We start from the raw sequence: 57,671 nt of genomic DNA on the forward strand, positions 1-57,671 counted from the left end.
TTGGCGAGCGCGAGCGTACGGCCGGCGCGCAGCGCCGCGAGGGTCGGCGCCAGCCCGAGCGAGCCGACCACCCCGTTGAGAACCACGTCACACGGCCACTGGGCCAGCTCGGCCATCGCATCCGGCCCGGCGATGATCTTGGGTAGTTTGAAGTCGCCGCTGGCCCAGCCACGCCGACTCGCCTCGGAGTAGAAGGCGAGCTGGAGATCCTGGGCAGCGGACGCCTTCGCCACGCCGACCGCCTCGACACCGAGTTCGAGGGCCTGGGCGGCGAGCAGCTCGACGTTGCCGCCGCCCGCCCCGAGCGCCACCACCCGGAACCGCTCCGGGTTGCGCCGGACGATGTCGATGGCCTGCGTGCCGATCGAGCCGGTCGACCCGAGCAGGACGAGTTCTCGCGCGGAAGTCACCCGGCCATTCTTCCCCAGCCGCGCTGTACGTCCGCTGAGAGCCTCAATCTTCCCCGCTGACCTGCTCCGAAGCCGCCGACGCGGCCCGGCGCGGCCCGGCGCGGCCCGATGCGGCCCGCCCTCGGCGCGGCCCGACCCCGGCGCGACCCAGCGCGGCGCGACCGGGGCGACCCGGCCCGGTTTTGCGGCGCGGCGCGGCGCCTCCTCGGATTCGGCGTCGCCGGGGAGCGCGGCGCGGCGCGGCGGCGATGAACGACACGAGGTCATGGAAGTCGGGCCATCGGGGGGCCTGGGACACCGCGACTTCATTGAGGTCGAGTGGCCGCCACCGGCGTGGCCGCTGCGAGCGCCGGAGGATCACGACGGGCCGGGCGCGGCCTGTCAGGCGGTGATCCGGGTTCCGGCGGGAAGCAGGCGCCGACCACCCAGAAAACTTGCGAGCATGTCACGGTCGGACGGCGCCAGCCCGGCGATCGGAACTGGAATGACCTGCTGCCGATTGACCTTGAGCAGCAGCTGACCGGGGATCGGCTCGACCGACTCCAGCGCTTCCCAGCGGATCAGGCTCTCCATCAGCACCGAAACCATTCGCACACCCTCGTCGGAGAACTGCCAGGCGATCGGGATGCCGTACAGCTTCCAGCTCGCCCGGACCCCGCCGCGTACCAGCAACGACGGCAGGGCCCAGAAGATGACCGCACCCAACAGCCAACCCACCGCCACCACCGGCTCGTCACTGAGGAGCAGGGTAACCGCGGCCGGCAGAAGCAGGATGAACCCGCAGGCCGTGAAGAGGCGAAGGGCCTGGCGCATCGTGCGGCGCAGCGCCACCGCCAACAGACGCCGGTCCGGCTGGGTCTCGAAGCTGATCATCACGGCCGCAGACGATACGCCGGAATGGGCGGGCTACGCCTAGACCTGCAGGTGTCCAAGATGCGTCGAGTCCCGAGATGATCTCGGCCTTCTCGGGGTTGACCACCAAGCGCCAATGCACCTGTTGAGAGCACCAGTGAATGCGTCTGCAGGTCCTTTGCGCGTTCCGTCACTCATAATCTGAGGCATCTGAACAGGGGTGACCGGACTTGACGGGACGTCGGTGCCGACCAAGGAAGGCGCCGACATCCCGTCAAGTCAGCAACATCGAGTCGTGGATCGCCAAACTAGGAAGCATGTGAATTCGCATCGTGCCTGAAAGTGAATCCGTGCCGAATTCTACGACTGCCTCACATTCGACAGATGTGTTCACAAACCTGAGCCGGAACGCACCTTCTCGAAAGACATCGACGAACTCCTCCCCCTCAGCGTCGAGGAACAGAACGCGGACGCTTCGCCCCAGCCCGTCATATGTAATCTCTCCTGAGCCTGAATCGACCGACCAGACGAGAGTTCTGACACCCTCCTCGCCTTCGTCAACGGTGCCGCCAACGAAGTACCTGATCTCCTCAAGCTCCTGATCGGTCGGAGCTTCGAACACAGCGCCAGTCACTTCAACGCTCCTTGCGGAAGCCGATATCTTGACACGCTTCCGATCGGGATGACTGTAGTGAGTCTGCGGGTGCCATCCGCCATGACCTGCCAGGTGGAGTCGAGGCGCAAGAAACCTCCCGGCCCCGCAAAAAGCGACTCTCGAACCTCGTACGATCCGTGTTCGTTGTTGAAGGTTCTGGAGACGTTGGAGTTGAAACCACCAGCTTCCTCCAGATGCTCTCGTAGCAACGCGCGACCATCCGCGTCGTCCAGGACCCCGATTCGACGCATCGCGATGCCGTTCTGCGTGGATCGGTCAATATTATGTTGCCGCCCCTGAGTCACATTTCCCATGACGTAGTCGAACTTCGCCTCGTCTACCTGTACACCGCAGTTGTGGACGAGGACAGAGCTCTCTCCAGAGACCACATAGTACGTGTGGATGTTGGCCACGGTGAGGTTGTGGACGGTAGCCCGCGCGACGGTCCAACGCTCGATCGCAGTGACCTGGACGTAGGTGCCGGCGTTGGTCTGCAGCCACTGCCCGGACTGCAAGTCGGTGGCGTCGACCCACTCGTGCAGCTCGGGCACCCAGAACGGGTGACCGTCGGTCGCGGTGACCTCGGCCGTCTCCGCGCCGCGCTCGCCGTCGGTGTCGATGGTGACCTTCACCAGGTGCTTGACACCGTCACCCTTGATCGCGGCGGCGACAGTCTGCACTTCGGTCCGGCCCGTCTCCGGGTCGGTGGCCATGACCTTGTCGCCGGGCTTCACGTCCTCGATCGGCTTCGTGGAGCCGTCGCCCATCAGGACCTTAGTGCCAGGCACGAAGCTATTGGCGGGATTCTCGCAGCTGCCGCCACCCGAACTGCTGGCGCCGCCGCCCTCGTCGGCCTTGCCGGCGCCGCCGCCACCGCTGCTGCCACCCTTGCTGCGGCTGGTGCCACCCGAAGAACCGCCCGGCTTCGAGTCGCCCTTGCCGCCACCGCCGGCGCCCTTGCCGCCACCACCGCCGGAGCCCGCGGAGGAACCCTTCGGGTTGGACTTGGCCTGGGCGTCCTTCTGGACCGGGTTACCGGTCTTCTTCGTATTGTTGACGGCCTTGTTGCTGGTCGTGTTGACCTTGTCGGCGGCCTTCTTCTTCGCCGCCTGGGCGGCCTTCTTCGCTCGTTCGATGGCCAGCTTCTTGGCGTTCAGCGCCGCCTGCTCGGCGGCGCGCGCCGCCGCCAGCACCGCCTCGGCCGCGCGTTTCGCCGTTCTCCACGCCTGGATCGCGGCGATCGTCCGGTCGACCGCCCGGATCACGGCCGGGATCTTGCCGATCTTGCCCCAGGGGATCGCCCCGATGATGAGGCTGCCGCACGCCCACATGTCACCGCCGAAGCAGTTGATGGCGTCGTTGATCCCGATGAAGTCCTTCAACACGGACCAGGCCGCGCCGAGGATCACCGACATGATCGAGCGTCCCGAGTCCGCCTGGGCCTGGGAGACCTGCGCCGCCGACAGGCCCGCGCCCGCCAGCGCCGCCGCCATCTCGGAGGCGGTCAGCGCCACCGACAGACCGCTCGCGTCCGAGAGCGTCACCGGGTTGTTGTGGGCGTACGCGTAACCGTTGTTCTGCGCCGGGTCCGTCAGGTCCAGCACCGGGTCGGCCGAAAGGAACCGACCCACGGTCGGGTCGTACAGCCGCGCCCCGAGCGGGGCGTAACCGGACGCGTCGTCCCGCGTCGAGCCGAGGAAGCCCGCGTTGGCCTGCATGTTGTGCACCGGGCCGCGCAGGTTGCCGAACGGGTCCTGCTTGCGCAGCCGCACCGGCATTCCACCGCTGAGGCCCACCTCCGCGTACGGGCTGCCCTGGTGGTCGCCCGCGAGGGCAACGAGGGTGGGCGCCGCCGTGGTGTGTGAGTAACGCACGACCGTGCCGCCCGGAGTGGCGTACGAGCGCTGGGAGTTGACCAGCACACCGCCCTTCTGCACGGTGAGCTGGGACTCGCCCAGGTGCAGAGTGGCCTGCCGCGCCTGGATCGTCAGCAGTCGGGTGCCACCGGGCCCGTAAATGTGGCGGGTCTCGTCCTGCGGCTCCCACTGCTGGGCGGCGGCGGCACTGTCGCAGGTCGCCAGCACGAGTGGCGTGCCGTTGGCGATGGCCGCGTCCTTGACGGCCACACACAGGCCGCTCGCGGAGTGCTTCAGCTGCCCGGTGGAGGTGCGCTCCAGGCGCTGCGCCGCCGATCCGTTGCACTTCTGAATGCCGAAGGCCGAGCCGGCCGTGTTCGCCGCCGGCTGGACGCACCACGTGCCGTCGAGCGGAGTCAGAGTGCCCAGGTTGGCGTTCTTCTGGCCGGGCTCCGCGACGAAGGTCCACTTCTGGGCGGGGGTGTCGTTGCAGGAGTACAGCTGAATCGGCCGGCTCGGCTCCAGCGATCCGTTGCTCAGGTCGATGCACTTGGCGCCGAGACCGACGTACGCGGTCCGGCCCTTCGTGCCCTGGCCGGCGATCCGCTCGACCTGGCCGTCGTAGGTCCAGGACAGGGTCTGCTCGTCGCCGTTCTCGAGGGACTTGACGGACTTCGTCTCGCCGGTCAGCTCGTAGAGCCGCTCCGCCTCGGCAATGACCTGGGCACCCGCCGGGGTGACGTACTCCTTCGTCACCTTGGTCAGGGTGCGCGGCTGGCTGCCGTCGGCCTTGCCGTAGGCGTAGGTGCTGGTGGCGTCCTTAAGCTGGACCTGCTCCCCCGCCGCTTTCCTGATGTGCCCGTCGACGTCCTTCTCGACAAGCTTGGTGCGGTTGCCGAGGAGGTCGTACTCGTACTCCTGCCAGTAGCCGGAGCCGTCGGTGCCGACCGCCACGTTGAGGCTGCCGTCGGCGTTGATCGGGCCCGGGTTGCACAGCGCCTGGTCCTTGGCCGTCCAGGCGGTCTTCAGCCGGCCGAGCGAGTACTGGAAGCACTGCCGTTCCTCGATGCCGGTCGCCTGCTCATGGATGGCGAGGACGTTGCCCGCGTCGTCGTACCAGTAGGAGCGGTTCGATACCAGGTTGCCGCCGACCACGCCGTTGTCGGTCGTCTGCTCGCGGTAGACCTGCTGGTTGGTGAGGGCGCCGCTGGCGTCGTCGTACGTCGCCATCGACCACACCCGGTACGGCTGCGCGCCCAGCGTCGACCGGAGCACCTGCCCGTACGGCGAGTAGACGGTTTCCGAGCCGTACCAGTCCTTGCCGGACACCGAGAGCGGCAGGCCGTCCTTGGTGTAGCGGACCAGGACCTTCTCCGACGGAAGGTTCCCGACCTCCGGCAGCGTCGTCGACTCTGTCAGGCCGGTGTCGGTGTACGTGTAGTCGTAGGTGTACGAGGTCTTCAGGCCCCACGTGTCAGCGATCGGCTGCGGCAGCGTGAGCGTCGTGGACGTCGGCTGGTAGTCGGGGGTGTAGCCGCCGACCGACTGCTTGTACGGCAGGCCGTCGGTGTAGCGGGTGGCCGTCGCCGGCAGGCCCTTGCCGCCGGGCACGGTGTCGTAGGTGTACTCGGCCAGCAGTGTGCCGGTGCTGTCGCCGAGGCGCTGCTGCGTCGGGCGGGACAGCTCGTCGTAGCCGTTCCAGACAGTGATGTTGCGGGCGTTGGTGGCGGTGAGCTGCCGGTCCCGGTGGTCGTAGGTGAACCGGCTGGTGCCGGCGTCCGGGTCGGTGCTCTGCGTCAACCGGCCGCGCTGGTCGTAGCTCCAGGTCCACGGGTGGGTCGGGTCGGCCGAGTGGTTGGCCTTCACCAGCTGACCACGGGCGTCGTACTCGTACCTCATCGAGGTGAACGCGGTGTGCGCGGCGTTGGTGAACGTGTCGACGCGGGCGGTGCGGCCAAGGGCGTCGGTGAAGAGGCGGTAGGAGGTCGCGCCCGCCGGGTTGACGACCGTGGAGTGGTCGGCGCCATACGTGTAGCTGGTGGCGCGCGACGGCGATTCGACGCCACGCAGGACCGGCGTCTCCTTGGTCACTCGACCCAGGCCGTCGTACGTGTAGCGCGTCGCGTTCGGCACGGCCGTCTCCGCGAGCGGGGTGAACAGCTGGCCGATCGGCGAGCCCTCGGCGAAGTAGGCGTTGTTGGTCTGCCACACCTCGCCGGAGGTGTTGTACAGGGTGTCGGTGATGAGTCGGCCGCCGCCGGTGGCCTCCTCCTGGGTCTGCCGCTCCCGGCCCAGACCGTCGTAGAGGGTGACCGAGGTCTGGATCTTGTTGTCGTGACCGCGGCTGAACGTGGTGATGTACGGCGGCTTGCCGGCCTGCACGGCGTACTCGGCCTTGAAGTCCGGAACGGCCGCGGCCGACGGGGTGCGGCCCGGCGCCCACGCCTCGACGAGGCGGCCCAGCGCGTCGTACTTCGCCTCGCTGACCCGGCCGTTCAGGTCGGTGGTCTTGACCGTGACGGCACGGCCGGGGTCGAGCTCCTGGACCTGCTTGTGCCCGAGCGAGTTCTCCTCGGTCACCGAGTAGGACTGGCCGTTGGCCATGCCGTAGCTGATCTTCGAGATCTTGCCGTCGGGGTCGGTGTTCTGGATGACCCGGCCGATGAAGTCGAAGGCGGTGGTGCCGTCGGACTGGAAGCCGGAGCCGTCGCCCTTCAGCGACCAGGTCTCGGTGGCCAGGCCACGGGTGGTGGTGTCGAGTCCGACCCCGTACGCGTTGCCGTCGTAGGCGACACGACCGGCGCCGCTGAGCGTCTTCAGGTCGCCGAAGGTCGCGGCGGCGCAGGTGGTCGGGCTGGTGAGGGTCTGCTTGGTCAGGCCGATGATGTTCTTGTCGACCCGGTGCAGGTACTCGAAGGAGGTGCAGGACTCGTCGCCGGTCCTGCCGGTGTCACCGAGCACCTCGATCTGGGTGGGCAAGCCGTAGGTCGTCTCGAAGGTGGTCTTCGTTTCGACGGCCCGCAGTGTGCGGTCGTCGTCGCCGGTGCCCGACGAGCGGGTGTACGACACCTGCCGCGGCTCGGTGACCCGCCAGGCGCGCAGCGGGCTGAGCCCGTCGTCACGTGACCGGATGGCGAGTTCCTGGGCGTGCGGGTAGGTGACGCTGCGGGTGAGCCAATCCGCGTCGGCGTCGTCGGCGTTCGCGTACGTCAGTTCCTCGGCCACCCGGCCGGCGAACGGCTCCTCGTCCTTGGCGATCTCGACGCCGGCGATGTCCTTCACCGGCACCGTGTCGCCCATGCCGCGGAAGTAGCGGGTGACGGCCTTGGTCCGCTTGCTGCCGATGTCCGGGTCGTCCGCCCCGGTGATGACGGTGACCTGCTGGAAGCCCGCGAACTGGGAGTAGGTGCGGGTGGCCTTCTTGGTGAACTCCTGCTCTGCGAGCCGCCAGCCGGGGTTGTCGTAGGCGTACCGGGTGAAGGTGCCGAAGGCCCCGTCGATGGCGGGGAGTTCCTCGACGCTCTCCACGACGTACTTGTGGAACCAGTCGATGTCCTCGACCGCCGGGTCCGGGTGCCAGAACGACGGGTAGCAGAGCCGGTCGTTGGCCTTCAACTCGGCGGTGTCGGTCTTGCCGGGCAGGCCGGTGCCCGTGGCGCAGTCACCCGTGGGCTGCTTGTAGGTGACGACGGTTTCGCCGCCGTACTCGTTGATGACCCGGGCGATGCGCAGCCGGGAGAAACCGGGGCGGTTGTCCCGCTTCACGCGGTTCGGCATGTCCTCGGTGTTGGACTCGAAGCGCACCGCGTTCAGGCTGATCTTGTCGTCGGCCGCGCCGCTGCGTCCCCAGCCGGTCCGCTTGACGGACTCCAGCCAGAGGGCGGTGTTGGGGCCGGTCTTCAGGACCGGGAAGGACTGCGTGAGCTGGTACTCGTCCACCTTCTGCAGGGCGCTCGTCTCGGGACGCCGCTGCGCCCAGGTGGTGATCCTGTCCAGCCGCTTGCGGGAGAAGAACGACGGCGAGGCGTTCCAGCACTTCTGGCCGGAGGCGCACCGCAGGTCGGCCGGGGTGTCGTACCAGATGCGGAACTTGCTCGGATCCTTGCTGGTGAAGTTCTCCTCGGTGCAGGTCACGGAACCCTCGGTGTAGCACCGCTCGGCGACGTCGAAGGTGACCCGCGCGGGCGGCGCGGCCGAGAAGATGTTGTCCCGGCGCTGCCCGTAGTCGATGCGGGCCAGGTAGCCGCCACGGTCGTACGGAACCGGGTCCTTGAAGTTGAAGTTGCGGGCGTAGTTGTTCGTCTCCTTGGCCCACCACAGGCTCATGGCGTTGCCGTGGATGTCCTCGACGTAGTCGAGGGACCACCGCCAGGCCTGGGTGCAGAAGGAGCCCGCCCAGTCGCCCTCCTTGTAACAGGTCTCGGCCGGGTCGCCGTCGTTGGCGTGGTTGCCGTACACCGGCACGGTGAGGACCGAGTTGGTGACCGGGTCGTCGGCGGCGGTCCCGTTGTCCGACCAGCCCGGCAGGCGGTTCAGCCCGAAGTGGTAGCGGGTGCCGTCCCGGGTGGTCACCACCCAGTACTCGCCGGACTTGTCGCCGTTCGCCCGGCCGGTGTCCTTGAGCAGCTCGACCTTGGAGCCGTCGCCGTTCGCGGTGAACCAGGCGTTCTTGGCCGAGTCCCAGACCAGCTCGGTGGTCATGCCGCCGAGGGTGAGGGTGGCGTTGTTCGAGCCCCAGCACAGATCGGCCGTACGGTGCTTCTCATTGTTCGAGCCGGGCTTCTTCGAGTCCTCACGGCATGTCGCGTAGCTGCGGGTGATCGCTCCCGCGTTGTAGTCCCAGCCGTCACCGATCCAGGAGGCCTGGTTGTTGGTGGCCGAGGTACGGCCGTCCACCGACTGCGATGAGTACCCCAGGGCCACCTTGGGCGCCAGGCCGCCGGCGGATTCCGGCACCTGGACCTGGTAGGAGTAGGTGAACGCGCCGTTGGAGGAGCCCGCGGCCCAGGAGCCGGAGGAGAGCAGCGGCGTGGCGGTGAAGTCGCCGGCCGCGGAGGCCCCGGTGTCCAGGACGCCGACGACGCCCGAGGCGGTGGACGGCTCAGCTGCGTCGAGCGTGGCCCGGCTGGTCAGGGCGTCCGAATCCGCACCGAGCAGGCGGCCGACCGGCACGCTGCCCGTCACGACGCGGCGCACCGGCGCCTCCTCTTCGGCGGCGATCTTCATGCGGGTGGGTGCCTTGGCGGCGGGCACCAGCTTCACCTCGCTGCGCACGGCCTGGGCGGCGTCGGTGCCGGCGGCGGAGAAACGCGTCGTCGCCGAGCCGTCGCCGGTGGCGCAGTCGCCGCTGTCGGGCGCGTCGTAGACGCACTCGGGGAGCAGCACGACGCCGAAACGGTCGGCGGCCTGCGGACCGTACAGGTCGGCGAAGGGCGTGTAGTCCACGGCCAGTGCGACTTCTGCCGCCGGGTCGACAGTGGCCGGCGGGGTGATCTTCATGATCAGGCCGGACAGGCCCGCGTCCTGGGACGCCTCGGGGGCGGCGAGGTCCACGGTCCAGTTGCCGGCGAGGGTGGCCGGATCACCGCCGGCCGGCACGCCGAGCGCGACGGGCAAATCGTCGACCGGCTTGGTGTCCCCGGCCTCGATCCCCGTGAGGTCGACGACGCCGCTGTCCTGCTGCCAAGGGGTGACGGCCTGCGGCTCGTACGGGTCCACCGGCACCGGGTCGGCGGTGGTCAGGTTCGTCTCGGCGTTCTCGTCGTGACCGACCCGCTCGCTCTCCGGAATGTCCGGCAGGTCGACCTGCATCTCCTCGCGGTGCATGCCCGGGCCGGGCACCGCCCACGCCTCGGCCGGCAGCATCGTGCCGACCAGAGTCGTGGACAGGAACAGCACCATCGCCGTACGGCCACGACGCCACCGGGGATGGTTGGGCCTCGCCGGGATCCGACGGCCATGCCACCGCAGCAAACCGGTACCACGCATACGTGTCGACTCCCACCCAGCGCGAAGACGAAAGAGGAGGCACGGCAGGGCCGCGCGAGACCACGCGCCGGCCACGGCACGTGCGTGAGGACTCTGCGGCACGCCGGATCAGCACTCAAGGTCACGGAGGGTGATCACTCGACAGCTGATGTGGCATTCACCACTGTCGAATCCTCCCCCCGCAGCACGAATAGGGAATGTCCGGCGGGGAACACGGATACGGATATGACCGTCATTCCGCGACAGTCAAAACACGCATACATGATCGAATTCCGGCGCAACCGTCCACTTGCGCCGCGTAATGATCACGAATTGGTATCGGTCGCTGGATGGGCGAGATGACCCGTCGGCGTGCGATCGTGTGCCCGCGTTCTGCCCGGCGGCCCGGCGGACCGGGCTACCTGCATGCGCCTTTCCTTGTCCGCTGGCCCCACGGGAGTAGACCCGCCGTGACTGCGCCTCGCCTGCTCAACCCCTTCGTGCGCACGCGCACCAGGCTGGCCCTCAGCCTGGGCCTCCTGCTGGCACTCGTCGCCGCCCTGCTGCCCTGGTGGCCCGGGCCCGACGCAGCTCGGAAGGCGTCCCCACGCGTCGCGCCGGCGCCGGTCGCCCCGCGCGACCAGGCGACCGCGATGAACGACGCCGTCCGCACCGGCCAGGAGGTGCTCGTGGAGACGGCCACGACGAGCACCTCACTCACCTGGGCGCTCCCGGACGGGCAGCTGCGCACCACGATCCACGCTGTCGCCCAGCGCGCGAAGAACGCCCGGGGGCAGTGGGCGCCGATCGACAACACGCTCACCCGCGGCCAGAACAACCCCGGTGGGCTCGACGTGCACCCCGTCAACGCCCCCACTCCCCTACGCTTCTCCAACGGCAGCCCCGGTACCGGACCGGCCGTGCTGGCCGAGGTGGAGATGGAGGGCCACACCGTCGCGTACACCTGGCCCGGCGCCCTGCCGGAGCCGGTGCTCGACGGTCCGCGCGCCCTCTACCCCGAGGTCCTCAGTGGAGTCGACCTGCTCGTCGTCGCCCGCGAGGACGGCGGCTTCGCCCAGTTGCTGATCGTGAAGTCACGCGCGGCCGAGACGCTCAAGGCCGTCGAGTCCCTGACCTACGGCCTGCGCTCCGAGACGCTCGTCTTCCACCGCGACGCGACCACCGGCGGAGTTCGGGTCCTCGACCGGGCCGGCAAGGAGGTCGGTTCGATCCCCACGCCGTTCGCCTGGGACTCCGCCGGCAGTGACCCGGAGGCACCCGAGACGGCCCCACGTACCGCCGTGGAAACCTCGGCCGAGGTGCTCGAGCTCTCCGGCCTCAACGGTGCCGAGCCAGGTTCCCGCCGGGCCCCGATACCGACCCGCCTCGACGGCGACGGCACCGGCGACGTTCGCCTGCACCTGAACGCCGCGGCCAGCGGCCTGCTCACCCGCGAGGACACGCTCTTCCCGGTCTTCCTCGACCCGACCCTCAAGAGCGGTCAGCAGGCCTGGGCGACCGTCTACTCGCAGCACGCCAACACCAACACCTGGAACGGCACCAACTTCAACTCCGGCACCACGGACGCGCGAGTGGGGTACGAGGAGGACACCCCGCTGCGGGCACGCTCCTTCTGGCGGATGGGCTACAGCTCCGCCATCAAGGGCGCGGCGGTCAGTGCGGCCACCTTCAAGGTGCTGAACAACCACTCCTGGAACTGCACGGCCAGGGAGATGCAGCTCTGGCTGACCGGTGCCATCTCCTCCGGCACCACCTGGAACAAGCAGCCGAGCTGGACCAAGGAACAGCAGCGGAAGTCCTTCGCCCACGGCTACGGCAGTAGCTGCGCCGACGACTACGTGAGCTTCAACGTGCTGGACGCGGCCCAGCAGGGTGCCAACAACGGCTGGTCGAACATCACCCTCGGGATGCGCGCCACCAGCGAATCCGACACCTTGACCTGGCGCAAGTTCAAGGTCAGTTCCGCTGAGCTCAGCGTCACCTACAACCGGCCACCCAAGGAGCCGACCGCCGGCACCTCGTCGCCCGGCGGCAACTGCGTGCCCGGTCCCGGCAACGGCGTGACCGTCGCGAAGACGAACCTCGTCCTGGCCGCGACCGGCAGCGACCCGGACGGCAACCTGAAGGCGCTGCGTTTCCGCTTCTGGAAGAACGGCGCCACGGCACCCGCCGACACCGTCGTGACCACCCTGAGCAGCGGCAGGGGCAGCATCACCATCCCCTCCACCACGCTGGTGGACAAGACCACCTACTCCTGGGACGTACGCGCGGAGGACGCCACCGGGGCGATGTCCTCGTACTTCCCGCCGGGCAACGAGCCGTGCCGCCTCACGATCGACGCCTCGGCACCCCCGGCGCCCGACGTCAGCAGCGATGTGTGGCTGGAGGCCACCCCGGACGGCGCGACCTGGTCGAAGCTGAAGTTCGGGGAGACCGGTCCCATCACCTTCACCGCAGCCGGTGCGAGCAAGTTCAGCTACGCCTTCGAGGCCATCAACGCCCTGGAGGTCCCTGCGACCAACGGCACAGCTACTGTCCCCAACCTGAAGCCGCGGCACGCCGGCCCCACCACGCTGCACGTGTACGCGTACGACGCGGTCGGCAACAAGAGCGCCCGCACCGACTACTACTTCTACGTGCCCCCGAAGGAGGCCGCGGACAAACCCGGTGACACCGGCGGCGACGTCATCCCGGATCTGCTCCTCGTGGACTCCACGGGCAACCTGCGCAACTACGCCGGTGACGAGGGTGGCGAACTCTACGCGTGGCTCGCCGCCTCCTACGACGACGCCGGGAAGCTCAATCCACCCGGTCACTGGTACAACCCGGCGACGGGTCAGGCAGCCCTGATCACCAAGTACGACGACGCCTACCCCGGTGACGGGGTGACCGACCTGTTCGCCCGCACCCCGGACGGCGGCTTCTGGCTCTATCCGGGTGACGGGTACGGCTCCTTCAACGTCGACCAGCGCCTGCGAGTCCTGCTGCCGGCCAACGTGCCCGCGCCGTCGACCTGGACGCAGATCAAGGCCGTCGGCGACATCACCGGCGACAAGCGGCCGGACCTCGTCCTGCGGTCCGGGCCGACCTTCTGGGCGCTCTCCGGGTACACGGGGGCAAGCTTCCAGGAGGCGACCCTCATGAACAGCGACGCGTGGGCCCGCCGGGAGATCGTCAACGTGGCGGACATCGACCTGGACGGCACGCCGGACCTGCTCTGGCGGAACCTGGACAACGGCAACATGTACGTCCGGCACGGCAAGCCGGGGCCGATCGCGGGCAGCGTGAGTCTGGACTCGTTGAAGACGGCCGCGGCGTCCCGCAGCGGCGACGTCTCCTACGGCAACAGCTGGACGGAGGCGAACGTCAGCGCATTGATCGGAATCCCGGACGTCAGCGGCGACCGGGTGCCGGACCTCTGGGCCCGCTCCGGGACGGACGGACAGATGCGGATCTACCATCCGTCCACCACGAACACGAACGCACCGGTGAAGGTCGTCCTGGGCGACGACTGGCGCATCATGAAGTCCTTCGGCTGAGCCGACCGGTGCTCACCGGGGAACGGGCCCGAACAGGTGACTGTTCGGGCCCGTTCCCGTCTCTCCGTCGAACTCTCCCGCACCGCAACGCCGATCATGAGGTTGACCGACCGGAGAAGCCCTCGCCAGCCTCATCGGCGCAAACAACTATCCGGTGAACGCGGACTGGCGGCTCTCCCCGCCTGTCGGAGCGTCGGACTCACGCAGGCCGTAACGGCGGTAGACCCGGCCCAGCGGGCCCGGGGCCCACCAGTTCCACCGGCCCAGCAGTCGCATAGTGGCCGGCACCAGCAGCGCCCGGACCAGCGTCGCGTCGACCACGATCGCCACGATCATGCCGACCCCGATCAGCTTGATGTAGGCCATGCTGCCGCTCGCGAAGCCGGCCACCACGACGATCAGCAGAAGCGCGGCAGCGGTGATGATGCGTCCGGTTCGCTGGAGCCCCGCGGCCACCGAGGCCGTGTTGTCGCCGGTGCGATCCCACTCCTCGCGCACCCGGGAGAGCAGGAACACCTCGTAGTCGGTGGCGAGCCCGAAGAGCACGGCCAGCATGAGGATCGGGTTGCTCGGTTCGATGAAGCCGGTCGGTGTGAACCCGAGCAGGTCGGCGAGGTGCCCGTCCTGGAAGATCCAGACCACGACGCCGAACGACGCGCCGATCGAGAGCAGGTTCATCAGCACCGCCTTGACCGGGAGCACCACCGAGCCGAATGCGAGGAAGAGCAGCAGCAACGTCGCGCCGGCCATCAACAGCGCCATCCACGGCAGCCGGGCACCGAGACTGTCCAGCAGGTCGCGGTCCGCGGCGGGTCGGCCGCCGACCAGCGTCTCCGCCCCCGCCGGGGCGGGCAGGTCGCGCAGCGCCCGCACCACGTCCTGAGCGGCGTCGCCCGTCGGCTCGCCGGGGTAGGTGACGGTGAGCAACGTGGACTCGCCCCGGCTGGCCGCGACGCTCACCCCGGTCACGCCGGGCACCCGGGCGACGCGGTCGGCGTACGGGCGGACCGCGTCGGCGGGCACGCCGGAGACGAGCACCTCGACCGGGGCCACCGTGCCACCGGGAAACTCCGCGGCGATCCGCTCGGAGACCACCCGGGGCTCGGCGCCCGCCGGCAGCACCCGTTCGTCGAAGCCGCCGAACGTGATCCGGAGGAACGGCGTGGCCAGCAGCACCAGCAGAACGGCGACCCCGACCAGGTAGCGCACCGGACGGCGCATCACGCTGCGCGCGATCCGGGCCCAGGCGCCGGTCACCGCGCCCGCCACCGGCCGCTCACCCGCCGTCCGCCGCCACCACCTCAGCGGTACGCGCACCGCGTCGATCCGCGGGCCGAGCACCGCCAGCAGGGCCGGCAGCACGGTCAGCGCCGCCAGCATGGCGACCAGCACGGCGGCCATCCCGCCGAGGCCCATGGACCGCAGGAACGACTGCGGGAAGATCAACAGGCTGGCCATGGCGAGCGCGATGGTCAGCCCGGAGACGAGCACGGTACGGCCGGCGGTGGCCATGGTGCGCCGGACGGCTTCAGATGTCGAGTGCCCGGTCGCCAACTCCTCGCGGAACCTGCTCACCATAAAGAGCGCGTAGTCGACCGCCATCCCGAGGCCGATCAACGTGATCACGTTGATCGCGAAGATCGACACCTCGGTGAAGAGGTTGACCACCCGGACCGCGATGAAGCCGCCGAGGATCGCCAGCCCGCCGATCAGCAACGGGGTGGCCGCAGCGACCAGCCCGCCGAAGATCAGCACCAGCAGCACCAGCAGGATCGGCATGGACAGCAGCTCGGCGCGGGTGATGTCCTCCGTCGTGCGGGTGTTCGCCTCCTCCAGGAACGGCACGTTCCCACCGGTCTGCGTACGCACCCCGGGAGTCTCCAGCGCCGGACGCAGCCCCCGGTACGCGCCGGACTTGCCGTCCTCGTCGTCCGCCCGGAGCTGGACGAGCGCGTACGTGGCCCGCCGGTCGGAGGCCAGCAGCGCGGGCGCGCCGGTGTCGTACCAGGTGGTGACCCGGCTGACCTCCGGCCGCTCGCGTACCCGGGCCACGGTCGCGGTGACCGGGTCACGGAACGCCGGCTGGTCGGCCGTGGTGGTGTCGCTGGACCAGAGGACGATCACGTCGGCGCTCTGTGGTCCCAGTTCGTCGACGATCCGCTCGTACGCTCGGCTGGATTCGCTCGCCGGGTCCTCGAAGCCGCCGCCGGTGAGCTGCCCGAAGACCGCGGTGCCCCAGGTCGCGCCCACTGCCGCCAGCAGCAGCCCGGCGGCCAGCACGGCCCAGCGCAGCCGCGCCACGACTCGTCCCCACCACCCGAACACCCCGCGCCTCCCTCCGAACCACCCCAGCATCGTCCCCCACTCCCCCTCCGCCCGCCGCACCCCGCCGCCGCCCGCCGCCCCCGTCGAGCTCCGTCGGTGAACTCGGTTGATCATGAAGTTATTGCTCAGGAAAGCGCTCCCATGAGGCAATAACTTCATGATCACGGCCCCGGGAGGCCCCGGGAGGCCCCGGGAGGCCCCGGGAGGCCCCGGGAGGGGGGGTGGGGGGTGGGGGTGGGGGCTAGGGTGCGGGGGCATGAGGAGTGAGCTTCCCGGGCGGGCCGACGTGGTGATCGTCGGCGCCGGGCACAACGGTCTCGTGTCCGCCGTACTGCTGGCCCGCGCCGGGCTGGACGTGCTGGTCCTGGAGGCGTCGGACGTCATCGGCGGCGCCGCCCGGACGGAGAACCCGTTCCCGAAGGTGCCCGGACTGCGCCACTCGACCGGCTCGTACCTGCTCGGGCTGATGCCGCCGGAACTGCTCGCCACGCTCGACGTGCACATCCCCGTGCTGCGTCGCGACCCGCACTACTTCCTGCCCACGCCGGGCGGCCTCGGCTCGCCGTACCTGCTCTTCGGCAGCGACACCGCGGCCACCCGCGCGCAGCTCACCGAACACTTCTCCGCGGCCGACGTGGCCGCCGACGACACCCTTCAGGCGGAACTCGCCGCGCTCCGGGAGGACCTGGCGCCGGCGTGGCTCGCCGAGCCGCTGCCGGTCGAGGAGACCGCCGAGCGTTACGTCCGTCCCGCCCTGCGGCAGGTCTTCGTCGACCTCGTCCGCGGTTCGGTCGCCGACTACCTCGCCCGCTTCGACTTCCGCTCCGAGCTGCTGGTCAGCATGTACGCGGTCACCGACGGCCTCTCCGGGTTGAACGCCGGCCCGGACGATCCCGGGACCGGGCACAACTTCCTGGTGCACAACATGTGCAGGCTTCCCGGGTCCGGCGGCACCTGGATGATCGCCGAGGGCGGCATGGGCACCGTCTCGCGTACCTTCGCCGACGCGGCCCGGGCCGCCGGAGCGCGGATCCTGACCGACGCGCCGGTCCACGCGATCACACTCGACGGCGGCGCGGCCAGCGGAGTCGTCCTCGCCGACGGCCGGGAGGTGGCGGCCCGGGTGGTGCTCGGCGCCTGCGACCCGTACCGGCTGATGAACCTGCTCCCCGACGGCGCGCTCCCAGCGTCGCTCGACGAGCGGATGGCGGCCGTCCGTCGCACCGGAAGCACCCTCAAGCTGAACCTGGCGTTGACCGGGCTGCCACGCTTCTCCTGCCTGCCGGCGGACGCGCCCAGCCCGTTCGGCTCGACGATCCACCTGCTGCCCGGTTCGGCCTCACTGGTCGGCGGGGGCGGCGAGCCGCCGATGGCGGCGCTGCGCGCCATGTGGGACGACGTACGGGCGGGGCGGCTACCGGCAGAGCCGACCATCGAGTGGTACCTGCACACGACCGTCGACCCGTCGCTCTCCGACGCCGGGGGGCACCACTCGTCGGCGCTCTTCGTCCAGTCGGTGCCGTACGACCTGGCAGGCACCACGTGGGAGGCGGCGCTGCCCGGCTACGTCGACCGCCTGGTGGAGATCTGCGAGCGGTACGCGCCCGGCACCGGCGACCTGATCGCGGACGCCGTGCCGCTGCCCCCGCCCGGCATCGAGAAGCACTTCGGCATCACCGGTGGTCACATCCACCACGTGGACAACACTGTCTCGTTCACCGACCGGATGCCCTACGCGACAGGTGTCGACGGCGTGTACGCGGGCAGCGCCGGCTGCCACCCGGCCGGCAGCGTGATCGGCGCGGCCGGCCACAACGCCGCCCGCCGCATCCTCCAAGACCTAACCCCCTAACCCCCGGCCCACCCCCCACCCCCACCTCCCATCCCCACCCGCCCACACCTGCGTGATCATGAAGTTATTGCGCGCCGTCGCGGCGTGTCGCGACAACAACTTCATGATCAACGCGAGAGTCCCCCCAACGCGGGAGTCCCCCCGACGCGGGAGTCCCCCCGACGCGGGAGTCCTCCGACGCAGGTGCCCCTCGACGCGCGGGAGTTTCCTGAGGGGTGGGGGCGGGCGGGGTGGTCAGCGGGCGTAGGAGGGTAGGTCGCCGGGACCGCGGATCAGGTAGACGCCGACCAGCAACAGATAGAGGCTCAGGCTGAGGATCGGGTTGACGAAGACGAAGGCGAACGCGATCAGGTAGAGCAGCGGCCCGAGCAGGAATCGACGGGCAACCGCCTGGGCGAGCCGCGGATCGAGGTCGGCGTGCAGCAGGCCGCGGCGGCGGGCCCACCACCAGCTCAGGTTGAAGAAGAGGGCCTCGCCGAGCACCGCGCTGACGTAGAGCCCGGCGCTGAGCCGCTGGTCGGCGACGCTACCGCGCAGGTGGTCCGCGAGCAGGTCCGCAGCGAACGGGATGGCCGCCACGAAGAGCAGCAGGGCCAGGTTGAACACGAGCAACACCTGGTCCACCCGGACGACGTACCGCCACATGCTGTGGTGGGTGAGCCAGACCTGACCGACGATCGCGAACGTGATCACGTACGCGAGGTAGGCCGGCCACTCGTGCCGGAGCGCCCCGACCAGGCCCGACTCGTCGGTACGGGCCGGGCCGAGTTGGAGCAGGTCGACCGCCATCAGCGTCAACACGATCGCGATGACCGCGTCGCTGAACGCCTCCACCCGGGACGCGTCCCGGGCCATCTCACGGTCCCGTCCGTACCGGTACCGTGACTCGTCGTCCCCCTCGGTCACGCCCCGCTCCCGCCGATCATGGAGGTCGTGGCGGCCGCTGCGAGCGGCCCACCACACGTCAATGTTCGGCCCGGACGGGGCGCGACGGGACCGGAATCAGCTAGCGGCTTCGGGGGTCGGGGCAGCGTCGGCGCGGTGTGCACGGATCTTGTGGCCGACGCTGGTCAGGCAACGGCCGCTGGCCAGGTCGAACCGCCAGCCGTGCAGCTGGCAGGTGAGCTGGTCCCCCTCGACAATGCCGAACCGGCTCAGGTCGGCCTTCAGGTGCGGGCAGCGCCGCTGCACGACCCAGTCGCCGAGGGTGATGTCCTCCGCGTCGACGGCCCGCTCATGCTCGTCGTACCAGCCCTCGGCGTACTGGAGCCGCTCCTCGGAAAGGCACTTGAAGAAGGCGTAGACGAATTCGTTGTACTGCCCGATCCGCGCGGCCGAGAAGCGGCACGACAGGAAGAGCGAGTTGACCCAGTCCACCTCGCCGCTGTGCAGCAGCTGCTCGATCAGCGCCCGCTCGGTGCGGAACCGGTAGCGGACCTTCTCGTCCGCGTACGGCCGGACCTCCTTGCCCGGGAAGTCCACCACGATCGACTCGACGCTCTCGCCGTCGTAGCCGACCAGGTCGAAGCGGACCGGACCGCCGACCCCCTTCGCCAGGTAGATCGACTCGTCCAGCAACGGCTCGATCCGGCGCTTCATCTCGCCGAGCACGTCGACCTCGGGGTGCCGCCAGGACGCCTTCTCCGCCTCGATGATCGGGCGCTTGCGCTCCCGCATCTCCTCCAGGTGGGCGACCTTGTTCGCGAAGAACTCCTCGACCGGAACCGGATGGGTCGTGGTCGCGCCCTCGGTGGTGACCTCGGCGACGCTGCCCGGCAGCAACACGATGCCGTTGGTGCCGCCGACCTTCGCGTACTCGCTCAGGAACACCGACTGGTCGGGGAAGATGTTCCCCTCGTCGCCGAAGATGTCGTTGAACTGCCACAGCTCGTCGTCGAGGAAGCACGGCGGGCCGGCGATCGGGAAGACGTGGTCGGCCTTCAGGTCGTCGATGTAACGCCAGGTGCGGTCGAACTGCCGGTCCCGCTTCTGCTTGCCGAACGCGGTCTTGGCCGCCTGGGGCAGCTCGTAGACCATCGGGTACCAGATCGCGCCGGAGAACTGGAGCAGGTGCGCGTGCACGTGACCCAGCTCCGCGAAGACGCTCAGGTCGGTGGGGCGGGCGTCGTTCTGGTTGAGCAGCCGCACCCCGTCGTACTCGACCCAGAGGGAGGAGTCACCGATCGGCCCGTCGGTCGGGCTGGTCAACGCCTGGATCATGATTTTCAGGCCGCCGGGCAACTCGACGATCTGCTCGTTCGGCGCCTTGATGAACTTGGTGAAGCCCAGCGCCCGGAACTCGTCCTCCATCTCCGAGGTGGGGAACTCGGGGAGCAGCACGGTCGCGTCCTTCGAGACGAAGTCACGCAGGTGCTTCGCGTCGAAGTGGTCCCGGTGCAGGTGGGAGACGTACAGGTAGTCGACCTGGCCGAGGGTCTCCCAGTCGAGCTGCGAGTTGTCGGGGAACGGGAACCAGGAGGCGAAGTAGGCCGGATTGACCCACGGGTCGCACAGGATGCTGCCCGCGGCCGTGTCGATCCGCATGCTGGCGTGCCCGGTACCGGTCACTCGCACCGCAGTTTCCCCCTCAAGAGACGTATCAAGGTGTACGCCAAACGCTACCGGAGTGACTGCGGCCCCCGGTCCGCGACGCCGGTAGTGCCGTACCGCCTGCCGGCTGGACGCTCCGGATCACTCTCGGCCGGCCGCCGGTCGTCGGCTTTCCCCGCCTCGTACGCGGCCCTGGGCGCCGTCCGGTCGCACTCGCGGGTCACGCGTGCCCTCGTTCAGGTCGGACCCTGCGCCGCCGCCGGTACGGGGCGTGCCAGACTAACCGGAGATCCGATCGCGAGGGAAGGACCGACAGTGGCAGGAAGCGAGCCGGTAACCGCGCCAGATCAGCACAAGCCCGGACACCGGAAGTCCGCACGGATCGGGGCGGTGCTGTCGGCGGCGGTGTTGGTGATCATGGCGTTCTGCGGTAACCACGAGGGCAGGGTCGAGGAGATCTGGCTGGTCGGCCTGGCCGCACTGCTTCTGGTCATCGTCATCGGCGACGCCGTGTTGCGTCGTGCCGGCCTCCGGTCCTGACCCGGCGCCGGCGGCGGGTCCACCCGGTGTGACCATGCGCGAGGGCCCGCCCTACCCGATCGGGTAGGGCGGGCCCTCGTCGTGCGCGGCGTGGCCGTCCGGGCCACATCTGCTCGGGCGTCAGCGGCCGAAGAGGATGTCCTGCACGTCCTTGAGCGCGGCGTCGACCTCCGCCTCGAAGTAGCCGCCGGGCACGAGGCCGAAACGCAGCGTGTCCAGGTCCTTCGGGTTCACCGGCATCGGATTGCGGCCGGCCATTCCGCCGAGCAGGCTCTCGAAGAACCGGTCGACCTGGTCCGGGTCGTATCCGCTGCCGAAGCGGCGCACCTGGAAGCTGCGCCGGATCTGGTCGACGCGGTACAGGTCGCTCCCGGGCGGACCGGCCATCGGCGGACCACCCATCGGGGGGCCGCCGACCGGGGGGCCGGCCATGGGAGGCGGACCGGCCACGGCCGGCGGGCCGCCCATCGGTGCCCCACCGAAGCCCTGCGGGGGCATCGGCGGCGGGCCGGCCGGGCCGCGACGCATATCACGGGGGTCCCGGTCGGGCATCATCTCGCGCGGGTCCCGGTCCGGCATCATCTCGCGCGGGTCCCGCTCGGGCATCATCTCGCGCGGGTCCCGCTCGGGCATCCGGATCTCGGCGGTCATGTCGGGGCGGGCGCGTCGGCCGGCCTCGAAGCCGTCGAACCGTGGCTCCTCCGGGCCGTACCCGCTCGGAGCCGAGGGCAGGCCGCGCTGCGGAAGGGGCGCCCCGCCCGGACCGCCAGGGCCCATCGGCATGCCGGGACCGGCCGGTGGGCGCGGGCCGTCGTAGCCGCCGCGCGGGGCGTCGTACCCGCCGGAGAAGGCTCCGGTCGGCTCGTCGTAGCGGCCGTAGCGATCGGTCGGCGGGCCGGCCTGCGCGGGCATCGGCCGAGGCGGCAGTGGCGGCTGCGGGACCGGGGGCATACCCCGCTCGTCGCGCATCGGCGGACCCATCCGATCCGGGGGTCCCATCCGATCCGGCGGACCCATCCGATCCGGCGGACCCATCCGATCCGGCGGACCCATCCGATCCGGCGGTCCCATCCGGTCCGGCGGTCCCATCCGATCGGGGGGACCGAGCCGGTCCGGGGGTCCCATCCGGTCCGGGGGTCCCATCCGATCCGGCGGACCCATCCGGTCCGGGGGTCCCATCCGGTCCGGCGGACCGAGCCGATCCGGCTGACCGAGCCGGTCGCCCATGCCGGAGTCCCCGACGCGCGCCGGTACGCCGCCGCGCTCCTCCAACTCGGCCAGCTGGCGCTCGACCCGATCGAGGTGCAGGTCGACCTGCCACTCGTCGTAGCCGTTGAAGCGGACCCGGAAGACGACGTCGTGGACCTCCTGGGAGGCCACGGGCGCGCCCACCGGCTGGCCGGCGAGCGTCGCCTCCACCCGGTCGAGAAAGGCGTCCACCTCGTCGACCTTGTATCCCCGGCGGACCGCCTTACGCCGGAAACGCTGACCCTGACTCGCCACTATGTCTCCTGGTTTCCTTCGCCCCGCCTGGTCACGCCGATGCCGCTGCGGCGCGGTCGATGTCGCTGTCCTCCGCGGCGGCGAGCTGCCCACACGCGCCGTCGATCTCGCGCCCTCGGGTGTCCCGCACCGTGGTGGACACCCCGGCGGCGCGCAAGCGCCGAACGAACTCACGCTCGACCGGCTTCGGGCTCGCGTCCCAGCGGCTGCCCGGCGTCGGGTTGAGCGGAATGAGATTCACATGGGCCAACTTGCCGGCCAGCAGCCGCCCGAGCAGGTCGGCACGCCACGGCTGGTCGTTCACGTCCTTGATCATTGCGTACTCGATCGACACGCGGCGTCCCGTCCGGGCGGCGTAGTCCCACGCTGCGTCCAGCACCTCGGCTACCTTCCAGCGCTGGTTGACCGGCACCAGTTCATCGCGCAGATCATCATCGGGGGCGTGCAACGACAGCGCAAGGGTCACAGAGAGGTCTTCGCTGGCCAGTCGGCGGATGGCCGGCACCAGGCCGACGGTGGAGACGGTGATGTGCCGCTGGGACAGGCCGAGCCCTTCCGGGGCCGGGGCAACCAGCCGGCGGATCGCCGCGACCACCCGGGAGTAGTTGGCCAGCGGCTCGCCCATGCCCATGAAGACCACGTGCGAGAGGCGGGCCGGGGACCCGGCCACGGCCCCGGAGGCGGCCACGCCGGCGAGGTAGACGGCCTGGTCGACGATCTCCGCCGTAGAGAGGTTACGAGTCAGCCCCGCCTGGCCGGTGGCACAGAACGGGCAGGCCATGCCGCAGCCGGCCTGGCTGGAGATGCAGACGGTCACCCGGTCCTGGTAGCCCATCAGCACGCTCTCCACGAGCGAGCCGTCGTGCAGCCGCCACAACGCCTTACGGGTTGCGCCGTCGTCGCAGGTCAGCTCCCGAACCGAGGTGAGCAGCCGGGGCATCAGCCGGTCGGCCAGCCGTTCCCGGGTGGCGGCGGGCAGGTCGGTCATCAGCTGCGGGTCACGGACCAGCCGGCCGAAGTAGTGGTTGGAGATCTGCTTCGCGCGGAACGCCGGCTCGCCCAGCTCGGCGACGAGCGCCTGGCGGCCCGCCAGGTCGAGGTCGGCGAGATGCTGCTGGGGCATGGCGGCGCGACGCGCGGGCTTGTCGGGCGCGGCGGGGATCAGGGGCAGGCTCGTCATGGCGGGTCCAGTCTGTCACGCCGAACGGCGTACGCACCTGTCCGGAGGTGCCGAACCGACCCCGACCCTCTGGTCAGGGCACCGACGGCGCGGAGACACACCCCGCCGCCGTCCCGGCGACGCACCCCGCCGGCGCCGCGCGAACTCACCCCGTCACCGGCACCAGGACGGCCAGCAGCAGATACGCGACCGGCACCGCGAAGAGGATCGAGTCGAGCCGGTCCATCAGCCCGCCGTGCCCGGGCAGGAGGTTGCTCATGTCCTTCACTCCGAGGTCCCGCTTGATCATCGACTCGGCGAGATCGCCGAGGACCGCGGCGCAGGAGATGGCGACACCGAAGAGCGCGCCCCACCACGGCGCCACGTCGAACACCTGCCAGATGAGCAGCGCGCTGCCGAGCGCCGCGGCCGTCAGCGACCCCCCGAAGCCCTCCCAGGACTTCTTCGGGCTCACGGAGGGGGCCATCGGATGCTTACCGAGGAAGACGCCCGCGGCGTACCCGCCGGTGTCGGAGAGCACCACCGCGATCAGGGTGGCCAGGATCCGCCACGGACCGTCGTCGGGCGCCGCCGCCAGCAACGCCGCGAACCCGCCGAGGAACGGCACGTAGACCGCGACCAGGGTGGCCGCGGTCAGATCACGCTGGTAGCCACCGGGCCCGTCCCCCAGCCGCCAGATCATCGTGCCGAGCACGGTGACCAGCAATCCCAGGCTGAGCGCGTCCGGGCCGGCAAACCAGGCCAGCCCCACGCTGAGCGCTCCACCGGCGATCAGCGGCACCAGCGGCGGGTTCGCGCCGCTACGCCGTACCGCCCGGGCCAGTTCCCAGACACCCACGGACACGGCGGCGACGATCACCGCCAGGAACGAGGGCGGGTAGAGGAAGAGCGTCAGCAGGATGACGGCGCCGAGCCCGAGGCCGACGCCGATGGCGGCGGGCAGGTTGCGTCCGGCCCGGCCGGACGTCTGCTGGGTGGCGGGACGATCCGCGCTGGCCCGTCGCTTGCCCGGCCCTCGCCGGCCTCGGGGCGGTTCCGGCTCGGGATCCGGGTCGGCGGCGATCTCCGCCCGGACCGGCTCGAGCTGCGCCGTCGGAAAGCCGGCGTCGTCGTCGTACCGGACGGCGCCGGCCGTCGGCGCGACGTCGTACCGTCCGGCCGGCTCGTCGGGATACCCGCGATCGTCGGGACGGCGGGAGACGTCGTACCGCTCCCGGTACGCGTCGCGGCCACGGCCGTCGTACCGGTCCGGGTGAGGACCGTCGTCGTACCGGTCCGGATGAGGACCGTCGTCGTACCGGTCCGGGTGAGGATCGTCGTCGTACCGCTCGCGGTAGGGGTCGGGTCGGTACGGATCGCCATCGGCGTACGGGTCGGGCCGACGGCCCTGGTACGGGTCCCGCTCGCCGTTGCGCGGCGGTGCACCCCGGTCGGAGCGCGAGGGGCCCGGGTGCCGCCCGTCGTCGTACGGGTCCGGCGGATACGGCCTGCCACGGTCGTCGTACGGGTCGGCGTGCGGCCGGGAGCGGGTCCGTGGCTCGGCGTGCAGCTCCGGACCGGGGCCGGGATTTCGCGCCCACTGCCCCGGATCGATCTCTGGATCCGGCCACGGCAGGGCCACCGGCCGTTCCGGCCGGTCCCAGCCTCGGGGCTCAGCGCCGCCGTAGGGGTCGAGGTGGGACATCACGCACCGCGACGCGGCACGAGGACCACCACATGACGCAAGACCACAAGCATCCCCTACACACGTACGACTGTTCCTTCGGATTGACCGACCCGACGGGCGGTCGATCCCCGACGTTCACCGTCAGGTGGCCGGGAATCGTGCCGAGCCTACTGCACCGGCCGCCCGGGCACGGCGGACGAGGCTCGGGCCGAGAAGGTGCCGCCGCTGGGCTGCCCGCCGCCGCGCAAGGGCGAGACGGACCTGCCGGCCCATCGGTGAGCCGCCACCGCAGCCGCCAATCCGACTCCTGGCATGCGTGATCAGGTACTGACGCCGCACATCGCCTCGTGGTCCGCTGGCGCTGCGCCGGCTCCTGCCGGCGCGTCCACACGGGGAAGGGAGCGCACGTGTACAAGGCCGGTCTGGCGGTGCTGACAGCGGCCGCCACCGTTCTGGCAGCCGGTTCGCCCGCTACCGCGGGCACACCACGGCCCAGGATCACCATCGAGCACCGCGCCAGCGAGCTGTACCTGTTCCAGCCGCCTTTCCAGGAGGAGATGTACCCGGCGACCGTCGTCACCGGCACCGCCCGGAGCTGCCCCACCGGCAACTACCTCCTGTCGGCTTCGCTGGTGCAGGACGGCCTGCCGACGCTCTGGGCCACCTCGGGGCGTGGTGCCGGCGAGGTTCGGTGCGACGGTGGCACGGCGACACTCGCGATGGGGTTCACCCGGCTCGATCCGGTGCTGCGCTCCGGTCGGGCCACCGTCCGGTTCGCCCTGCGCGACGCGTACACCAGCGAGCAGTTGACCGAGACCACCAGGACCGTCCGGATCCCCCGCTGACGTACGCGACGAGGCCCGTTCCCGATGTGGGAACGGGCCTCGGATCACCTGCGGTGCCCGACGGGCGGCGCGATCACACCTCGAGCAGCTCGGTTTCCTTGTGCTTGACCAGTTCGTCGACGGTCGCCACGAAGCGCTGGGTGAGGTCGTCCAGCTCCTTCTCGGCGCGCCGGCCCTCGTCCTCGCCGGCCTCCCCGTCCTTGACGATCCGGTCCAGCTCCTCCTTGCCGCGGCGGCGCACGTTGCGGATCGCCACCTTGGCTTCCTCACCCTTGTGCCGGGCCACCTTGATCATGTCGCGGCGGCGCTCCTCGGTCATCTGCGGGAGCACGATGCGCAGCTGGTTGCCCTCGTTGTTCGGGTTCACCCCGAGGTCGGAGTCGCGGATCGCCTTCTCCATGGCGTTGATCTGCGAGTTGTCGTACGGCTTGATGATGGCCATGCGCGGCTCGGGGATCGCGACGGACGCCATCTGGGTGAGCGGCGTGGGCGTGCCGTAGTAGTCGATGATCACCTTGGAGAACATGGCCGGATTGGCCCGACCGGTCCGGATCGCGCCGAACTCCTCCTTCGCGTGCTCGATCGCACGCTCCATCTTCTCCTCGGCCTCGAGGAGGGTGTCGTCGATCACCGGTCTCCTCGCCTCCTTCTGTTGCTCGTGGTGGGCTCTGCTGTGTGTCGGAGGACCGCTGCCGTCGCCTGGGGCGACCGCTCAGGCGGTGATCAAGGTGCCGATCTTGTCGCCACCGACGGCGCGCACGATGGTGTCCTCCCCCTGCGCGCCGAATACCAGCATCGGCAGGCCGTTCTCCATGCAGAGGCTGAACGCCGCCGCGTCCGCCACGCGAAGGTTGCGGCGCAGCACCTCGGAGAAGGTGATCGAGTCGAACTTGCTGGCGGTGGAGTCGATCCGCGGGTCGGCGGTGTAGACGCCGTCGACGCCGTTCTTGCTCATCAGGACCACGTCGGCGTGGATCTCCAGCGCGCGCTGCGCGGCGACCGTGTCGGTGGAGAAGTACGGCATGCCGGCGCCGGCGCCGAAGATGACCACCCGCCCCTTCTCCAGGTGCCGGATGGCGCGCAGCGGGATGTACGGCTCGGCGACCTGGGCCATGGTGATGGCGCTCTGCACCCGGGTCTCGATCCCCTCCTTCTCCAGGAAGTCCTGGAGGGCGAGGCAGTTCATCACGGTGCCGAGCATGCCCATGTAGTCGGCGCGCGCCCGGTCCATGCCGCGCTTCTGCAGCTCGGCGCCGCGGAAGAAGTTGCCGCCACCGACCACCACTGAGACCTGTACGCCTCGACGGACCACCGTGGCGATCTGCCGTGCGATGGCCTGGACGACGTCCGGGTCGACACCGATCGCGCCACCGCCGAAGACCTCGCCGGAAAGCTTGAGCACCACCCGACGAGCCCGGCCAGGCGGCGGGGCGGTGGGGTCTTCCACCGCCAGCGTCCGGTCATTCACAACCTGCGTCATCCGACCCGCCCTCTCCCACACCGGCGCGTCGTGCGCCGCGTACCGCGAAACTGCCGTTGCCGACCCTATGGGACGAGGAGGCCGCGGTGCCTGTCACGTACACCGGCGACCTCCTCGTCGACGTTCCCTACCCACGGGCGCCGAGGCGCCCGGTGGCGGCTCAGGCCTGGCCGACCTCGAACCGCACGAAGCGGGTGACCTCGATGCCGGCCTCGGCCAGCACCTGCTTCACCGACTTCTTGTTGTCGGTGACCGACGACTGCTCCAGCAGGACGAAGTCCTTGAAGAAGGAGTTCACCCGGCCCTCCACGATCTTCGGCAGGGCCGCCTCGGGCTTGTTCTCCTCGCGGGCGGTCTGCTCGGCGATACGCCGCTCGGACTCCACGACGTCGGCCGGCACCTCGTCACGGGTCAGGTACTGCGGCCGCATCGCGGCGATCTGCATGGCCACGCCACGCGCGTCGGCGTCGCCGGCCTCGTCGGTCTTGCCGGCGTACTGCACCAGGACACCGACCGCCGGGGGCAGGTCCTGGGCCTTGCGGTGCAGGTAGACGGCGGTGGTGCCGTCGAGCTTGGCGAACCGGTTGAGGACCAGCTTCTCGCCGATCTTGGCCGACTGCTCCTGGATCAGTTCGGCGACGGTCTTACCGTCCAGCTCGCTGGCGAGCAGCTCCTCGGCGTTGCTGACACCGGCCCGGACACCGTGCTCGACCAGCTGCTGGGCCAGCGTGATGAACGATTCGGTCTTGGCCACGAAGTCGGTCTCGCAGTTGAGCTCGAGCAGCGCCTGGCCGGAGTGCGCGATCAGACCGTTGGCGGCCGTGCGACCGGCCCGCTTGCCGACGTCCTTGGCGCCCTTGACGCGCAGGATCTCGACGGCCTTGTCGAAGTCGCCCTCGGCCTCGGTCAGCGCCTTCTTGCTGTCCATCATGCCGGCGCCGGTGAGGTCGCGGAGCTTCTTGACGTCCGCGGCGGTGAATTGGGACATGGCTCTCTCTTCGATGTTGAGACGACGTGTGGATGGTCGGAGGGGCCGATTACCCGGATCCGGGCCGAATGTGCCCGCCCGGGCCGCCGCCGCCCGCCGTCGGCACGGAACCGACGGCGAGGCAGCGACGTACGGTCACTCGGCGGCGGTGGCCGCCGCCGGCTGCTCCTGCTCGTCGGCCTTCTTCGGCTCCTCGAGCAGCTCGCGCTCCCACTCGGCCAGCGGCTCGTCGGAGGCGACACCCGGCTCGGGCTTCTCGTCGGTGCCCCGGCGACGGCCGGAACGGGCGATCAGACCGTCCGCGACGGCAGCGGCGACGACCTTGGTCAGCAGCTCGGCCGAGCGGATCGCGTCGTCGTTGCCCGGGATCGGGAAGTCGACCTCGTCCGGGTCGCAGTTGGTGTCGAGCACCGCGATCACCGGGATGCCCAGCTTGCGGGCCTCGTCGACGGCGATGTGCTCCTTCTTGGTGTCGACCACCCAGATCGCGGCCGGGAGCTTCTGCATGTCCCGCAGACCACCCAGGGTGCGGGTCAGCTTGTCCTTCTCGCGGGAGAGCTGCAGGGTCTCCTTCTTGGTGTAACCGGCGGCGGTGCCGCTCAGGTCACCGAGAGCCTCCAGCTCCTTCATCCGCTGCAGCCGCTTGTACACGGTCTGGAAGTTGGTCAGCATGCCACCGAGCCAGCGGTGGTTCACGTACGGCTGGCCGACCCGGGTCGCCTGCTCGGAGATCGCCTCCTGGGCCTGCTTCTTGGTGCCGACGAAGAGGATGCTGCCGCCCTCGGCGACGGTGCCGCGCACGAATTCGTACGCCTTCTCGATGTAGTCGAGGGTCTGGCGCAGGTCGATGATGTAGATGCCGTTGCGCTCGGTGAAGATGAAGCGCTTCATCTTCGGGTTCCAGCGCCGGGTCTGGTGCCCGAAGTGGACACCGCTCTCGAGCAGCTGACGCATGGTCACGACGGCCATGTGGGTACTCCTTGTGTTCCCTGGTTGTCCCGCCCGGCCGGCGGCCGGGCGTCCTGGCACCCGGTCGGCGGCCATGGTGGGCCCGACCAAGATCGGGACCAGGGAGGCCGTCGCCCCACGACGGACCGTGGAGAGGGCACGCGAGGTCGACCGCGCGAGGCGGTCGCCAGTCGACCAGTGTACGCCCCCTGCCCGCTCCACAGCCCGCGGGTGCGCGGCGGGGCCGCGCGGAGTTCCGGTGCGCGTGGGGCGGATCAGCCGGCCGCGAGCGCGGCCGCGACGAAGAGCACCAGGGCCACGGTCAGGTAGGCCGTCGGCGGCCGCAGCCAGCCCCGACTCCCCTCGGCCAGAGACAATCCGCCGGTACGTAGCCCGTACAGCCCGATCGCGAAGATCGGCAGGCCGGCCACCAGGAAGGTCCCCGCCACCACGTTCCCGGCGGAGACCGGGTCTCCGGTCACCCCGTAAGCGAGCAACCGCAACGCGGGTGCCTCGAAGAGCACGACCATCAACGCGAAGAAGATGGCCAGAACCGGACGACGCGTCCGGTAGACCCCGTCGCCGGTCGGCCGCGCCACGTCCGGCATGCCACCCGACGGGTACGTCGGCGGATCGGTTCGCGACGCGACGGGCGGCATCACGCCGGTCGGCACGTTCAGCGGGTTCGGCGGCTCCGCCGCCCGGTTGGGATCCACGATCGGATAGCCCCCCAGCGGAGCGGGGTGCGCCGAATCGCCGGCCTCGGCCGGGCCGGTGCTCACATCCGCCCGCGCCACGTCCGAGCCCGCGTTCTCCCGAGCGGCTCGACGTCCGGTCAGCTCACCGGAGACCTCCACGCCGGCGGCCTCCCGGGCCGCCCGACGTCCGGTCAGCTCACCCGAGACCTCCGCGCCGGCGCCCTCCCGGGCGGCCCGGCGCCCGGTCAGCTCACCGGAGACGTCCATGTCGGTATCGGCCCGCCCGGCACGGTCCGCCCGCCTGCCGGCGGACTCCACCCGTTCGTCACCGGCCGCACCCACCGTGCCGAACGATGCCACCTCGGCCTCCGATCGCACGGCCTCGCCGAACCGACCCGGCTCGTCATGCGGGCGCGAGTTGACGGGGAACCGAGCCGACTGGTCGTCCGCACGCGAAGCCGCACCGAAACGTGCCGGGTCGTCGTCGCCCCGCGAACCCACCGGCAACCGCACCGGCTCGCCGGCGGCGCTGAACCGCTCCGGCTCGACAGCGCCCCGTCGCCGGGGTTCCCGCTCGGTGACGCCGAACCCTGGGTCCGTCGCCCCGAACCGGGCGGCGTCCGCGTCGACCCGACCACCATCGGCGTCCACCGCCGGGAAACGCAGGGAGTCGGATCCGGTCGGGCCGAACCGGCCGGTCTCCGGCTCGGCCGCCGCGAACCGGCCGGAATCGCTCTCCGCCGTGCTGCCGCGCCCCGGCCGGTCCGCCGCACCGAACCCGGCGGGCTCGGCGTCCGCACCGAAGCGGGCCGGCTCGCGGTACCCGCTGCCGTCGCCGTACCGGGGCTCCTCGGCGGCACCGCGCTGCTCCGGTACGCGGACCTCCTCGTCCCGGTGGCGCTCGTCCGGGCCGGGCCACTCCGGCTCGTAGCCGCGGTCGCGCTCGTCGGCGTACCAGCGCAATTCCTGATCGTCGGGGAAGCTCCGTCGTCCGTCCACGTCCGGCACGGTATGCGACCCGGTTCGACCGCCGTCAGCCCACCCCGGACCCGGCGACTCGCCGGCGTGCACTCCCGGCACGTGCCACTCGCCGACGGCACCGGCGACTCGACCGACGGTCGCCATAGCACGGGGACAGCTTGATCGTCCGGCTGTCCACAACGGCCCGGTCGTCCACAGCTTCGCCCGGGCAGGGTCGCCGAACCCGCTCCCGAGGCGGCATCGTCCCGGCCCATGACGACGCGGAACCAGGCGGTCGGTGCGTACGGCGAGCGGTGCGCCCTCCGGCACCTGATCGGAGCGGGACTACGCCCGGTCGCCCGAAACTGGCGCTGCCCGGCCGGGGAGATCGACATCATCGCCTGGGACGGCCCGGTGCTCGCCTTCTGCGAGGTGAAGACCCGGCGGGGCGGCGAGTTCGGCAGCCCCGCGGAGGCGGTCGTACCGGCCAAGGCGCGTCGGCTGCGTGGCCTCGCCGCCCGCTGGCTGACACAGACCGGCACGACGGCCGACGAGATCCGCTTCGACGTGCTCTCGGTACGGCTCGCCGACGCCGGCCCGGCCCACGTCGAGCACCTGAAGGGCGCGTTCTGAGATGGACGGTCGTGCCGTACGCGCGGGTGCTGCCCGGTGAGCTACGCGAAGGTGCTCTGCGTGGGGCTGGTCGGGATGGCCGGTCATCTCGTGGAGGTGGAGGCCGACCTGGCCGCCGGACTGCCGGCGGTGGTGATCTCCGGGCTACCGGACACCGCCCTGCACGAGGCCCGGGACCGGGTACGAGCAGCCGTGGTCAACTCGGGTCAGCGCTGGCCCAACCGGCGCATCACGTTGAACCTGCTACCGGCCACCCTGCCGAAGTTCGGCTCGGCGTTCGACCTGGCGATCGCGGCGGCTCTGCTCGGCGGGTCGGGCGAGCTTCCGCTGCTCCCCCTGGATCGGGTGGTGATCCTCGGCGAGCTGGGTCTGGACGGGACCGTCCGACCGGTGCGCGGGGTGCTGCCGATGGTCGCCGCCGCGGCCCGGGCCGGGATCGAGCGGGTGATCGTCCCGGTGGGGAACGCGGCCGAGGCCGCCGTCATCCCCGGCGTGCGGGTACGCGCCGTCGACACGCTGCACCGGCTGGTCTCCTTCGTACGCGACGGGTCCCCGTTGATCGAGCCGCCGGTCGCCGACCAACCGCCGGTGGGCGACGGGCCCGATCTCGCCGACGTGGCCGGGCAACAGCTGGGCAGACGAGCCCTCGAGGTCGCCGCCGCCGGTGGGCACCACCTGGCGCTGCTCGGGCCGCCCGGCGCCGGAAAGACCATGCTCGCCGAGCGCCTTCCGTCGATCCTGCCCGAGCTGGACGACGACGCCGCGTTGGAGGTCACCGCGCTGCACTCGATCGCCGGACTGCTCCCGCCCGGGGGTCGGCTGCTGCGCCGTCCACCGTTCCAGGCGCCACATCACACCGCGACCGTGCCGTCGCTGGTCGGCGGGGGCTCTGGGCTCGCCCGCCCGGGCGCGGTGTCGCTGGCCCATCGCGGGGTCCTGTTCCTCGACGAGGCACCCGAGTTCAGCAAGGGCGCCCTGGAGGCGCTGCGCCAGCCGCTGGAGCACGGCCGGGTCCAACTGGCGCGCAGCCGGGGCGGCACCGAGTACCCGGCACTGATGCAACTGGTACTGGCCGCCAACCCCTGCCCGTGCGCGAAGCCGGCGGGCGACGCGTACTGCGAGTGCAGCCCGCTCGCCCGCCGGCGATACCTCGGCCGGCTCTCCGGGCCGCTGCTGGACCGGATCGACGTGCAGGTGCAGCTGCCGGCGGTACGGGCCGCCGAGCTGATGGCCGGTGACGGAGACCGGGAGTCGTCGGCGGCGGTGGCACGCCGCGTGGTGACGGCCCGAGACGCGGCCGCCGAGCGGTGGGCCGGGCTCGGCCACCGACTCAACGGGCAGGTCCCCGGGCCAAACCTGCGGCGGCCACCGTGGCGGCTACCCGCGTCCGACACGGCGGAGTTGCGCGCCCGGCTCGACTCCGGCTCGCTCTCGGCGCGGGGCTTCGACCGGGTAATCCGGCTCGCCTGGACCATCGCGGACCTGGACGGGCGCTCTCGGCCGGTCCGGGACGACGTGCTCGAAGCCATTCAACTGCGGACGGGAGATGCGACATGAGCGTGCGAACAGTCGAGCTCGGTGCTGACCTGCCTCATACGGGCACGCCGCGCAGCGGAGTGCGCGCATGAGCGCGCGAACCATCGAGCCCGGTGCGGACCTGCCTCATGCCGGTACGCAACGAAGCGGAGTCCGGGCATGAGCGAACGGGAGGAACGGACGCTGGCCCGGATCGCGCTGACCTGGCTCACCGAGCCGGGCACCCAGTCGGTGTATCAACTGGTGGACGAGCTCGGCCCGCTGGCCGCGCTGGAGCTGCTTCTCGACGGTGGCGCGCCCGACCGGAAGCTGCGCGCCGCGGTGGCCGCCCGGCTCGCGGGGGGCGACCCGCGCGCCGTAGCGGCCGAGGCGGTGCGACGCACGGCGCGACTCGGCGCGCGCATCATCACGCCGGAGGACGAGGAGTGGCCGGCACGCCTGGTCGATCTGCACCGCCTGCACCTGGCCGAAGCTCAGCGCCGGGTGGACACGGAGACGGCGCCGCCGCTCTGCTTCTGGGTACGTGGCTCGTGGCCGCTGGCCGAGGCGCTTGAGCATTCGGTGGCGGTGGTGGGCGCCCGGGCCGCCACCGGCTACGGCCTGCACGTCGCCACCGAACTCGGCTACAGGTTGGCGGACCGGGACTGGACGGTGGTTTCCGGCGGCGCGTTCGGTATCGACGCCGCCGCGCACCGAGGCGCGCTCAACGCCGGCGGCCTCACCGTGGCGGTGCTCGCCTGCGGCGTGGACCGGCCGTACCCGATGGGCAACGCGGCGCTCTTCGAGCGGATCGCCGACACCGGACTGTTGGTGAGCGAGTGGGCACCCGGTTCCGATCCGCTGCGACCCCGGTTCCTCATCCGCAACCGGGTCATCGCCGCCGGGACGGTCGGGACGGTGGTCGTGGAGGCGTCGGCGCGCAGCGGCGCGACTCAGACCGCGCACCGGGCCCTCGCCATCGATCGGCCGACCATGGCGGTGCCGGGCCCCGTCACGTCGGCGATGTCCGTCGGCGCCCACGAGCTGCTGCGGGATCACCCGAAGGCGCGCCTGGTCACCGGCGTGGCGCACGTGCTGGAGGAGGTGGGTCGGATCGGCGTGGACCTGGCTCCTCCGGCGCGCGGGCCGGACCGCCCTTCCGACACCCTCGACGACGACGCCGGGTCGTTGCTGGAGGCGATGCCCCGCCGCGGCACGGTGGGGGTGGATCGGCTGGCGGCTCGGGCCGGACTGGACGTCCGGACGGCGATGCGGAAGCTGTCCCTGCTCGAGGAGCTCGCCATGGTGGTCCGCCGCGAGGACGGCTATGCGCTGGCTCGTCCGCCCCGGTCGACGGCCGGCCGCCCCGCAGGCCCGTAGGCTGTGCGCCATGCCAGCCGACGACCGGCCCGCGCCGAGCGGTGGTGCCCCGCGCCGATCTGGCGCGGCGGCGACGAGCCGATCTGGTGCGGCGGCGACGAGCCGCGCGGCACGAGGCACCCGCGCGGTCCATCAGGCGCTGCCGCCTCCGCTGCGCGACGCCGCCGACGAGTTCGCCGATCACCTGGCCCGGGTCCGTAACCGCTCCGCGCACACCGTGCGGGCGTACCTCACCGACGTGGTGTCGCTCCTGGACCACGCTGCGCGGATGGGTTGCGTCGACGTCGCGACCGTGGACCTGGCCGTGCTGCGCAGTTGGTTGGCGCGTCTTCGGACGACCGGCGCCGCCCGCACCTCGCTGGCACGGCGCGCCGCTTCGGCCCGGGTGTTCAGTGCCTGGGCGCACCGGTCCGGCCTGCTGCCGGCCGACGTGGGCGCCATGCTGGCCAGCCCGCGGGCGCACCGGGAGCTGCCCGGCGTGCTCCGCGTCGATCAGGCGGCCTTGCTGGTCGAAGCACCCGGGCGACTCAGCGGCGGTGACGGCGTCGATGATCCTCTGCTGTCGCGGGACCGGGCGCTGCTGGAGCTGCTCTACGGCACCGGCGTGCGAGTCAGTGAGGCGTGCGGGCTGGATCTCGCCGACATCGACCACGAGCGCCAGGTGATCCGGGTGCTCGGCAAGGGGGGCCGGGAGCGGGCCGTGCCGTACGGGGTGCCGGCCCAACGCGCGCTCGACGACTGGGTACGCCACGGCCGTCGTGCGCTGGCCGCACCGCACTCCCGGGACGCGCTGTTCCTCGGCGCACGCGGCGGTCGGCTCAACCCGACGACGGCCCGCCGGATCGTCAGCGGCTACGCGGAGGCGGCCGACCTTCCCCGGACCAGTCCGCACGGGCTGCGCCACTCGACGGCCACCCATCTGCTGGAGGGCGGCGCGGATCTGCGTGCGGTGCAGGAGCTGCTTGGTCACTCCTCGCTGGCCAGCACACAGATCTACACGCACGTCTCGGTGGAGCGACTGCGCTCCGCCTACCGCCAGGCCCATCCGCGCGCCTGACCGATCGCCGCCGTCGATGATCCACCCACCGTTACGATCACGGGGTGAGCGTCCCGCAGCCACCGGAGCCGATTCCGGGCGCCCGCCTGCTCTTCTCCCTGGATCCGGCGGTCAGTCACCTCAACCACGGCTCGTTCGGCGCGGTACCGATCAGCGTGCAGCGCGCCCAGCAGCGACTGCGCGACGAGATGGAAGCCAACCCGCTGCGTTTCTTCACCCAGGGTCTCGTTGATCGGGTGGCGCACACCCGCCGGCACCTGGCCTCCTTCATCGGCGCGGACCCCGACGGCACGGCGCTGGTCAGCAACGCCACCACCGGCGTCGCCGTGGTGCTCCAGTCGCTCGGGCTACGCCCCGACGACGAGATCCTGAGCACCGACCACGGCTACGGGGCTGTCGCGCTCTCCATCCAGCGGGAGTGCCGGCGTACCGGGGCGACGAGTCGGGTGCTGCCGGTTCCGCTGGCCGCGACCAACGAGGAGGTCGTCCAGGCCGTGCGGGACGCTCTGCGCCCCGGCCGGACGCGCCTGCTCGTCGTCGACCAGCTCACCTCGTCGACAGCCCGGCTCTTCCCGGCCGCCGCGATCGTCGCGGTCGCCCACGAGCACGGGGTGCCGGTGCTGGTGGACGCGGCGCACGTGCCCGGGATGCTGCCCACCACCGTGGCGAGCATCGGCGCCGACTTCTGGGTGGGCAACCTGCACAAGTGGGCATTCGCACCACGCGCCACCGCCGTGCTGGTCGTGGCGCCTCAGTGGCGGGACCGGATCGAGCCGCTGGTGGTCTCGTGGGAGCAGGAGGCCGGCTTCCCGGACCGGCTGGAGTGGCAGGCGACCCAGGACTACACCGCGTGGCTGGCCGCCCCGGTGGGCGTATTCACGCTGCGTAGTCTCGGCGTCGACCGGGTACGCGCTCACAACGCCCGGCTGGCGGCGTACGGCCAGCGGGTGGTCGGGGACGCGCTCGGGGTGGCACCGGACCTGCTGCCGGAGCCCGGCGGACCCGAGGTCGCCATGCGGCTCATCCCGCTGCCGCCCGCCCTGGCCACCACCATCGACGCGGCACGGGCGTTGCAGCAGCACATCGCCGAGCGGCTCGCCACCGAGGTGGCGGTGATGTCCTGGAACGGCCGGGGCTGGCTGCGCCTCTGCGGGCAGGTTTACAACAGGGCCGACGAGTACGAGCGTCTGGCTGTCCGGCTACCACCGCTGCTCGCCCAGCGCTGAGGGCGTCCACGCCGGCCGTGCCGGTGAGCGGTCGTGCCGGTCAGCGGTCGTGCCGGTCAGCGGTCGTGCCGGTCGGCGACCGCGCCGGTCGGGCGGGTCGGGCCGGTCATGCCGGTCGTGACCCGTCGAGCGGGAGCAGCCGGACCGGCCCGAGACCGAGCAACGCGAGCGGGTCGAGGTACTCCTCGCCACGGCGCAGCCCCCAGTGCAGGCAGGCCGCCGCCGGACAGCCTGCGTGACCGGCCTGCAGGACGCCGAGCGGCGCCCCGCTGGGGACCGCGTCGCCGGCGGTGACCGTCGGCCCCACCGGCTCGTAGGTGGTCCGCAACCCGTCGGCATGCCCGACGGTGACCACCGGCCGCCCGGCCACCATCCCGGCGAACAGCACGGTGCCCGGACCGGCGGCGCGCACCGGCGCACCCACCGCGACAGCGAGGTCGACACCACGATGCCCCGGCAGCCACGGCTGCGGCGGCGGGTCGAAGCGGCGAACCGGCCGCGGTGGCCCGTCGACGGGCCAACCGAAGCCGCTTTCGACCGACATCGACCAACGGCTCGCCGCCGTCGCCCGGACCGATCCGCCACCCGGCGAGCTGTCGCGACCGGCGGACGGGGCCGCCGCGGCCGGCTGCGTGACCAGGAGTAGCACGACACCCGCCGGAACCGGCAGCCAGCGTCGCGCGGTGAGGCGGCACAACAGGCGGTGACGGCGCTGCTCCGAGGCGGCACGACCCAGCCGGGCGGCACGACCCGGCGAGGCGACACGACCCGGCGAGGCGGTACGGGGACCGACGGCGGTACGGGGCGGAGGAGGCGGTCGCAGTCGCATGGGTCGCAGCCTGCCCGATGCCGGCGAGCAGCGCTTCGACTCGTGCCTCCGCTGTGGACAACCGGACGTCCTGTGGACAGTGCCCGCTCGCTCGGCTGCTGTGCTAGGCGCCGTGCCCGCCTAGGCTGGCGCGGTGACTCGGGACTGGTACGCCTGGCACGACGACTACGACCGGCCCGGCTCGGCACTCGCCCGGCGACTGGCCGAGATACGACGGCAGCTCCACGACGCGCTGGACCAGGCCCCCGCCGGCCCGCTGCGCGCGATCAGTCTCTGCGCCGGTCAGGGCCGGGACCTGATCCCGGTGCTCGCTACCCATCCACGCCGGGACGACGTGACGGCCCGCCTGGTCGAGTTGGATCCCCGCAACGCCGAGATCGCCGCCGCCGCGGCGCGAGCCGCCGGCCTGACCGGGGTGCAGGTGGTGGTGGACGACGCCGCACGCGCCGACGCGTACGCGGACCTCGCTCCGGCCGACCTCGTGCTCGTGTGCGGCGTCTTCGGCAACATCTCCGACGCGGACATCCGCGCCACCGTCCGACACTGCGCGGCGCTCTGCGCCACCGGCGGGACGGTCTTCTGGACCCGGCACCGGCGCGCCCCCGACCTGGTGCCCACGATCTGCGACTGGTTCGTGGCGGAAGGATTCACGCCGGTCGCGGTGACCTCCCCGGCCGACCGGATCGGGGTGGGCGTGCACCGCTTCCTCGGTGCGCCCCGGCCGCTCCCCGCCGGCGAGCGGATGTTCGAGTTCGTCGAGCGCACCTGAACGAGGTCGCCCCGGGGCACGGCGCTGCGCGCGAGGTCGTCGACGGCGCGGCCGGCGCGAATGTGGGACGCGGTGGCCGGCGCGGTTGTGTCGTCCACCACGCTCCGCAGTGCTGCGGGTGTACTGCGGCGCGGCGACCCGTCCTAAGCTGGGGCGGGCACGGTGGAGCAGCCGCCGTGGGGACGGGGGTATCACCGTGACGGCCGTTGACGACCTGGATCTGCCGGATGCGACCGAGGTCAGCGGCCCTTCCCGGCTTTCCGAGCCCGGCACGGGGATCAGCGCCGAGGAGCTGCAGCTGGCGGCCCGCAACCACGGAATCCCGCTGGAGGCGTTGCGCTACGACGTCACTCCGGCCGGGCTGCACTACCTGCTGATCCATTACGACATCCCGGAGTTGGATCCCGCGACGCACGCGCTCACCGTCGACGGCGCGGTGGACCGGCCGCTGACAGTGACCCTGGCCGAGCTGCGCGAGCGTCCCCGGGTCACCCGCCGGGTCACTCTGGAGTGCGCCGGCAACGGCCGGGCGCTGCTCGAGCCCCGGCCGGTGAGCCAGCCCTGGTTGGTGGAGGCGGTCGGGAACGCGGAATGGACCGGCACGCCACTGGCTCCGCTGCTGCGCGAGGCGGGCGTCTCCGTGGACGCGGTCGACGTGGTGTTCACCGGCGCGGACCACGGCATCGAGCGCGGTGTCGAGCAGGATTTCCAGCGGGCGCTCCCGGTCACGGACGCGCTGCGTGAGGAGGTGCTGCTGGCGTACGAGATGAACGGCGCTCCGCTGCTGCCGCAGCACGGCGCCCCGCTGCGGCTGATCGTGCCCGGTTGGTACGGAATGGCACACGTCAAGTGGCTCCGTTCGATCAGCGTGGTGACCGAACCGTTTCAGGGCTACCAGAACGCGCAGGCGTACCGGCTGCGGCAGGACCCGGACGACCCGGGGGTGCCGGTGACCCGGATCGAGCCGCGCGCCCTGGTGCGCCCGCCCGGTTTCCCCGACTTCATGTCCCGCACCCGGGTGGTCCGACCGGGGCCGTGCACGGTGGACGGTCGGGCCTGGTCCGGTCACGCGCCGGTGGTGTCGGTCGAGGTGAGCACGGACGGCGGCGCGACCTGGGCACCGGCCACTCTGGACGAGTCGACCGACGGGGATTTCGCCTGGCGGCGTTGGCACTACGAGTGGTCGCCGCAGCCGGGCCGTTACGTCCTGAGCGCGCGGGCGACGGACGCGTCGGGGCGTACGCAGCCCGTGGACCAGCCGTGGAACCGGGGCGGTTTCGCCAACAACATGGTTCAGCGCGTCGAGGTGGCGGTGGTTCCGGAGTAACCGCTCCCGACCGTCGACGCGGCCGGCGGGCGGGTCCGGCCGTGGAGCGAGGAATCCGGCGAGGCCGGACGAGATGGTCGGTCCCGAGTATGAGGCGGCGGGTGGGGACTCCGACGCTGCGGTGCCCGGCGGCGACCGCCGGCAGGGGACCTGCGGGTCAGCCGCCGAAGCCCGAGTCGGCAGGAAGCGAGATGTCCGGCTTCTCGAGCTCCTCGACGTTCACATCCTTGAACGTCATGACCCGGACGTTCTTGACGAACCGGGCGGGGCGGTACATGTCCCACACCCAGGCGTCATGCATCTCGACCTCGAAGTAGACCTCGCCGTCGGAGTTGCGCACGTGCAGGTCGACCTGATTCGCCAGGTAGAAGCGGCGCTCGGTCTCCACGACGTAGGAGAACTGGCGGACAATGTCGCGGTACTCCCGGTAGAGCTGCAGCTCCATCTCGGTTTCGTACTTCTCGAGATCTTCCGCGCTCATCGCTCTCCGCCTTCCATGACCACATCTTCCCCCACCGGCGTCGACGGTCGAGGCCGCTCGCCCAACGCCACGCCGACGGTACTCCCTGCCGGGCAGGAGCGCTCCATCGGCTCGTCCGCCCCGTCGGCGAGCGCGGCCGGTCCATCGGTCGAAGGTGCTGCCGAATCGGCGCCCAGAAGCGCTCCCGGCGCCTCGCCGAGCGTCACCGCGGCGCCGCCCAGGAGCGGGCCCTCGCCGTCGCCGAAGAGGGTGTCGGGAGCTTCGCCGGTGGGCGCGCGACGGCCGGCAGCCACCGGGCGACGGGCCCGTGGGGGGCTCCCGTCCCGACCCGACACGCTCGCCACGTTCACGTACGAGAAGCGGTGCTCGCGGCACGGGCCGTGCTCGCGCAGCGCCGCGGTGTGCTCCGGCGTGATGTAACCCTTGTGCTCCGCGAAGCCGTACGCCGGGTACGTCCCGTCCAACTCCACCATGATCCGGTCCCGGGTGACCTTCGCGAGCACGCTGGCCGCTGCCACGCAGGCCGCCACCCGGTCACCCTTCCAGACCGCCAGGCCCGGCACGTCCAGCCCGTCCACCCCGAACCCGTCGGTCAGCACGTACTCCGGTCGGGTGGTGAGCGACGCGAGCGCGCGGCGCATCGCGGCGACGTTGCACACGTGCAGCCCCCGGGCATCGACCTCCTCGGCCGGGATGATCACCACGGCGTACGCGAGCGCCCGGGCGATCACCTCGCCGTAGACCCGCTCCCGGCTCGCCGGGGTCAGCAGCTTCGAGTCGGCCAGACCCTCGATCTCGCCACGCCGGCCCTCCGGAAGGATCGCCGCGGCGGCGACCAGCGGGCCGGCGCAGGCTCCCCGGCCGGCCTCGTCGGCCCCGGCCACGTGCTGGAAGCCACGCCGCTGCAGCGCCCGCTCCAGCGCGTACAGCCCGGCCTCCCGGCGCACTATCGTGCGTGGCGGGGTCAGCATGGCGCGCCGTCCACCGGTCCGCCTGTGGGGACCGCGCCCTCGGCGACCGCGCTCGCCGGCCCGTCCGGGGTCGCGAGCACGCGGGACAGGACGGCGACCAGGTCCACCGGGTAGTGCAGCTCGTCGCTCGCTGCCAGCTCGGCGACCGACCACCAGCGGTGCCCGGTGACGCTGGCCTGCTCGACGTCGTCGAAGCCCGCCGTGTCCACCTCCCACGACGGCACCCGGACCAGGAAGAACTGCTGTTCCTGGCGGTACCAGACCCCGCCGAAGGGGTACTCGATCTTGTCCTGCCAGACCGGCTCACCCAGCTCGGCAGGGGTCAGCCGAAGCCCGGTCTCCTCGGCCAGCTCGCGCGCCGCGCCGGCCGCCGGGGGCTCGCCCGGGTCGAGCCCGCCGCCCGGGGTGAACCAGTACCGGTGCTCGGGGCGGGCCGGATCGAAGCCGGCGAAGAGCAGCACCCGGTCGTCCGCGTTGACCAGAAGCACCCGGGCCGCACGTCGAGGGGTGTAGACGGTCACCGCCCCAGCCTGCCAGACCGGCCGCCCATCGCCCACGCCCGCCCGGGGGCTCAGGAGTTCGGGATCGAGTCGTACTGTTCCGGCACGCTCAACCACCTGGCCCGGTTGACGGGCCAGAAGATCGTGAAGGCCCGTCCGACGACCTCGTCCTCGTCGATGGTGGCCGCGGTGATGTCCTGACCGGACTGCTGCCAATGTTCGAGCGAGTCTCCCGAGGCCGAGCGGTGGTCGCCCATCACCCAGAGCCGCCCCTCGGGCACGGTGACGTCGAACTCCTGGTCCGCGGGCCTGTCCTGCTGCCCGTCCTTGGAGAAGATGTACGGCTCGACCAGCGGCTGACCGTTGATCACCAGGTGGTCCTCTGCGTCGCAGCAGACGACGTGGTCGCCGCCGACGCCGATGACCCGCTTGATGAAGTCCTCACCTTCCCGGCCGCTCCACTCGACCGGCGCCTTGAAGACCACGACCTCGCCGCGGTGCGGCGACCGGAAGTCGTACACCAGCTTGTTGACCAGCACCCGATCATCGATCTGGAGGGTGTTCTCCATGGACTGGGAGGGGATGAAGAAGGTCTGCAGCACGAAGAAGCGCACCAGCACCGCGACCAGGATGGCCACACCCAGCAGAATCGGCAGTTCCTTCCAGAAGGAGCTGCGCGGCTTGTCGGTCTGCTCGTCAATCACGCCAAGGAGCCTACGTCCCTCGGCTGAACGGCACCGACCGGAACGCGCGAGAACGGCCCAGCGCGACCGTGAGCGGCAGGATCAGCAGCACGCCGCCGTCCGGAGTCGGCCGTACGGGCGGCGGCCCGGACGGGGACGCGACGACCGGCCCCGAGACGTCGCCGAACGTCGCCGGGACGGAAAGGCTGCTCCACCGCGACGACGGCCAGACCACCAGGAAGGCCCGTCCGATGACGTTGTCGATCGGCACCGGCCCCTGGCAGCGGGCGTCCTGGGACACCAGTCGGTGGTCACCCATCACGAAGATCTGGCCCGGCGGGACCACCACCTCGTCGAAGCGCCGTGACCGGCACTCCTTGGGGTTGGGCGGGACGTCCAGCGGAGAATCCCGGATGACGTACGTCTCGTCCAACGGCGTGCCGTTGACCGTGACGCGGCCCTGCTCGTCGCAGCACCGCACCCGGTCCCCCGGCACGCCGATGACCCGTTTGATGAAGTCCTTCTCACCGGGGCGGCTCACCCCGACCAGGTCACCCACAGTGCGGCCGAGCTTGTCCACGAAGCCGATCTGCTGCTCCCCGTCGACCTGCGGCGCCCAGCGGTCGGTGCCCCGGAAGACCACCACCTCGCCGCGCACCGGGTCGCGCACGTCGTAGACGACCTTGTTGACCAACACCCGGTCGCCGACGAGCAGCGTGTCCTCCATGGAGCCGGAGGGAATGAAGAAGGCCTGGAGCAGGAAGGTGCGGATCAGCACCGCGAGGCAGAACGCGACGACGAGCAGTAGCGGCAGCTCCTGCCAGAGCGGCATCTGGCGGCGGGTACGGCGGACCCGGCGGCGCCACGGGTCGACGGTGCCGTCCTCGTCAATCGACTGCGCCACGCCACTCCCCAGTCCCCAGAAACGACACCACCGCCCGGGAGCCTCGGTGAGGCTCCACGGGCGGCAGTGAACAGCTCCCCGCGGCGTCGCGGGGCGATAGCCTCGCTGCGCCCGCGCCGCCCAGGGTAGTGCGATGGGTCGGGCGCGGCATAGGTGCAGCTCAGGCGTGGCGAGCGGGAAGTCAGCTCGGCTGCTTCTCCCGCTTCTCCTTGATCTTGGCCTTCTTGCCGCGCAGCTCGCGGAGGTAGTAGAGCTTGGCCCGGCGGACGTCACCGCGGGTCACGATCTCGATCCGGTCGATCGCCGGGCTGTTCAGCGGGTAGGTCCGCTCGACACCGACGCCGAAGCTGATCTTGCGGACCGAGAAGGTCTCGCGCAGTCCGTCACCCTGGCGGCGGATGACCACGCCCTGGAAGATCTGGACACGGGACCGGTTACCCTCGACGACCCGCGCGTGCACCTTAACGGTGTCACCGGCGCGGAAGTCGGGAAGGTCGACCCGCTTCGACTGGGCGTCAAGGGCGTCCAGGATGTTCATCGCTGCGTCCTCGTAAGGCTCACGGCGCACCGTCAGTCGGTGCGCGAATGGGTGATTCTGATCCCCGGATGGCGGTCATGGAGCCGACGCCGGTCGAGGATCCTCGCAGCCGTCCGCGGCGCGGCCGACTGCGGCAACCCCTCTACTTTGCCACATCCCCCGGGGGCAGCTGAAATCCGGCCCGATCCAACGCGGCGCGGTCCCGTTTGTCCAGGTTTTCCGGGTCGAGCGCGTCGAGCATGTCGGGGCGGCGCGTGGCGGTACGCAACAGCCCCTCCTCGCGGCGCCAGCGGGCGATCCGGCCGTGGTCGCCGGAGCGGAGCACCTCGGGCACGTCGTGCCCCCGCCAGCTCGGCGGCTTCGTGTAGACCGGCGCCTCCAGCAGCCCGTGGGCGTGCGACTCCTCGTCCAGCGAGCCCGCGTTGCCGAGCACCCCGGGCAGCAGCCGGGTCACCGCCTCCAGGATCACCAGCACCGCGACCTCACCGCCGAAGAGCACGTAGTCGCCGAGGGAGACCTCGGTGACCGGCATCCGCGTCGCGGCGTGGTCGAGCACCCGCTGGTCGATGCCCTCGTACCGCCCGCAGGCGAAGAGCAGGTGTTTCTCGGCGGCCAGCTCGTGCGCCATCGCCTGGGTGAAGGGTGCGCCCGCCGGCGAGGGCACCAGGAGCCGGGGCGGGGCCGCCCCCGGCGGCACGAGGGCATCCAGTGCCTCGCCCCACGGTTCCGGTCGCATCACCATGCCCGGTCCGCCGCCGTACGGCGTGTCGTCGACCGTGCGGTGCACGTCGTGGGTCCAGGTGCGCAGGTCGTGCACGGCCAGCCGCAGCGTGCCGTTGGCCCGGGCCCTGCCGATGAGCGACAGCTCCAGCGGCGAGAAGTACTCCGGGAAGATCGACACGATGTCGACGCGCATGACGGGGTGCTCCAGCGGGTCCAGGGCCTGCTTCACGGCCCTTACAGGTCGAGCAGGCCGCCGGGCGGGTCGACGACGACACGGCCCCCGGCGAGGTCGACCTGGGGGACGATCGCCTTGACGAACGGGATAAGGGCCGTCTTTCCCTCGGGACGACGCAGCACCAGCAGGTCGGAGGCGGGGGCGTGGTCGATCCGGGCCACCTCGCCCAGCCGTTCACCGGTCGGGGTGACCACACTCAACCCCACGAGCTGGTGGTCGTGGAACTCCTCCGGGTCCTCCGGCGGAGCGACCTCCGAGCTCTCCACCCCGACGAGGGTGCCGCGCAGCGCCTCGGCGACATCACGGTCGAGCACACCCTCGAAGGCGACCAGGAGCCGCCCCTGGTGCCAACGCACCGACTCGACGACCAGCTCGGCCGGAACCCGGTACGGCACGCCCGGTTCGGACCCGGCCGACGTACGGGGCGTCGCCCCAGGCTCGGTGCGCAGCACACGACCCTCGGACGGTACAGCCCGGGGCGTCGCCCCAGGCTCGGTGCGCAGCACCGCGCCTGGGGCGAACCGCACATCCGGTTCGTCGGTCCGCACCTCCACGGTGACCTCACCGCGGATCCCGTGCGGCTTACCGATCCTGCCGACGATGAGCAGCATCAGTACGAGTCGACGATGTCGACGCGTACGCCGCGCCCGCCGATGGAGCCGATGACCTGGCGCAGCGCCTTGGCCGTCCGGCCGGACCGCCCGATCACCGTGCCGAGGTCCTCAGGGTGCACGCGGACCTCGAGCCGCTTACCCCGACGAGAGTCGACCATCCGGACGCGCACGTCGTCCGGGTGGTCGACGATCCCCTTGACGAGGTGCTCCAACGCGGGACGCAGTGCCACGTCAGGCCTGCTCGCCGGAGTCCGCACCGGCCTGCTCCTCGGTCTGGGCCGGCGCCTCGGCGGCCTTGGCCGCCTTCTTCGCCGGCTTCGCCTCGGTCGTGCCCAGCCCGGCCGCGGCCTTCGCCTCGGCCTCGTAGGCCGCCGTCCGGTCAGCCTTCTCGGCGGCCACCTTCAGCGGCGGCGGCGCGGGGAGGCCCTTGAACTTCTGCCAGTCACCGGTCAGCTCCAGCAGCCGCTGAACCGCCTCGCTCGGCTGGGCGCCGACGGACAGCCAGTACTGGACCCGGTCCGACTTGACCTCGATCACCGAAGGGTCTTCCTTCGGCTGGTAGATCCCGACGAACTCGATCGCCCGGCCGTCACGCTTGGTGCGCGAGTCGGCGACGACGATGCGGTACTGCGGGTTGCGGATCTTGCCCATCCGCAGAAGCCGGATCTTTACGGCCACGGTTGTTTCGCTCCTGTTGCGATCTCACCGGCCCCGGTGGGGCGGTGTGCACGGGTGAGCGCCGACCGGCACAGTGGGGTTGGGCCGGAGACTACTCGGTGGACTGGCGACGCGCCCGGGTTAGAGGGCGCCGGAGCGCGCGCCGGATACCAGCGCCCCATTCTGCCAGATCCGATGCCGATCGCTCACACCGGAGGCGTCACGAACCCGCTCGCGCCGCCGGAAAGGGTGAGCCATACCACGGTCAGCGCACCGGAGGCCGGTCCCAGCCGGCCGGCAGCGTGTCCGGCGCGACCCACTCGGCCGGCGGGGTGAAGTCGCACCATGTGCCGTCGAACGGGAACTCCCCGGCCTCGGCGATGGCGATCACGCGTTTGCCCTCCGCCCGCACGGCCGCCTCGTCGGCCACCCAGTAGTCGTCCGGATAGGCGAGCCGCTCAACGAACTCGTCCTCGTCCTTCCACTGCCAGCTGCGGTCCGGGCGGACCACCACGTCCAGGTCCTGGTCGACCACGTCCACCCCGGCGACGGCGCCGTCGTCCCAGCGCACGCCCGGTTCCTCCAGGTTCACGTACCAGTGGGCGAACCGGCCGTGCGGGTCCGAGAACCACCAGACCGAGTGGGCGGCACCCGCGGGCAGGAACTTGAGCAGGCCCGGCCCGTTCCACCGGCCGCGCTCCAGCCGGTACGACGAGGTGATCCACTCGGCGAACGGCATCGCCCGCATGCCCCGCCCCGCCTCGGTGACCTCGTGGGCCACCGGCGAGTCCGGGGCGATCCAGACCAGCAGGCCCCGTTCGTCGTCGCTGACCACGCGCCCCGGTCGTACCCAGCCGATCCGGCCCCGTCGCACACTGCGATGCATGATCAGCCGTCCGGTCTCGAAACGCACGTCGCTCAACCCCCGGCATTGACAGGGGCCCCTCCCGCTGCCACAGGCGTCGGGAAGGGCCCTCGGTGAAACCTCAGTAGGAGCGGGCGAGGATGGCGACCAGGTCGGGTTCGTCCTGCGTGTCGGGAACCGAGCCGTCGGCCCGCAGCAGGCAGCGCACGGTGACGCCCTGACCGTTCGCCTCGGCCTCACCCTCGACACCCACCGCGGACCAGGGCACCCGGGCCCAGCCGGTACCGGCCGCCTCGATCGCCTCGGCGAGGGTGCTCACCTCGATGGTGTGCGACTCCCGGAAGGCCAGCGCCTGGTCGTGCAGCGCCTGCTGGTCGGCCGCGAGCGCGGCCAGCACCGCGCCGACCACGTCGGCCACCGGTGTCGGCGACTTCGAGCCGTCGGTACGGCGGACCACCACGGCGTTGCCGGCGGCCAGGTCGCGCGGGCCGACCTCGACGCGTACCGGGTAGCCACGCAGCTCGGCGTCCACGGCGCGGCGGCCGAACGGGGTGTCGGTGCGGTCGTCCAGCGCCACCCGCACGCCGGCGTCACGCAGCGCGTCGCGCAGCTTGGCCGCCGCCTCACCCACGCCCTCGCCGTCCTTGACCACCATGACGTACGCCTGCACCGGAGCCAGCTTCGGCGGCACCCGCAGTCCGTTGTCGTCGCCGTGGGCCATGATCAGGCCGCCGAGCATCCGGGTGGAGGTGCCCCAGGACGTCGTCCAGGCGTGCTCCCGGCCGCCCTCGGCGGAGGAGTAGCTGATGTCGAAGGCCTTGGCGAAGTTCTGCCCCAGCTCGTGGCTGGTGCCCATCTGGAGGGCCTTGCCGTCACCCATCATGCCTTCGCAGGTGTAGGTGGCGATGGCCCCGGCGAACCGCTCCCGGGTGGTCTTGAGCCCGACGACGACCGGGATGCCCAGCACGTTGACCATCAGGTCCTCGTACGCCTCGTGCAGGATCCGCCGGGCGTACGCGCGCGCGTCCTCCCGCGTCGCGTGCGCGGTGTGGCCCTCCTGCCAGAGGAACTCGCTGGTGCGCAGGAAGATCCGGGGGCGCAGCTCCCAGCGGACCACGTTGGCCCACTGGTTGAGCAGCAGCGGCAGGTCCCGGTACGAGTCGACCCACTTGGCCATGAACTCGCCGATCACCGTCTCGCTGGTGGGGCGCACCACGACCGGCTCGGCGAGCTGCTTCCCACCGCCGTGGGTGACCACCGCCAGCTCCGGCGAGAAGCCCTCGACGTGCTCGGCCTCGCGCTTGAGGTAGTTCTCCGGGATGAAGAGCGGGAAGTACGCGTTCTCCGCGCCGGCCGCCTTGATCCGGGCGTCCATCTCGGCCTGCATCCGCTCCCAGATGGCGTAGCCGGCCGGTCGGATCACCATGGTCCCCCGGACCGGGCCGTTGTCGGCCAGCTTCGCCTTGGCGATCAGGTCCTGGTACCAGCGGGGAAAGTCCTCCGCACGGGGAGTGAGCACGCGTGCCATGACCGCACATCCTATGCGCCACCGGCCGCGCCACCGCCCCCGGGAGCCCCACCACCCGTTCGCGTCGCCCACTCACGCGTTGATCATGAAGTTATTGCCCTGACACGCCGAGGTGGAGGGCAACAACTTCATGATCACCGGGGCACCCGGCGGGGATCAGCGGAGGATTTGGCCGCGGAGGATGATGCGGGAGGGGGTGCGGACCACGCGCAGGTCGGCGCGGGGGTCCTGCGGGTAGACGGTCAGGTCGGCGAGGCCACCCTCGACCAGGCCGGGGAAGCCCAGCCACTCCCGGGCCCGCCAGCTCGCGGCGGCGAGCACGTCGACGGGTGCCATGCCGGCCTGCTCGTGCAGCAACAGCATCTCCTCGGCGGCCAGCCCGTGGTCGATGCCGCCGCCCGCGTCGGTGCCCACGTAGATCGGCACGCCCGCCTCGTACGCCGAACGGACCACCTCCGGGAACCGGTCGCGCAGCGCGAGCATGTGGTCGGCGTAGCCGGGAAACTTGCCGCGCGCCTGGTCGGCGATCCCGCCGAAGGTCCTGATATTGATCATGGTGGGCACCAGCGCGGTCCCCTGCCGGGCCATCAGGTCGATCAGGTCGAGGCTGAGGCCGGTGCCGTGCTCGACCGAGTCCACCCCGGCCCGCACCATGATCTCCACGGCCGATTCGGAGAAGGTGTGCACGGCGGCGCGCGCGCCCGCGGCGTGGGCCGCCTCGACCGCGGCGGTCATCGTCTCCTCGTCCCAGGCCGGAGCGAGATCACCGACCCCCCGGTCGATCCAGTCGCCCACCAGCTTGACCCAGCCGTTGCCGGCGCCGGCCTGCTCGGCCACCGTGGCGGCCACCTCACCGGCGCCGACCTCCAAGCCGATGTCGCGCAGGTAGCGCTTGGGCGGGGCGACGTGCCGGCCGGCGCGGGCCAGTCGCGGCAGGTCCGGCTCGTCGTCGAGTTCCGGGTACGGGTACGGGGAGCCGGCGTCGCGGATGGCCAGCACCCCGGCGTCGCGGTCGACGCGGGCCAGTTCCCGGGCCTGGTCGAGCGAGGTGATCGGGGCCCCGCCCCGGGCGATGCCGATGTGGCAGTGCGCGTCGGTCAGCCCGGGCAGCACGAAGCCCCCGTCGGCGACCGTCTCGGCACCGGGCACCGGCTCGAAGGTCACCCGGTCACCGACCAGCCAGAGATCGCGGACCTCGTCGTCGGGGAGCAGCACACCGCGCAGATGCAGAGCCATGTGCACAGTCCTACCTGATCCGCGCGCGGTACGCCGCACCGCACCCGCCTCGCCGCTGTGCGCGGCCCGGTTCGAGTTCTCGGCGCCCTTCAGTCGGCCCGCCCGTCACCGACAGGCGCTCAGCCGCGCTTGTCCCCCTTGCCGAGCTTGTTGAAGTCGATCTTCGGCAGCTTGAAGCCGGGCGGCAGGCCCTGGTTCGCGAGGTCGTTCGGGTCCATCCCGGCCGGCAACTGCGGCATGCCGCCCGGGAGGCCACCGGGCAGCCCCGCCCCGGCACGGGGACGTCCGCCGCCCTTCGTGCCCTTGCGCTTGTTCTTCGGGGACTTGGTCGCCTTGCGGCGGCCGCCGGGCAGGCCCATCATGCCGCCCATCTGCTTCATCATCTTCTGCGCGTCGGCGAAGCGGTTGAGCAGCTGGTTAACGTCCATCACCGTGACCCCGGAGCCGTTGGCGATACGCGCCCGGCGAGAGCCGTTGATGATCTTCGGGTTGGTGCGCTCGGACGGGGTCATCGACCGGATGATCGCGGTGACCCGGTCGAAGTGCTTGTCGTCCAGCTCGGCGAGCTGGTCCTTCATCTGCCCCATGCCGGGCATCATGGCCAGCACGTTGGCGATCGGGCCCATCCGGCGGACCGCGATGAGCTGGTCGAGGAAGTCCTCCAGGGTGAACTGCTCGCCGCCCATCAGCTTGGCGGTCATCTTCTCCTTCTGATCGGCGTCGAAGGCCTGTTCGGCCTGCTCGATCAGAGTGAGGACGTCGCCCATGCCGAGGATCCGGCTGGCCATCCGGTCCGGGTAGAAGATGTCGAAGTCTTCGAGCTTCTCACCGGTGGAGGCGAAGAGGATCGGCTGCCCGGTGACCTCGCGGACGGAGAGGGCCGCACCACCGCGGGCGTCACCGTCGAGCTTCGACAGGACGACGCCGGTGATGCCCACACCGTCGCGGAACGCCTCGGCGGTACGCACCGCGTCCTGACCGACCATCGCGTCGATGACGAAGATGACCTCGTCGGGGTCGACCGCGTCACGGATGTCGGCGGCCTGCTGCATCATCTCGGCGTCGATACCGAGCCGGCCGGCGGTGTCGACGATGACGATGTCCCGGGCCGCCCGCCGGGCGTGCTCGATCGAGTCCCGGGCCACCTGGACCGGGTTGCCGACGCCGTTGCCGGGCTCCGGGGCGTACACCTCGACGCCGGCGCGGCCACCGAGCACCTGGAGCTGCCCGACCGCGTTGGGACGCTGGAGGTCGGCGGCCACGAGCAGCGGCTGGTGCCCCTGGGCCTTGAGCCAGCGGGCCAGCTTGCCGGCGAGGGTGGTCTTACCGGAACCCTGGAGGCCGGCCAGCATGATCACGGTCGGCGGCTGCTTGGCGAACTGGAGCCGTCGCCCCTCGCCGCCGAGGACGTTGATCAGCTCCTCGTTGACGATCTTGACGATCTGCTGGGCCGGGTTGAGGGCCTGCGAGACCTCCGCGCCGCGGGCCCGCTCCTTGACGTTGGCGATGAAGCCCTTGACGACCGGCAGCGCGACGTCCGCCTCCAGCAGCGCGAGACGGATCTCGCGGGCGGTGGCGTCGATGTCGGCGTCGGTGAGCCGACCCTTGCCGCGGAGCTTGGTGAAGATCCCGGAGAGGCGGTCACTCAAGGTGTCAAACACGCGAACATCCCGTTTGTCAGTGTTCCGGCGGGCACATGGCGGCCGACACGCACAAGGACGGCCACCGCAAGGGTAACCGTCCCACCTCCCGGGTGCTTCCCACCGGCCCAGCCCCGCGCCCCGCGCCCCGCGCCCCGCGCCCCGCGCCCCGCGCCCCGCGCCCCGCGCCCCGCGCCCCGCGCCAAGATCGTGCTGTTTCCCGGGAGTAGTGGCATCCATCGCCCGGCGAGGCCACTACATCCAGGTTCGAGCGCGATCTCGGCGGGTGGAGCAACGCTCGGCGGGGCCGCGGGCGCGACTACCTCCACCCTTTCGGGCTCGAACCGGCGCGGATCGGCCCCGACGAGGTCGAACCGGTCCAGCAGACGCCGGCGCAACACCAGAAGATCAGAAATCGACCAGGCCTGACTGGTACGCGAAGACGACCAGCTGGGCCCGGTCCCGCGCGGCGAGCTTGACCATCGCCCGGCTCACATGGGTACGCGCCGTGGCCGGGCTGACCACCAGCCGCTCGGCGATCTCCTCGTTGCTCAACCCCTCACCGACCAGCCCCACCACCTCGCGTTCCCGGTCGGTGAGCGTGCCGAGCCGAGGGTGCGGGCGGGGCACCCGGGACGGCCGGGTGGCGAACTCCTGCACCACCCGCCGGGTCACCGAGGGCGAGAGCAGGGCCTCCCCCTCGGCCACCAGCTGGATCGCCCGGAGCAACTCGGCCGGCCGGGTGTCCTTGGTGAGGAACCCGCTCGCGCCGTGGCGCAACGCGTCGAAGACGTACTCGTCCAGCTCGAAGGTGGTCAGCACGATCACCCGGGTGCCGGACAGCTCCGGGTCGGCCACGATCCGGCGGGTCGCCTCGATGCCGTCCACCCCGGGCATCCGGACGTCCATCAGGACCACGTCGGGGCGCTCCCGCCGGGCGACCTCCACGGCGGCCAGCCCGTCCGCGGCCTCCCCCACGAGGGTCAGGCCCTCCTCGCTCTCCACCAGGGCCCGCAGCCCGATCCGCACCAGGTCCTGGTCGTCGGCGATCAACACCTTGATCATGAGCGCTCCTCCAGCGGCAGCCTCGCGTGGACCCGGAAACCACCATCGGCGGCAGGCCCGGCCGCGAACGACCCGCCCAGCGCGGTGACCCGCTCCCGCATGCCGGCCAGTCCGGAACCGGTGGTGGTGGGCCCGGCCTCGGCGACGCCGCGACCCGTGTCGGTCACCTCCACCTCCACCTCGGTCGGGGCGTAACGGATCCGCACCGCGGCGGTCGCCGGGCCGGCGTGGCGCAGCACGTTGGTCAACGACTCCTGGACCACCCGGTACGCGGCCAGGTCCACCGCGACCGGCAGCGCCGACGGCTCCCCGTCGATCTGCACGGTGACCGGCAGCCCCGCACCGGCCAGCCGGTCCCGCAGCGCCGGCACCTGACCCAGGCCCGGCGCCGGCGCCCGATCGGCCGGGCCGTCACCTCGACGGACCACCGCCAGCGTGACCCGCAGCTCGTCGAGCGCCTCCTTACTGGTACCACTGATGGCGGCGAGGGCGGTCTGCGCCTGCTCGGGCCGCTTCTCCAGCAGGTGCAGCGCGATCTCAGCCTGCATGTGGATGGCGGCGAGGCCGTGCCCCACGACGTCGTGCACCTCCTGGGCCACCCGCAGCCGTTCACCGTCGGCCAGCCGGCGGGCCTCCTCGGCCCGGGCGCGGGCGGCGGCCTCCCGGCCGAGCCGCACGGTGGTCCCGACCGCGAACGGCACCACGACCCAGGCCACCGCCGGCATCAGCCCCAAAACTCCCAGCGAGCTGGAATCGGTGAAGACGTGCACGGTCAACAGCACGAGCGCCGCCGCGGCACCGATCGCCGCCGGTCGCAGGGTGCGGTGCGCGGCGACGCTGTAGACGGCGACGAGCAACGACAGCAGGATCGGCCCGTACGGGTAATCGAGCACCAGGTAGGCCGCGACGGACAGGACGGTCACCGCCAGCGTGACGAACGGCCACCGGCGCCGGACGGCCAGCGCCAGCGCGGCGACCACCACCGGCACGTACGCCGAGCCGTCGGCCGTCACGCTCTGTTCGGCGGTGGCCGGACCGGTGCCGACCAGCCCGACGACGAGCAGCGCGAGGGCGAGCGGTAGGTCACCGGCGATCTCCCGCCACCCGGGCCGTCTCCCGTCCACGCCCATCCTCCCGTCGAAACCCGTCGTGCCCACCCGCAGGTCGATGCACCGCCGACGCTGAGGAGCGTCCGGCGCGACGGCCGGACAACCGGCCTGCGGGCCGGTCGGTGCAGCAGGGCCGCCCGGCCCGGCAGCGGCGCGGCGATGGCGTTGAGCAGATTCTGCACCCCGGAGCGCCCACGCCGACGTTCCCGAGCCTGCCGGCCAGGATTCCGCTCGTCGGGCCCGCGCGCGTCGGTCGGCGGACGGCTCTTCGACTACGCGTCACGACGTAGCCCACCCAGCCCGCGGCATCGGACGCCAGGCCGGGACGGTCCGGCCTGGCCGGGCGGGCGGACCGGGCCGGGCCGGGCCGGGCGGACGGACCGGGCCGGGCGGGCGGGCCTGGCCGGGCGGGCCTGGCGAGGCCACCGGGCCCGGGCGGCGGGCCTGTCGGGACGACCGGGCCGGGCGGGACGAGGGGCCGGACAGGACGACCGGGCCGACCGACAGGAGCGAGCCGGGCGGCACCGGCTCAGACCGCGTCGAGGACGGCGGCCTCCAGTCGGGTCCGGGTCGTCTCTTCGGGCCAACCCCCGACCAGATAGAAGGTGTCGACCACGTCCCCGCCGAGGGTGGCGATGCGGGCGGCTCGGACCTGGGCGCCGGCCTCGTCGAGCGCCCGGGTCACCCGGTAGAGGAGCCCGGCGGCGTCGGCGGCGCGCAGTTCCAGCAGCACCGCGCCGGTGGCGGCCTCCCGATGCCAGACCACCCGCGGGGCGGCGTCCGACGCGCGGGCCGCGAGGGCCCGGCCACGGAGGCGCTGGGTGACCGAGACGTCACCGGCGACCGCCCGGCGCAGGTCGGCGCCGACCGCGATCGGATCGGGCGCCAGGCCGTAGCGTGGCTGCACCCGGCACTCGACCAGGGCCCGCCCGTCGACGGCCGTGGCGTCCGCCGCGACCACCTCCAGCCGGTGCAGGGCCAGGCAGCCGGCCACCGTGGCGAGCAGACCGCGGCGGTCCGCGGCGGCGACGGCCACCCGGTCGTCGCTGACCCGGATCACCGGCAGCGGTTCGGCCAGCAGCGCCCGGTCCGGCGCGGGTGGGGCCGGCAGGGCGCCGGTGTCGAGTGCGGTCCCGACCCGGGCGACCAGCTCGGCGACGAGTCTGCCCTTCCACTGGGACCAGGCGGCGGGGCCGGTGGCCGCGGCGTCGGCCCGGACCAGAGCGTGCAACAGGTCGAGGGTCGCGGGGTCACCGACGGCATCCGCCACCCCGGCGATGGTGACCGGGTCGGCGAGGTCCCGCCGGGTCGCCACGTCGGGCAGCAGCAGGTGCAGCCGGACCAGACTGCCGATCAGCGCCACCTCCGGCTCGCCCAGCCCGATCCGGGCCGCCACCGCCTCGGCGATCGGGGCGCCCACCGTGCTGTGGTCCTCGGCCTCCGTGCCGGGCCCCGGTCCGGGCAGCCCCTTGCCGACGTCGTGCAGCAGCGCGGCGAGCAGCAGCAGGTCGGGGCGGTCCACGTCCCGGATGTGCCGGCTCGCCTCGCACGCGGTCTGCACCAGGTGCCGGTCGAGGGTGAACCGGTGCACCGGATTGTGCTGGGGCAGGCTGCGCATCCGGGTCCACTCCGGCAGCCAGCGGTCGACCAGCCCGAACCGGTCGCAGGTCTCCCAGGCGGGCACCAGGCCGGGGCCGGCGCCGAGCAGGGTGATCAGGGCGTCCCGGGCCTCGGCCGGCCAGGGTGCGGGCAGCGGCGGGCAGTACGCGGCCAGCCACTCACAGGTGGCTCGGGCGATCGGCAGCCCGGTGGTGGCCGACGCGGCCGCCACCCGCAGCGACAGGCTCGGGTCCGGGCGGGCGTCGATGGCGGTGCGGGCCAGGACGAGTTCCCCGTCGTGCTCGACCACGTCGCGGGCCACCGGACGGCGTACCGGGCGGGCACCGCCGGGCCGCGACCGACCGGCCCGCAGCCGCTCGACCGCGCGGAACGCGTCGTCGAAGGCGTGGCTGACGGTACGGGCGTCGCCGGCGACCCGGCGCAGCAGCAGGTCACCGTCGTGCCCCACCCCCGCCGCGCCTAGCCGGGGTTGCCGCAACCCGAGCCGGGCGGTCACGCCGTCGCGCTCCTGCGCGATCAGGCGGTCCACCCGGCGGCCGGCTTGCTCGTGCAGGGCGTCGCGGACGTCCAGCAGTCGCAGATGCGCGGCCCGTACGGCGGGGCGCAGCGCGTCGGTGACCCCGGCGGACGCGATGGCGTGCAGGACACCCAGGTCGCGTAACCCGCCGGCGGCCTCCTTGATGTCACCTTCGAGCAGGAAGGCCAGTTCGCCGTGGGCCCGCCAGCGTGCGGCGGTGATCTCCCGCAGGCTGGGCAGGCGACGTACCGCGGTGCGCCGCCAGTGTTCGGCGGCGGTGCCGATGAGGGAGTCGGCGAGCGCCGCGTCGCCGGCGACCAGGCGGGCGTCGAGCAGGCCGAGAGCCACCTTGACGTCCTCCCGGGCCACCGCGAGCGCCTCGGCGACGGTACGCACCGAGTGGTCCAGCCGGAGGCCGGCGTCCCAGACGGGATACCAGATCGAGGCGGCCAGCTCGTCGATGCCGGGTACTCCGGCGTGCAGCAGCACCAGGTCGAGGTCGCCGTGCGGGGCGCACTGCCGCCGGCCCAGTCCACCGACGGCGATCAACGCGACCCCGGGACGTGGCGGCAGCAACGCGGTGAGGAACCTGTCGTACCCGTCCGCGCGCTGCCGCCGCGCCTGCTCGCCGATGCCGGAGACGACGACCTCCTACACAGCGTCGAGGCCGCGCTCGCCGGTACGGACCCGGACGACCTCGTCCACCGAGGTCACCCAGACCTTCCCGTCACCGATCTTGCCGGTACGAGCGGCCGCGACGATCGCGTCGACGATCTTCTCGACGTCGATCTCGTCGGTGAGCACCTCGACGCGGATCTTCGGTAGGAACTCGACCGTGTACTCGGCACCCCGGTAGACCTCGGTGTGCCCCTTCTGCCGCCCGTACCCCTGGACCTCGCTGACGGTCAGCCCGGCCACGCCCAACGCGTGCAGGGCCTCCTTCACCGCGTCCAGCTGGTACGGCTTGATGACCGCGGTCACCAGCTTCATGTCCAACCCCTCCATCCGAAAACGTTAACCGGCGACCTTCTCGCTGACCGGAGTGGCGGTCCCGCCGCCCGGCTCGGTGCCACCGGCCACGGGCGCGCCGATGCCGGCCATCGCGAACGCGCCGCCGCTGCCGCCGGCCGGGGAGAGGTCGTACGCGCTCTCCGCGTGCTCCGCGATGTCGATGCCGTCGGCCTCGGCCTCGGCGGCCACCCGGAACCCGATGGTCTTCTCGATCAGGAAGGCGAGGGCGTACGCGATCACGAAGGAGATGACGGTGACGATCAGCGCGCTCAGCGCCTGCACGCCGAGCTGGGTCGCTCCGCCGCCGTAGAAGAGCCCCTCCCGGGAGACGAGGGAACTGACCGAACTGGTGCCGAAGAGCCCGATCCAGAGGCAGCCGATCCAACCGCCGACGAAGTGCACCCCGACCACGTCGAGCGAGTCGTCGTAGCCGAGCTTGTACTTCAGGCCGATGGCGAGCGCGCAGACGGCGCCGGCCACCAGCCCGAGCAGGACGGCGGCCCAGGGTGCGACGAACGCACAGGCCGGCGTGATCGCGACCAGACCGGCGATCGCGCCGGAGGAGGCCCCGACCAGCGTCGCCTTACCGTTGCGCAGCCACTCGACGATGATCCAGCCGAGGACGGCAGCGCCGGTGGCCACCTGGGTGTTGAGGAACGCGATGGCCGTGGTCGAGTCGGCGGTCAGCTCCGAACCCGCGTTGAACCCGAACCAGCCGAACCAGAGCAGGCCGGCGCCGAGCGCCACCATCGGCACGTTGTGCGGCTTCATGGCGTCCCGTGGCCAGCCGACCCGCTTGCCGAGCACCAGCGCCAAGGCGAGCGCGGCCGCGCCCGCATTGATGTGGACCGCGGTGCCGCCGGCGAAGTCGAGCGCGCCGAGCTTCGCGCCGATGAAGCCACCGCCCCAGACCATGTGCGCGACCGGGAAGTAGACCAGCGTCGCCCAGCCGAAGGCGAACAGCAGCCAGCCGGAGAACTTCGCCCGGTCCGAGATGGCGCCGCTGATCAGCGCGACCGTGATGATCGCGAACATCATCTGGAAGGCCATGAAGACGTAGAGCGGGATGCCTGTCTCACCCCACAGGTCGGTCTCCGCCATGAACGTCTTGGTGCCGAGATACTGGCCCAGGTCACCCCAGATGCCGTTCTGATCGTCACCGAAGGCCACGGAGAAGCCGTAGAACAACCACAGGATGGAGAT

46 protein-coding genes (2 of these 46 only partly in view) are annotated in these 57,671 nt (G+C 71.6%); 11 read left to right on the plus strand and 35 right to left on the minus strand.

Annotated elements, in window-relative coordinates; all coding sequences use genetic code 11:
* From dxr to AB0F98_RS03075, 4 genes are all read right to left on the minus strand, one after another.
* On the minus strand, nucleotides 1-410 hold the beginning of the coding sequence (dxr, locus tag AB0F98_RS03060; protein WP_357727753.1) for a 1-deoxy-D-xylulose-5-phosphate reductoisomerase. 802 nt of this gene lie to the left of the window's left edge; the window shows 410 of its 1,212 coding nt (coding positions 1-410); the start codon lies at nucleotides 408-410; the stop codon falls past the left edge of the window.
* A gap of 381 nt (nucleotides 411-791) precedes the next feature.
* Complete coding sequence (locus AB0F98_RS03065; RefSeq protein ID WP_357727757.1) at nucleotides 792-1,286, minus strand: YcxB family protein; 495 nt, start codon at nucleotides 1,284-1,286, stop codon at nucleotides 792-794.
* Between the two features lie 250 nt (nucleotides 1,287-1,536).
* Nucleotides 1,537-1,896, minus strand: coding sequence for a hypothetical protein (locus tag AB0F98_RS03070; RefSeq protein ID WP_357727760.1), 360 nt, complete (start codon nucleotides 1,894-1,896; stop codon nucleotides 1,537-1,539).
* Nucleotides 1,893-9,761, minus strand: coding sequence for a ricin-type beta-trefoil lectin domain protein (locus AB0F98_RS03075; RefSeq protein ID WP_357727763.1), 7,869 nt, complete (start codon nucleotides 9,759-9,761; stop codon nucleotides 1,893-1,895). The genes AB0F98_RS03070 and AB0F98_RS03075 overlap by 4 nt, the downstream gene beginning before the upstream one ends.
* A gap of 449 nt (nucleotides 9,762-10,210) precedes the next feature.
* On the opposite strand from AB0F98_RS03075, the gene AB0F98_RS03080 reads away from it, so the two are divergent.
* Nucleotides 10,211-13,300 carry a DNRLRE domain-containing protein gene (locus AB0F98_RS03080; RefSeq protein ID WP_357727766.1) on the plus strand — a complete coding sequence of 1,030 codons (3,090 nt, stop codon included), beginning with the start codon at nucleotides 10,211-10,213 and terminating at the stop codon, nucleotides 13,298-13,300.
* Nucleotides 13,301-13,447: 147 nt separating this feature from the next.
* On the opposite strand, the gene AB0F98_RS03085 is transcribed toward AB0F98_RS03080, so the two are convergent.
* Complete coding sequence (locus tag AB0F98_RS03085; RefSeq protein ID WP_357727769.1) at nucleotides 13,448-15,625, minus strand: efflux RND transporter permease subunit; 2,178 nt, start codon at nucleotides 15,623-15,625, stop codon at nucleotides 13,448-13,450.
* Nucleotides 15,626-15,881: 256 nt separating this feature from the next.
* Between AB0F98_RS03085 and AB0F98_RS03090 the strand changes: the two genes are divergently transcribed.
* Nucleotides 15,882-17,477: an NAD(P)/FAD-dependent oxidoreductase gene (locus AB0F98_RS03090; protein ID WP_357727772.1), complete on the plus strand. Its 1,596-nt coding sequence runs from the start codon at nucleotides 15,882-15,884 to the stop codon at nucleotides 17,475-17,477.
* 234 nt (nucleotides 17,478-17,711) lie between these two features.
* Here AB0F98_RS03090 and AB0F98_RS03095 read toward each other — a convergent pair whose 3' ends face one another.
* Both AB0F98_RS03095 and AB0F98_RS03100 read right to left on the minus strand, forming a co-directional pair.
* On the minus strand, nucleotides 17,712-18,332 hold the full coding sequence (locus tag AB0F98_RS03095) for a TMEM175 family protein (RefSeq protein WP_357729046.1): 621 nt from the start codon (nucleotides 18,330-18,332) through the stop codon (nucleotides 17,712-17,714).
* Between the two features lie 147 nt (nucleotides 18,333-18,479).
* Nucleotides 18,480-20,051 carry a Rieske 2Fe-2S domain-containing protein gene (locus AB0F98_RS03100; RefSeq protein WP_357727775.1) on the minus strand — a complete coding sequence of 524 codons (1,572 nt, stop codon included), beginning with the start codon at nucleotides 20,049-20,051 and terminating at the stop codon, nucleotides 18,480-18,482.
* 291 nt (nucleotides 20,052-20,342) lie between these two features.
* Between AB0F98_RS03100 and AB0F98_RS03105 the strand changes: the two genes are divergently transcribed.
* On the plus strand, nucleotides 20,343-20,567 hold the full coding sequence (locus AB0F98_RS03105) for a DUF2631 domain-containing protein (protein WP_357727778.1): 225 nt from the start codon (nucleotides 20,343-20,345) through the stop codon (nucleotides 20,565-20,567).
* Between the two features lie 120 nt (nucleotides 20,568-20,687).
* Here the strand turns inward: AB0F98_RS03105 and AB0F98_RS03110 are convergent, their stop codons facing one another.
* The 3 genes from AB0F98_RS03110 to AB0F98_RS03120 all read right to left on the minus strand — a co-directional run bounded on the left by AB0F98_RS03110 (nucleotide 20,688) and on the right by AB0F98_RS03120 (nucleotide 24,934).
* A complete protein-coding gene (locus AB0F98_RS03110) occupies nucleotides 20,688-22,070 on the minus strand; it encodes a DivIVA domain-containing protein (RefSeq protein ID WP_357727781.1) in 1,383 nt (460 codons plus the stop codon).
* 31 nt (nucleotides 22,071-22,101) lie between these two features.
* Nucleotides 22,102-23,250, minus strand: a complete 1,149-nt coding sequence (gene rlmN, locus AB0F98_RS03115; protein ID WP_350786922.1) for a 23S rRNA (adenine(2503)-C(2))-methyltransferase RlmN — start codon at nucleotides 23,248-23,250, stop codon at nucleotides 22,102-22,104.
* A gap of 145 nt (nucleotides 23,251-23,395) precedes the next feature.
* Nucleotides 23,396-24,934 (minus strand): phosphatidate cytidylyltransferase, encoded by a 1,539-nt coding sequence (locus tag AB0F98_RS03120; protein ID WP_357727785.1) that lies wholly within the window; start codon nucleotides 24,932-24,934, stop codon nucleotides 23,396-23,398.
* Between the two features lie 389 nt (nucleotides 24,935-25,323).
* Between AB0F98_RS03120 and AB0F98_RS03125 the strand changes: the two genes are divergently transcribed.
* Nucleotides 25,324-25,761 carry a hypothetical protein gene (locus tag AB0F98_RS03125; protein WP_357727788.1) on the plus strand — a complete coding sequence of 146 codons (438 nt, stop codon included), beginning with the start codon at nucleotides 25,324-25,326 and terminating at the stop codon, nucleotides 25,759-25,761.
* Nucleotides 25,762-25,834: 73 nt separating this feature from the next.
* On the opposite strand, the gene frr is transcribed toward AB0F98_RS03125, so the two are convergent.
* The 5 genes from frr to AB0F98_RS03150 all read right to left on the minus strand — a co-directional run bounded on the left by frr (nucleotide 25,835) and on the right by AB0F98_RS03150 (nucleotide 30,874).
* The gene (gene frr / locus AB0F98_RS03130) at nucleotides 25,835-26,392 is read right to left on the minus strand and encodes a ribosome recycling factor (protein ID WP_076470542.1); all 558 of its coding nucleotides are present in this window, start codon (nucleotides 26,390-26,392) and stop codon (nucleotides 25,835-25,837) included.
* Between the two features lie 81 nt (nucleotides 26,393-26,473).
* Nucleotides 26,474-27,241 carry a UMP kinase gene (gene pyrH, locus AB0F98_RS03135; protein WP_076470541.1) on the minus strand — a complete coding sequence of 256 codons (768 nt, stop codon included), beginning with the start codon at nucleotides 27,239-27,241 and terminating at the stop codon, nucleotides 26,474-26,476.
* Between the two features lie 160 nt (nucleotides 27,242-27,401).
* Nucleotides 27,402-28,229, minus strand: coding sequence for a translation elongation factor Ts (gene tsf, locus AB0F98_RS03140; protein WP_357727793.1), 828 nt, complete (start codon nucleotides 28,227-28,229; stop codon nucleotides 27,402-27,404).
* 135 nt (nucleotides 28,230-28,364) lie between these two features.
* A complete protein-coding gene (rpsB, locus tag AB0F98_RS03145; protein WP_357727796.1) occupies nucleotides 28,365-29,198 on the minus strand; it encodes a 30S ribosomal protein S2 in 834 nt (277 codons plus the stop codon).
* 254 nt (nucleotides 29,199-29,452) lie between these two features.
* Nucleotides 29,453-30,874 (minus strand): hypothetical protein, encoded by a 1,422-nt coding sequence (locus tag AB0F98_RS03150; protein ID WP_357727799.1) that lies wholly within the window; start codon nucleotides 30,872-30,874, stop codon nucleotides 29,453-29,455.
* Between the two features lie 234 nt (nucleotides 30,875-31,108).
* Between AB0F98_RS03150 and AB0F98_RS03155 the strand changes: the two genes are divergently transcribed.
* From AB0F98_RS03155 to AB0F98_RS03175, 5 genes are all read left to right on the plus strand, one after another.
* Nucleotides 31,109-31,468, plus strand: a complete 360-nt coding sequence (locus tag AB0F98_RS03155; RefSeq protein WP_357727802.1) for a YraN family protein — start codon at nucleotides 31,109-31,111, stop codon at nucleotides 31,466-31,468.
* A gap of 36 nt (nucleotides 31,469-31,504) precedes the next feature.
* The gene (locus AB0F98_RS03160; RefSeq protein WP_357727805.1) at nucleotides 31,505-33,025 is read left to right on the plus strand and encodes a YifB family Mg chelatase-like AAA ATPase; all 1,521 of its coding nucleotides are present in this window, start codon (nucleotides 31,505-31,507) and stop codon (nucleotides 33,023-33,025) included.
* 138 nt (nucleotides 33,026-33,163) lie between these two features.
* On the plus strand, nucleotides 33,164-34,363 hold the full coding sequence (locus tag AB0F98_RS03165; protein ID WP_357727808.1) for a DNA-processing protein DprA: 1,200 nt from the start codon (nucleotides 33,164-33,166) through the stop codon (nucleotides 34,361-34,363).
* A 10-nt stretch (nucleotides 34,364-34,373) separates the two neighbouring features.
* The gene (locus AB0F98_RS03170) at nucleotides 34,374-35,420 is read left to right on the plus strand and encodes a tyrosine recombinase XerC (RefSeq protein ID WP_357727811.1); all 1,047 of its coding nucleotides are present in this window, start codon (nucleotides 34,374-34,376) and stop codon (nucleotides 35,418-35,420) included.
* A 44-nt stretch (nucleotides 35,421-35,464) separates the two neighbouring features.
* On the plus strand, nucleotides 35,465-36,646 hold the full coding sequence (locus tag AB0F98_RS03175; RefSeq protein WP_357727814.1) for an aminotransferase class V-fold PLP-dependent enzyme: 1,182 nt from the start codon (nucleotides 35,465-35,467) through the stop codon (nucleotides 36,644-36,646).
* 106 nt (nucleotides 36,647-36,752) lie between these two features.
* Here AB0F98_RS03175 and AB0F98_RS03180 read toward each other — a convergent pair whose 3' ends face one another.
* Complete coding sequence (locus AB0F98_RS03180; RefSeq protein WP_357727817.1) at nucleotides 36,753-37,475, minus strand: M23 family metallopeptidase; 723 nt, start codon at nucleotides 37,473-37,475, stop codon at nucleotides 36,753-36,755.
* A gap of 133 nt (nucleotides 37,476-37,608) precedes the next feature.
* Between AB0F98_RS03180 and AB0F98_RS03185 the strand changes: the two genes are divergently transcribed.
* Together AB0F98_RS03185 and AB0F98_RS03190 are read left to right on the plus strand one after the other, a co-directional pair.
* Nucleotides 37,609-38,244, plus strand: a complete 636-nt coding sequence (locus AB0F98_RS03185; RefSeq protein WP_357727820.1) for a methyltransferase — start codon at nucleotides 37,609-37,611, stop codon at nucleotides 38,242-38,244.
* Between the two features lie 196 nt (nucleotides 38,245-38,440).
* Complete coding sequence (locus AB0F98_RS03190) at nucleotides 38,441-39,571, plus strand: sulfite oxidase (RefSeq protein ID WP_357727823.1); 1,131 nt, start codon at nucleotides 38,441-38,443, stop codon at nucleotides 39,569-39,571.
* A gap of 157 nt (nucleotides 39,572-39,728) precedes the next feature.
* Here AB0F98_RS03190 and AB0F98_RS03195 read toward each other — a convergent pair whose 3' ends face one another.
* From AB0F98_RS03195 to AB0F98_RS03285, 19 genes are all read right to left on the minus strand, one after another.
* Nucleotides 39,729-40,052, minus strand: coding sequence for a DUF2469 domain-containing protein (locus tag AB0F98_RS03195; protein WP_007075222.1), 324 nt, complete (start codon nucleotides 40,050-40,052; stop codon nucleotides 39,729-39,731).
* Entirely contained in the window at nucleotides 40,049-41,023 is a 975-nt protein-coding gene (locus AB0F98_RS03200) for a ribonuclease HII (protein ID WP_357727826.1), read from the minus strand. The genes AB0F98_RS03195 and AB0F98_RS03200 overlap by 4 nt, the downstream gene beginning before the upstream one ends.
* On the minus strand, nucleotides 41,017-41,544 hold the full coding sequence (locus tag AB0F98_RS03205; protein ID WP_357727829.1) for an NUDIX domain-containing protein: 528 nt from the start codon (nucleotides 41,542-41,544) through the stop codon (nucleotides 41,017-41,019). The genes AB0F98_RS03200 and AB0F98_RS03205 overlap by 7 nt, the downstream gene beginning before the upstream one ends.
* 50 nt (nucleotides 41,545-41,594) lie before the next feature.
* A complete protein-coding gene (gene lepB / locus AB0F98_RS03210) occupies nucleotides 41,595-42,227 on the minus strand; it encodes a signal peptidase I (protein WP_357727831.1) in 633 nt (210 codons plus the stop codon).
* A 10-nt stretch (nucleotides 42,228-42,237) separates the two neighbouring features.
* Nucleotides 42,238-43,110 (minus strand): signal peptidase I, encoded by an 873-nt coding sequence (lepB, locus tag AB0F98_RS03215; RefSeq protein ID WP_357727834.1) that lies wholly within the window; start codon nucleotides 43,108-43,110, stop codon nucleotides 42,238-42,240.
* A 181-nt stretch (nucleotides 43,111-43,291) separates the two neighbouring features.
* Nucleotides 43,292-43,648 carry a 50S ribosomal protein L19 gene (rplS, locus tag AB0F98_RS03220; protein WP_076470520.1) on the minus strand — a complete coding sequence of 119 codons (357 nt, stop codon included), beginning with the start codon at nucleotides 43,646-43,648 and terminating at the stop codon, nucleotides 43,292-43,294.
* Between the two features lie 142 nt (nucleotides 43,649-43,790).
* Nucleotides 43,791-44,564, minus strand: a complete 774-nt coding sequence (trmD, locus tag AB0F98_RS03225; RefSeq protein ID WP_357729049.1) for a tRNA (guanosine(37)-N1)-methyltransferase TrmD — start codon at nucleotides 44,562-44,564, stop codon at nucleotides 43,791-43,793.
* Between the two features lie 41 nt (nucleotides 44,565-44,605).
* The gene (gene rimM / locus AB0F98_RS03230; protein WP_357729052.1) at nucleotides 44,606-45,214 is read right to left on the minus strand and encodes a ribosome maturation factor RimM; all 609 of its coding nucleotides are present in this window, start codon (nucleotides 45,212-45,214) and stop codon (nucleotides 44,606-44,608) included.
* A 2-nt stretch (nucleotides 45,215-45,216) separates the two neighbouring features.
* Entirely contained in the window at nucleotides 45,217-45,477 is a 261-nt protein-coding gene (locus AB0F98_RS03235) for an RNA-binding protein (RefSeq protein ID WP_199853371.1), read from the minus strand.
* Nucleotides 45,452-45,898, minus strand: a complete 447-nt coding sequence (gene rpsP / locus AB0F98_RS03240) for a 30S ribosomal protein S16 (RefSeq protein WP_076470517.1) — start codon at nucleotides 45,896-45,898, stop codon at nucleotides 45,452-45,454. The genes AB0F98_RS03235 and rpsP overlap by 26 nt, the downstream gene beginning before the upstream one ends.
* A 244-nt stretch (nucleotides 45,899-46,142) precedes the next feature.
* Nucleotides 46,143-46,790, minus strand: coding sequence for a DUF402 domain-containing protein (locus AB0F98_RS03245; protein ID WP_357727839.1), 648 nt, complete (start codon nucleotides 46,788-46,790; stop codon nucleotides 46,143-46,145).
* Nucleotides 46,791-46,863: 73 nt separating this feature from the next.
* Nucleotides 46,864-48,270, minus strand: a complete 1,407-nt coding sequence (proS, locus tag AB0F98_RS03250) for a proline--tRNA ligase (protein ID WP_357727842.1) — start codon at nucleotides 48,268-48,270, stop codon at nucleotides 46,864-46,866.
* A 156-nt stretch (nucleotides 48,271-48,426) separates the two neighbouring features.
* Nucleotides 48,427-49,506 carry an amidohydrolase family protein gene (locus tag AB0F98_RS03255; RefSeq protein ID WP_357727845.1) on the minus strand — a complete coding sequence of 360 codons (1,080 nt, stop codon included), beginning with the start codon at nucleotides 49,504-49,506 and terminating at the stop codon, nucleotides 48,427-48,429.
* A gap of 119 nt (nucleotides 49,507-49,625) precedes the next feature.
* The gene (gene ffh, locus AB0F98_RS03260) at nucleotides 49,626-51,167 is read right to left on the minus strand and encodes a signal recognition particle protein (RefSeq protein WP_357727848.1); all 1,542 of its coding nucleotides are present in this window, start codon (nucleotides 51,165-51,167) and stop codon (nucleotides 49,626-49,628) included.
* Between the two features lie 387 nt (nucleotides 51,168-51,554).
* Entirely contained in the window at nucleotides 51,555-52,211 is a 657-nt protein-coding gene (locus AB0F98_RS03265) for a response regulator transcription factor (protein ID WP_357727851.1), read from the minus strand.
* Nucleotides 52,208-53,335 carry a sensor histidine kinase gene (locus AB0F98_RS03270; RefSeq protein WP_357727854.1) on the minus strand — a complete coding sequence of 376 codons (1,128 nt, stop codon included), beginning with the start codon at nucleotides 53,333-53,335 and terminating at the stop codon, nucleotides 52,208-52,210. Before AB0F98_RS03270 ends, AB0F98_RS03265 begins: the two co-directional genes overlap by 4 nt.
* Nucleotides 53,336-53,849: 514 nt before the next feature.
* Entirely contained in the window at nucleotides 53,850-56,090 is a 2,241-nt protein-coding gene (locus tag AB0F98_RS03275) for a [protein-PII] uridylyltransferase (RefSeq protein ID WP_357729055.1), read from the minus strand.
* Nucleotides 56,091-56,108: 18 nt separating this feature from the next.
* The gene (locus AB0F98_RS03280) at nucleotides 56,109-56,447 is read right to left on the minus strand and encodes a P-II family nitrogen regulator (protein WP_076470586.1); all 339 of its coding nucleotides are present in this window, start codon (nucleotides 56,445-56,447) and stop codon (nucleotides 56,109-56,111) included.
* Nucleotides 56,448-56,471: 24 nt separating this feature from the next.
* Nucleotides 56,472-57,671 carry the 3' portion of an ammonium transporter gene (locus tag AB0F98_RS03285; protein WP_357727857.1) on the minus strand. The gene runs 165 nt beyond the window's last position, so the window shows 1,200 of its 1,365 coding nt (coding positions 166-1,365); its start codon lies off the right edge, out of view — the gene reads right to left on this strand; its stop codon occupies nucleotides 56,472-56,474.

It is taken from the genome of Micromonospora sp. NPDC023737, assembly GCF_040639715.1.
GTDB lineage: Bacteria > Actinomycetota > Actinomycetes > Mycobacteriales > Micromonosporaceae > Micromonospora.

Excerpts from the sequence above, each read along its gene's own strand:
- AB0F98_RS03180 (WP_357727817.1), bottom strand. The coding sequence starts at position 37,475 with ATGCGACTGCGACCGCCTCCTCCGCCCCGTACCGCCGTCGGTCCCCGT.
- rlmN (WP_350786922.1), bottom strand. The coding sequence starts at position 23,250 with ATGACGAGCCTGCCCCTGATCCCCGCCGCGCCCGACAAGCCCGCGCGT.
- AB0F98_RS03155 (WP_357727802.1), top strand. The coding sequence starts at position 31,109 with ATGACGACGCGGAACCAGGCGGTCGGTGCGTACGGCGAGCGGTGCGCC.
- rpsB (WP_357727796.1), bottom strand. The coding sequence starts at position 29,198 with ATGGCCGTCGTGACCATGCGTCAGCTGCTCGAGAGCGGTGTCCACTTC.
- pyrH (WP_076470541.1), bottom strand. The coding sequence starts at position 27,241 with ATGACGCAGGTTGTGAATGACCGGACGCTGGCGGTGGAAGACCCCACC.
- rplS (WP_076470520.1), bottom strand. The coding sequence starts at position 43,648 with ATGAACATCCTGGACGCCCTTGACGCCCAGTCGAAGCGGGTCGACCTT.
- AB0F98_RS03075 (WP_357727763.1), bottom strand. The coding sequence starts at position 9,761 with ATGCGTGGTACCGGTTTGCTGCGGTGGCATGGCCGTCGGATCCCGGCG.
- AB0F98_RS03120 (WP_357727785.1), bottom strand. The coding sequence starts at position 24,934 with ATGTCCCACCTCGACCCCTACGGCGGCGCTGAGCCCCGAGGCTGGGAC.
- tsf (WP_357727793.1), bottom strand. The coding sequence starts at position 28,229 with ATGTCCCAATTCACCGCCGCGGACGTCAAGAAGCTCCGCGACCTCACC.
- AB0F98_RS03195 (WP_007075222.1), bottom strand. The coding sequence starts at position 40,052 with ATGAGCGCGGAAGATCTCGAGAAGTACGAAACCGAGATGGAGCTGCAG.
- AB0F98_RS03165 (WP_357727808.1), top strand. The coding sequence starts at position 33,164 with ATGAGCGAACGGGAGGAACGGACGCTGGCCCGGATCGCGCTGACCTGG.
- proS (WP_357727842.1), bottom strand. The coding sequence starts at position 48,270 with ATGGCACGCGTGCTCACTCCCCGTGCGGAGGACTTTCCCCGCTGGTAC.
- AB0F98_RS03255 (WP_357727845.1), bottom strand. The coding sequence starts at position 49,506 with ATGGCTCTGCATCTGCGCGGTGTGCTGCTCCCCGACGACGAGGTCCGC.
- AB0F98_RS03090 (WP_357727772.1), top strand. The coding sequence starts at position 15,882 with ATGAGGAGTGAGCTTCCCGGGCGGGCCGACGTGGTGATCGTCGGCGCC.
- AB0F98_RS03095 (WP_357729046.1), bottom strand. The coding sequence starts at position 18,332 with ATGGCCCGGGACGCGTCCCGGGTGGAGGCGTTCAGCGACGCGGTCATC.
- AB0F98_RS03265 (WP_357727851.1), bottom strand. The coding sequence starts at position 52,211 with ATGATCAAGGTGTTGATCGCCGACGACCAGGACCTGGTGCGGATCGGG.
- AB0F98_RS03200 (WP_357727826.1), bottom strand. The coding sequence starts at position 41,023 with ATGCTGACCCCGCCACGCACGATAGTGCGCCGGGAGGCCGGGCTGTAC.
- trmD (WP_357729049.1), bottom strand. The coding sequence starts at position 44,564 with ATGCGCGTCGACATCGTGTCGATCTTCCCGGAGTACTTCTCGCCGCTG.
- AB0F98_RS03170 (WP_357727811.1), top strand. The coding sequence starts at position 34,374 with ATGCCAGCCGACGACCGGCCCGCGCCGAGCGGTGGTGCCCCGCGCCGA.
- AB0F98_RS03280 (WP_076470586.1), bottom strand. The coding sequence starts at position 56,447 with ATGAAGCTGGTGACCGCGGTCATCAAGCCGTACCAGCTGGACGCGGTG.